Below are 57,176 nucleotides of genomic sequence, written 5' to 3' on the forward strand. Positions count from 1 at the left end.
GAAGTACATCAGGGGCCCGCCCTCCGCGCTCGGCGTGGCGGCCGTGAGCACCCGGCCGACGACCAGCGTGTGATCGCCGGCGGTCACCCGCTGCTCGGTGCGGCACTCCAGGGTGGCCAGCGCCCCACCCACCAGCGGGGCCCCCGAGGCCGCGCCGCGCGTGGTGGTGAGGTCCTGGAAGAGCAGCCGGTCGCTGATCCGGCCCTTCATGGCGAAGCGCCCCGCCACCTGGCGCTGGCTCTCGGCGAGGATCGAGACCGCCCACAGCGGCTGCCGGGACAGCAGCTCCTCCATCCGCGACTCGTTGCGCACGCTCACCATCACCAGCGGCGGGTCGAGCGACACGGACAGGAACGCGGTCGCGGTCATTCCGACGTCCTCGCCGCTGGGACCGTCCTCGGGGTCGTGCGCGGTCACCAACACCACGCCCGCGGCCAGCCGCGACAGCGCGGCACGGAACTCGTCGTCGCTCACACCCTCAGCATGGGGCACGGCGGACTCGGTGGTCATGGAAGGCGCGGTCGGAAACACACCGGCACGCTAGCCCGGCCCGGCGCCGCGGCGCATCGGCCCCCGGTACCAGTCGGGGCGTAGGTCTTCCGGAGGAGCGGGGCGCGGCGACGGTTGCCGGGAGTCACCACGGGCCGTCGGGGAGCGGTCGCGAAGGAGCCGGGGGAGCGCTCGGAGGGTGCCCAAGGGGGAGGCTGCCTCCCTATTTGCCCTATTTGCGTTCAGGAAAACTGGGAGCGCTCACATAACGCCCTGCCAGGCATCGAACACGCACTGTGACATGAGTCACAGCGGGGGGTAATTGTTGACCCTGTGTACCTGGCGAGCAGCTCGCTGTGATTCAGTGGCGAGGGCAATCGGAGGACAAGAAGCCAGGAGTTGCTGTCGAGGTCTCGGGGGAGAGCGCGTGATGGAGACCGAGTCGGAGCCGTACATCCGCCTAGCGACGCTGCGGCAGCTGCATCAAGTGGTCGCCGATCTGAATACCGCGCGCAGCCTGGCCGACACCCTGCAGACCGTCGCCGACGGCATCATCGCCGGGCTCGGCTACGAGCTGTCGGCCGTCAACCTGGTCCGCCCCGACGGTGATCTCGTCGTCGCCGCGGTGGCCGGCAGTCCCGGCGCCGAAGCCCTGATGGCGGGCCGGGTCGGCTCTCGGACCTCGTGGGAGCGGCGGCTCGCGATGGGCGACCGCTGGGGTGATCTCCGCTTCATCCCGTACACCGAGGGCTGGGTGCTGGACGACGACGACGTGCCGCAGTGGCACAGCCCCGGACCCGCGCCGCGGTTCGCCGACGAGTGGCACCCCATGGACCGGCTCTTCGCCCCGATGTACGCGCAGGGCGCCTCCGGCGGCGAACTCATCGGCGTCATCTCCGTCGACAAGCCGCGCAACGGGCGCCGACCCGGCGCGTGGGGGCGCGAGGCGTTGCAGATGTACGCCTTCCACGCCGCCATTGCGATCGGCAACGCCCGACTGCGCGCAAACATGCAGCGCGCCCTGGTCCGGCTGGAGCGGGAGCAGCAGGCGCTGCGGGCCAGCGAGGAGAGCTTCCGGCAGGCCTTCGAGTACGCGCCCAGCGGCATGGCGATCGCCGAGATGGGCGGCGACCAGCACGGCCGGCTGCTGCGCACCAACGACGCGCTGTGCCGGCTGTTGGGCCGCCCCGCCTCCGTGATGCGCCGCTACTCCTTCTCCGACCTGGTCCACCCGGAGGACATCGGCACGCTGCTGCGCACCTCCGCCGAGGGGGGCCGCGCCGAGCTGCGGCTGGCGCGCCGGGACGGCACCTATGTCTGGGTGTCGCTGCGGAACTCGGTGGTGGCCGACGCCGCCGACGGGCCGCGGTTCCTGCTCACCCACGTCGAGGACATCGAGGAGCGCAAGCGGCACGAGCTGCAACTGGCCCACCGGGCCAGCCATGACTCGCTGACCGGCCTGCCGAACAGCGCCGAGCTGCGCGCCCGGCTCGGCGCCCGGCTGTGCGCCCATCCGCCCATGCCGCCCGGCGACCCCTCCGCGCCCACCCTCGACGCCACCATCACCGGACCCGCCGGGCTGCCCGACGAGGGCGACCACGGCTTCGGCGTGGACGGCTTCACCCACGGCGGTCCGCTCGCCGACGGCGGCCCCTTCGACCACCATGTGCACACCTACGCCCCCGACGAGGACGTCGACGACGGCCGCAAGGGGCTCGCGGTGCTCTTCTGCGACCTCGACGGCTTCAAGTCGATCAACGACCGGTTCGGGCACCACACCGGTGACGCGGTCCTCATCGAGGTGGCCCGTCGGCTCAGCGACGGGGTGCGCGAGGGCGACACCGTCGCCCGACTCGGCGGTGACGAGTTCGTCGTCCTCGCCGACGGCCTGGGCCGGGCCGACGCGGCGGACCTGGCGGTCCGGCTGCGCAACGCGATCATCCCGCCCATCCGGGTGGACGGACGGGCGGTGCGGGTCGGCGCCAGCTTCGGCATCAGTTGGGCGGGCTGCGGCATGTCCGCCGAAGAGGTGCTGCAATCCGCTGACCAGCGGATGTACCGGGAGAAGCGATCCCGCTCCCGGGACCGGCGGCGGGCCGGCTGAGCTCCGCGACCGCAAGACGATCACTGCTGACCGGCATACCGTCACCGGATGGCGGTAGGCTCCGCGCATACGTGCCAGGGGGCTGATGGCCATACGCATTGGGGAGTGACGAGAGGCATGACCGCCGGCAACAACGGGAACGGCGCGGACACGCCGGAGAACGACGACCCGTTCGCCTACCTCTATCGCCAGGACGATGACGGGACCGGCCAGGGGGGCCAGCCGCAGCGCACCGGAGGCTACGGCTACCCCGGCCCCGGCACGCCACCCCAGCCCGGCGTTCCCCGCACCTCGTACAACCACGTCCGCGCGGTGGGCGAACGGACCTATGGCGGCCAGCAGGGTTACGCCCAGCAGCCCCCGACGTACGGTCAGCAGGGCCATGGCCAGCAGGGATACGGCCAGCAGGGTTACGGCCAGCAGGGATACGGCGCCCAGCGCAACGCCCACTACGCCGCTCCCGAAACCCTCCCGGGGGGTGCCCCCCGTCAGCCCGGCCCGCCCGCCGGCGGCCGCGGCTCCGGCGGCGGCCGCGGGCCGAACATCAAGGGCCTGCTCATCGGGGCGATAGCCGTCGTCGCCGTGGTCGTCACCGGCATCGGCGTGGCGATACTGACCAACGGGGACGACAAGAAGAAGGAACAGGCGAACGAGGAGACCACGGAGCCGACGGGCGCGGCGAGCGTCCAGCCGAAGGAGCCCTCGGGGAAGCCGTCCCAGAAGCCCGCGCCGCTGCCGACTGACGACGCGTCGGGGCTCACCCTGGCCGGCGGGGCGGCCGTGGCCAGCGACATCAAGGGCGCCCAGGCCAAGGGCGGCACATACGTGGGGGGCTTCAACCAGGTCGGGGCCTCGGCCACCTGGAGCCTGGACGTTCCGGACTCCGGGAAGTACACGCTGTTCGTCGGCTACGGCGTCCCGGGCAAGGACGCCAGCTCGACCCTCACCGTCAACGGCGAGGCCCGTACCCAGTCGCTGAACCTGAAGAACTGGGCCAACGCGGGCGAGGGCCAGTGGGACAAGGGGTGGACCCACTCCTATGCCTGGATCGAGCTCAACAAGGGCACGAACACCGTCAAGATCTCCTGCGAGCAGGGCGACAAGTGTGACTTCAACCTCGACCAGGTGTGGATGAAGACCGGTCATGTGACCAAGTGACCCCGCCCCTCGGTAGACGCCGACGGCCCGCCGCGAACGCGGCGGGCCGTCGCGGCGTCCGGGGTCAGGGCGCGACGGACAGCACCCCCAGGAAGTGCGCCACCGTGCGGGCCATCGCCTCGCGGGCCGGGGCGAGATATCGGCGGGGGTCCACGGTGGTGGGGTCGGACTCCAGGAAGGCGCGCACGGCGGCGGTGTAGGCGGCGTTGAGGGCCGTGCCCACATTGATCTTGGACATGCCGGCGGCGACGGCACGGCGGAGTTCGGGGTCGGGGACGCCGGAGGAGCCGTGCAGGACGAGGGGGACCGGGACGGCGGCGCGCAGCCGGGTGATCAGGGCGCGGTCCAGGGCCGCGGTGCGTTCGGTCATCGCGTGGGAGCTGCCGACGGCGACGGCCAGGGCGTCGACGCCGGTGGCCGCCACATAGGCCGCGGCCTCGGCCGGATCGGTCCGTACGCCCGGGGTGTGCGCATCGAGTGCCGGGCCTTTGCCGCCCACGCGGCCCAGCTCCGCCTCGACCCAGATGTCCCGCTCATGGCCCCAACGGACGGCCTCGGCGGTGGCCTTGACATTGGCGTCGTACGGCAGCGCCGAGGCGTCGTACATGACGGAGCCGAAGCCGGCGGCATGGGCGGCGCGGAGCAGCTCGACGCTCTCCACATGGTCCAGATGGAGCGCGAGGGGCGCTCTGGAGGCGTGGGCGACGGCGGTCGCGGCGGCGGCGACGGGGGCCAGCCGGCCGCCGTGGAACCTCACCGCGTTCTCGGATATCTGGAGGATGGCGGGGACCCCGGCGGCCTCCGCGCCGGCGGCGATGGCCTCGGCGTGCTCCAGCGTGATGACGTTGAACGCGGCGACCCCGTGGCCGCGGGCGTGGGCGGTGCGGACGAGCTCCGCGGTGCGGACGAGTGTCATGACGGTCGGAACCCCATTCCGGGCCGCACGCGGCCCTGACGGCTTACGCGTTCGTCTGCTCGTTGCTCCCCCGCGCCGGCAGTGCCGCTACGCCACCGCCGGGTGCTCGGTGATCCGTATGTGCGGCAGCGCCTCTTCGTAGGTGGCCCGGTCGAACTCGCCGGCCGCGGGCGCGCGGACCGTCGCCGCCGCCAGCGCGACCGCGCGGGCCAGCCGGTGCGGCCAGGACAACCCCTCGACCAGGCCGGACAGCAGCCCGGCGACGGCCGAGTCGCCGGCGCCGGTCGGATTGCCGGCCAGCCGGCGCGGCGGGGTGGCGCGCCAGGCGGTGTCGGCGGTGACGGCGAGCATGCCGTCGGCGCCGAGGGAGGCGGCGACCGCGCGCGCCCCACGCCGCCGGGCGTCGCGCGCCGCCCGCACCGGCTCGGTGGAGCCGGTCAGCCCGGCCAGCTCGTCGGCGTTGGGCTTCACGATGTCGGGACGGGCGGCGATGCCGCGCCGCAGCGGCTCGCCGCTGGTGTCCAGCAGCACCGGCACGCCGGCGGAGCGCGCGTCCCGGACCAGTTGCGCGTACATCCCCACCGGCACCCCGGGCGGCAGGCTGCCGCACAGCGCGACCGCCGCCGCCTCGCGCAGCAGCCGCCCGTAGCTCTCGGTGAAGTCGGACCACTCGGCGGAGGTGACCGGCGGCCCCGGCTCGTTGAGCTGGGTGGTGTCGCCGGTGTGGGCGTCCACGACGCCCACGGTGCGCCGGGTGGCGCCGGCTATCGGCAGCAGCGCGTCGGTGATCCTGCCCCGGAGCGTGCCGGCCGCGCCGAGGGCGGCCAGCTGGGCGCGCAGCGCGCCGCCGGTCGGGCCGCCGGCGAAGCCGGTGACGACGGTGTCGTGGCCGAGCGCGGCCAGCACCCGGGCGACGTTCAGCCCCTTGCCGCCGGGCCGCTCGACGACCTCGGCGACGCGGTGCGTGGTGTGCGGGCGCAGCCGGGGGACGCGGTAGGTGATGTCGAGGGCGGCGTTGAGCGTGACCGTGAGGATCACCGTGGCAACCCCTTCTTCCCTGGCTCTGCGGCGCTGCGTGTCACTCGACGTCAGACCTGCGATGGCGCTGTGCGTGCGTGCGTCAGCGATCATGCCATCGGGTAGGGCCGCGGGCGACCCCTCGGGCGGCCCCTCTTACGGCATGGCGGGAAGTCAGCCCTTGCCCGGCTCGATGACCCAGTCGCCCTTCCGCATCACGCCGACGAGCGCGAACGTGTCGTCCAGGACGACGAGGTCCGCGTCCTTGCCGGCCTCCAGCGAGCCGACCCGGTCGGCCACGCCGAGGACGCGGGCGGGGGTGGCCGACAGGGCGCGCGTCGCCTGCTCCACCGTCAGGCCGTCGACGGTCACGGCCCGCTGGAAGGCGTGGTCCAGGGTGAGCGTGGAACCGGCGATCGAACCGGCCGTCGGCCCGTCGCTGATCCGGGCCACCCCGTCCTTGACCTCGACCCGCATCGGACCGAGCGGGTAGATCCCGTCGCTCATGCCGGCCGCGCCCATGGCGTCGGTGATGAAGGCGACGCGGTCCGCGCCCGCGCGGTGGAACGCCAGCTCCAGCACGGCCGGGTGCAGATGCGTGCCGTCGTTGATCAGCTCCACGGTGACCCGCTCGTCCTCCAGCAGCGCGGCGATCGGCCCCGGCGCGCGGTGCAGCAGCGAGGGCATCGCGTTGAAGAGGTGGGTGGCCACGGTCGCGCCCGCCTCGACGGCCTCGGCGGTGGCCGCGTAGTCGGAGTCGGTGTGGCCGACGGCGGCGATGACCCCGTGGTCGGCCAGCAGTCGTACGGAGTCCAGCCCGCCGGGCAGTTCGGGGGCGAGCGTCATCATCTTCGCCGTGCCGCGCGCCGCGTCGACGAGTTTGCGGACGTCGGCGGGGTCCGGGTCGCGCAGCAGCGACGGCTGGTGGGCGCCGCAGCGGTGCGGGGAGATGAACGGGCCCTCGAAGTGCAGTCCGGCCAACTCGCCCTGCTCGACCAGCTCGGACAGGGCCGCCGCCTGCCGGGCGAGGTCGTCGAGGTCGCCGGTGACGGTGGAGGCGAGCATGGTCGTGGTGCCGTGCCGGCGGTGGGTGCCGATGGCGGTGAGGGCCTCGTCGGCGGTGCCGGCGGAGAAGGAGGCGCCACCGCCGCCGTGCACATGCATGTCGACGAAGCCGGGGACGAGCCAGTGGCCGCTGAGGTCACGGGCGTCCGTGGTCGGCTCGACGCCGGCCCGTGCGCCCTCGGGGCGCGCGTCCTCGACCCGGGCGTCCTCGGCCTGGGCGGCGACGATCCGGGATCCCTCGACGGTGATCCGGCCGTTGTCGACGACACCGGTGGGGAGCACCACGCGGGCACCTGCGAGAACCGTTCTGGGGGCCATCAGGCGGTTACCTCCGTGGATGGGTGGGTTTCGAGGGATGCGGTGGTGGGGCGGGGGGAGGGCGACCGTTCGGCCGGGGCGCCCGGTGCGGCCCGGCCGCTGTCGCCGTCCTCGGCGGCCGGGGCGGGCGCGGTGGTCGCGGTGGGCCGCGTCGCCGCGGGCTCCGTGGCCCCGCCGGGCTCCGTGTCCGCGGTGGAGACCAGATCCCAGGCGAGCAGCCCGGCGCCCAGGCAGCCGGCGGTGTCGCCGAGGGCCGCGGGCACGATCTCCGGGACCTTCTGGAAGGTCACGCGCGCCGCGACCGCGGCGCGCAGCGGAGCGAAGAGCGTGTCTCCCGCCTCGGCCAGCCCGCCGCCGATGATCAGCGTGCGCGGGTCCAGCAGGGTCAGCCCGATGACCAGGCCGTCGGCGAGGGCGGCGATGGCCTCGTCCCAGACGGCGCGGGCGCGCGGGTCGCCGGACTCGACGGCCTTGGCGCAGTCGGCGGCGTCGGCCTCCGGGTCGCCCCCGGCGGCCGCCCAGGCGCGGCTCACGGCGCCCGCGGAGGCCAGCGTCTCCAGGCAGCCGCGCTGCCCGCAGCCGCAGGCCGGGCCGCCGGGCCGGACCACGATGTGCCCGATCTCGCCGGCGCAGCCGTGCGCGCCGGCCTCGATCCGGCCCCCGATGCCGATCGCGCCGGCGATGCCGGTGCCCAGCGGCATGAAGAGGAAGCGGTCGGCGCCCCTGCCGGCCCCGATCCGCCCCTCGGCGAGCCCGCCGGTCCGTACGTCGTGGCCGAGCGCGACGGGCACCCCGCCGAGCCGCTCGGACAGCAGCGCGCGCATCGGGACGTCGCGCCACCCGAGGTTCGCGGCGTACACCGCGATGCCGCGGGGCTCGTCGACGATCCCCGGCACGGCCACCCCGGCCGCGAGGGCGGACTCCCCGAGGCGGGCCCGCCCGATCTCGGCCAGCTCCGCCGCGAAGTCCAGGATTCCGGCGACCACCGCCTCCGGGCCCCGCTCACGGCCGGTCGGCCGGCGCCCCTCGTACAGCAGCGCACCATCCGCCCCGACCAGGGCTGCCTTCATGCCGGTGCCGCCCACATCGAGGGCGATGACGTGTCTCACGGGTGACAGTGTCGCTCGCCCGTGCGTAAAAGGTCTAGTCCACTATCGGGGGTGTCCCTCGCATGGGGGCGGCCCGCCCCGCGTACGCCCGGCCGCCGGGCGCCGGGCGTCGGGCGTCGGGCGCCGGGCGTCGGGCGTCGGGCGCCGGGCGTCGGGCGCCGGGCGTCGTCCGCGGGGGAGGAGCGTGATCGATACGGCTAGTCGGTGAGGATCACGCTGCGGGTGAGGTTGCGCGGGCGGTCGGGGTCGCAGCCGCGGGCTTCGGCGACGGCCACGGCGAGCCGTTGGGCACGGATCAGGTCGGCCATGGGATCGAGCCCCTTGCCCGGCCTATCGGCCTGGGTCGGTTCCGCCCTCTCGGTCGGTCGCGTCCCCTCGGCCGGTTCCGCCCCCTCGGTCGGTTCGGGCCCCTCGGCCGGGTCGCCGTCCGTCTCGGCGCCCGCCCCCGCCGCGTCGGCGACCAGGGTGCCGCCCGCGCGCGCCACGTCGTCGGCCAGGCCCGCCGGGACCGGGCCGAAGATCCAGGTGACGCGGGTGGGGGCGGTGATGGCGAGGGGGCCGTGGCGGTACTCCATGGCGGGGTAGGACTCGGTCCACGCCCCGGCGGCCTCGCGCATCTTCAGGGCGGCCTCCTGGGCCAGCCCGTAGGTCCAGCCCCGCCCCAGGAAGGTCCACTGGGTGGCGGCGAGCGGCGCCTCGGGCAGCGGGCGGCGCAGCGCCGTCTCCGCGTCGGCCGCGGCCTCGGCGACGGTCGCCACGCCCGCGGGGAGCGGCCCGTGCGCCTCCAGGCCGGCGCGCAGCAGGGCCAGCGCGGTGGTGGCGAAGCGGGTCTGCACCACGGACTCCTCGTCGGCCCAGTCCAGCACCACGACCTCGTCGGCGGCCTTCATGACCGGAGTCTCGGGGTCCGCGGTCAGCGCGGTCGTCGCCGTGCGGCCGCGCACCGCGCCGAGCAACTCCAGGACCTCGGTGGTGGTGCCGGAGCGGGTGATGGCGACCACCCGGTCGTAGGCCCGGCCCACCGGGAACTCCGAGGCCGCGAAGGCGTCCGTCTCGCCCTGTCCGGCGGCCTCGCGCAGCGCCGCGTACGCCTGCGCCATGAACCACGAGGTGCCGCACCCGGTCACCGCCACCCGCTCGCCGGGCAGCGGCAGCCCCCGGGCGGTGGCGGCGGCGGACGCGGCCCGGCGCCAGCACTCCGGCTGGGTGGCGATCTCGCGCGCCGTACGCGAGGCCGAGGACGGAGAGCCGCCCGGAGCGGCGGAAGCGGAAGGGGAACCGGAAGCGGAAGGGGAAGAAGAAACGGCAGCGGAAGGGGGAGCGGAAGGCGCGGCGGCGGACGCGGACTGTTCGACTGCGGTCATCTGTGGCTGCTCCTCGCGTGACGGCTCTACGGGCGCCGCGGCGCGGGTGGCGACGCGACGCTAGGGCGTTACAGGACAAGGGAGTTGGAGCCGGAACCCGGTGCTGTGGGTGGCCCCCACAGCGACGTGGATAGCAGCCCCGTTCGACTCATGGGAAGGCCGGTATCAAAGCGAGATCGGTCATGGTGTAGACCTTGTGTAGGTATGCGGGGGAGACTCGCTACTCGTGCCGGCGTTCTGGAAGCGGAAACTCCGGTAGGGCAAAGGGGACATACAAACCACAAGGTGGGTAGCGGGCAAGTGCAGCGGCGGCGTTTCTTGGGTCTTTCGGCGGCGGGTGCCGCCACGGCGGCGATGGCACCTGCCCTCACGTCCTGCTCGGGCTCCGGTTCCGATTCCGGCAAGGTGACCCTGAAGCTGGTCGCCGCCGACTACGGCGATTCCGCGGCCAACACCTCGCAGAAGTACTGGGACCGGCTGGCGGTCGCCTTCGAGGCCGACCACAAGGACATCACCCTCGACGTCAAGGTCCTGAGCTGGACCGAGGTCGACCGCAGGGTCGCCGAGATGGTCAAGGACGGCGACGCCCCCGACCTGGCCCAGATCGGCGCCTACGCCGACTACGCGGCCGCCGGCAAGCTCTACCGCGCCGACCAGCTGCTCTCCATACCCACCCAGGCGAGCTTCATCAGCTCCGTGGCCCGCGCCGGCGAGGTGCGGCGGGTGCAGTACGGGCTCCCCTTCGTCTCCAGCGCCCGACTGCTCTTCTACAACGAGAAGCTCTTCACCGCCGCCGGCATCAGCTCCCCGCCCGAGTCCTGGGACGAGCTGAAGGCCGCCGCCGTCAAGCTCAAGTCGGCGGGCGTGAAGATCCCGTACGGTCTGCCCCTCGGTCCCGAGGAGGCGCCCGCCGAGACCATGATGTGGATGCTCAGTGGCGGCGGTGGCTACACCGACGCCAACGGTGCCTACACCATCGACTCCGTCGAGAACATCAAGACCTTCGAGTGGCTGCGGGACGAGCTCGTCGGCACCGGCCTGACCGGCCCCGGCTCCCCCAGCCGCACCAACCGCCAGGACGTCTTCGACGCGTTCGTCCGCGGCGAGGTCGGCATGCTCAACGGCCACCCCACGCTGATGAAGCAGGCCGAGGAGGGCGGCGTCAGGTTCGGCACCGCCCCGCTCCCCGGCGTCAACGGCAAGTCCAAGTCAACGATGGGCGTCGCCGACTGGATGATGGCCTTCAACCAGAACGGCAAGCGCCGGGAGATCGGCGCCTTCCTCGACTTCGTCTACACGAAGAAGAACGTCCTGGACTTCACCGGCCAGTACGACCTGCTGCCGGTCACCACCGACGCCTCCGAGACGATGCGCGCGGACGAGGACTTCAAGCCGGTCTGGGAGTTCCTCGACGAGCTGGAGAGCGCCGAGTTCTACCCGGCGGACAAGACCTCCTGGGCGACGGTGAGCAAGTCCATCAAGCAGAAGATCGGCACGGTCGTCGCCAAGGGCGCCGACCCGGCGAGCATCCTGGGCGAGCTCCAGCGCGAGGCGGACACGACGGAGAACTCGAAGCGCTAGGCGGCGACCGCGCGGCCGGCCCCCGCCCCGGGGCCCGGCCCGCCGGGTATGCCCGGTCGGGCGCGGTGGCAAGGTGGAAGACGTGACCGAGAACCAGCCCAGCGAGCCCGACCGGCCCGGCACGTCGCCCGGGGAGCCCCGTTCGTCCGACGACCCCGGGACCCGGCCGGCGGCCCCCGCCGAGGAAGACGCCGAGGGAGGCGCCGACACCGGCGGACTCTCCGAGCGCGACCGGGCGCTGCTCGCCGTGGAGCGGCGCGGCTGGCCCGGCCCCGGCGCCAAGGAACGCGCCATCCGCGAGCGGCTCGGCCTCTCGCCCACCCGCTACTACCAGCTCCTCAACGCCCTCCTGGACGACCCGCGCGCCCTGGCGCACGACCCGGTGACGGTCAATCGCCTCCGCCGCGTCCGCGAGGAGCGCCGGGCCCGCCGCTGAGACGCGGCGCCCACGCGGGCGACCGGGCGAGGTCGACGCCCCCCTGAGACGCGAGGCCACTCGGGCGGCGGGCGCGACGTTCCCGGGGACGGGCCCGCGCGGCCCCGTGTCGCCTCCGGGGCACCGTCGGTAGGGTCGGCCGCATGGGCAGCCACCCTCTCCCCGTACCCGCGACGCCCGCCGGACGGGATGGACTCGCCGCCATCGTCGAGCGGCCGGACCGGGCCGTGATGGCCCTCGACTTCGACGGCACCCTCGCCGAGATCGTCCCCGATCCCGAGCAGGCCCGCGCCCACCCCGACGCCCTCCCCGCCCTCGCCCGGCTGGCCCCCAGGCTGGGCTCCGTCGCCGTGCTCACCGGCCGCCCGGCCGGGGTCGCGGTGCGCTACGGCGGCTTCGCAGGCGTGCCCGGCCTGGAGGGCCTCACCGTGCTCGGCCACTACGGCGCCGAACGCTGGGACGCGGCCAGTGGCGAACTCCGCGCCCCGCCACCCCACCCGGGCGTCGCCGCCGTCCAGGCCGAGCTGCCGGAGGTGCTCGCGCCCGGCGGCCTCGCGGACGGCGCCCGGGTCGAGGACAAGGGCCGCGCCGTCGCGGTGCACACCCGCCGGGCCGCCGACCCCCAGGCCGCCTTCGACCGGCTCCGGGAGCCGCTCCAGCGGCTCGCCGAGCGACACGGGCTGATCGTCGAGCCCGGCCGCTACGTCCTGGAACTACGCCCGCCGGGCATGGACAAGGGCGTCGCCCTCACCGAGTACGTCCGCGAGACCGGCGCCGGCGCGGTCCTCTACGCCGGCGACGACCTCGGCGACCTGGCCGCCTTCGCCGCCGTCGAGGACCTCCGCGCCGACGGCCTCCCCGGTCTGCTGGTGTGCAGCGGCAGCGACGAGGTCACCGAACTCGCCGCCCGCGCCGACCTCGTGGTCGACGGCCCACGCGGCGTCGTCACCCTGCTCACCGCCCTCGCCGACACCCTGGCCCGCGACCAGGCGACGCCCGGCGGCTGAGCCCGGCGCGCCGCCTCACGACGGCAGGGCCAGGTCCGCCACCACGGCGGCGTGGTCGGAGGGCCACAGGCCCGACACGGGGGCGTCGCCGGTGCGGCGGACGGCGCGGACGTGGCCGAGGCCGTCCGGGCCGGGGAGGCCGACGTGGATGTAGTCGATGCGGGCGCTGGGCTCGAAGCCGGCGGCGACATGCGGGTTGGCGCTGTTCCAGGTGACCGCGGGGGCGGCCGGGTCGGCGTACTCCCAGGCGTCCAGCAGGACCTGGCCGGGCACCACGGGCGCGGTGCGGAAGCCGCCGAGGAGACGGATCTCGTCGGAGTCGGGGACGGCGTTGAAGTCGCCGGTCACCACGGGCGGGAAGGCGGTGTCGCCGCTGTGCGAGGCGACGAACTCGGCGAGCGCCGCCACCTGGGCGCACCGCACCGCCGACTCGTGCGGGGCCTGGTTGAGGTGCGCGGTGAAGAACGGCACCCGTGCCCCCGGCGCGGCGATCAGCGTGTGCAGGGCCAGCCGGCCGTCGTCGGCGCCGCCCGCCGTGGGCAGTCGCAGCACGTCGCGGTCGAGGATCGGCCACCGGCTCAGCACCGCGTTGCCGACGTCGAGCGTGTCGTCGCCCACCCGCCGGCGCCAGCGGTCCGGCACCTCGGACGCCGCCCAGGTCCAGGCCCACTCCTCGCCCGGCTCCCGCGACAGCTCGGCCGCCAGCCAGGCCGCCAGGTTCTCGGTGCCGTCCCCCCACACCTCCTGCAGCCCGATGACGTCGGGCCGGGTGGCGCGCAGCACCGTCGCGATCGCCTCGCGCCGCTCCCGCCACGCGCCGAAGCGCCACCACACGTTCCAGGTCAGCACGCGCAGCACGGGCCCACGCCCGGCGCCGGCCGCACCGGTCGAGCCCGCTCTGGCGTCCTCCGCCCCGGCCTCGCCGGCCCCCGCGTCTCCCGCGCCGGCCTCCCCGCCGGTCGCACCGGTCGTATCCGTCGTGCTCGTCATGCCCGTCGTGCTCGCCTCACCCGTCGTGCCCGCTGTGGTCGCCGTGCCCCGTGCCCGCCCCCCGCTCACACGCCCAGGGCCCGGAGCTGGGCCAGGAACCATGCCTGCGGTGGCAGCGCGGTGGCCGCGTCGGCCATCCGCCTGCTGCGGTCGGCGCGCTCGTCGGCGGGCATGGTGAGCGCCTCGTGCAGCGCGTGGGCGGTGGCCTCCACGTCGTACGGGTTGACCGGGATCGCCTCGTCGCCCAGCTCCGCGAAGGCGCCCGCCTCCCGGGAGAGGACCAGGGCGCAGCCCTTCTCGGAGACCACGGGGATCTCCTTGGCGACGAGGTTCATGCCGTCCCGGATCGGGTTGACCAGGGCCACGTCCGCCAGCCGGTAGGCGGCCAGCGAGCGCGCGAAGTCGTCCTTGACGTGCAGCGCCACGGGCTGCCAGTCGGGGGTGCCGTAGGCGGCGTTGATGTCCTCGGCGAGGAGCCGCACCTCGGCGGTGTAGTCGCGGTAGACGGCCAGGTCCTGGCGGGAGGGGTAGGCGAAGGCGAGGTGCACGACCCGGCCGCGCCACTCCGGGCGGATCTCCAGCAGCCTCCGGTAGGCCAGCAGCCCGCGGACGATGTTCTTGGACAGCTCGGTGCGGTCCACCCGCACGATCGTCTTGCGCCCCGGCCCGATCTGCTCGCGCAGCGCGGCCAGCCGCTCGGCCACGTCCGACTGGTGCGAGCGGGCGCGCAGGAAGTCGGCGTCGGCCCCGAGCCCGTGCACGCCCAGCCGGGTGGTCCGGCCCTCGTGGGCGATGGCCAGCTCGCCGCCGTACCGCACGATCTCCGCGCCCAGCACGTCCGCGCAGCACTCGGCGAAGGCCGCGGCCCAGCGGTCGGTGAGGAAGGCCGCCCGGTCACCGCCGAGGATGCCGCGCAGCACCCGCTCCGCCACGTCATCCGGCAGCAGCCGGTAGTAGTCCGGCGGTGCCCACGGGGTGTGCGAGAAGTGCCCGATCCGCAGGTCGGGCCGCCGGTCCCGCAGCAGGCCCGGGACCAGCGCGAGGTGGTAGTCCTGCACCAGGACCGCGGCGCCCTCGGCCGCCTCCTGGGCGAGCGCGTCCGCGAAGGCCGCGTTGTAGCTCTCGTACGCCGCCCACTCGGCGCGGAAGCGGGCGTCGAAGACGGGTTCGAGCGGGGTCTGGTAGAGCATGTGGTGCACGAACCACAGCACGGAGTTGGCGATCCCGTTGTACGCCGCGGTGAAGACGTCCGGCGCGATGTCGAGCATCCGCACCCGCTGGCCGCCGGTGTCGGCCCGGTCGAGGTGCCCGCCGCCGCCCGCCTCCGCGGCCGCCCGCGCCGCCTCCCGGTCCCCGTCCCCGAGCGCCGCGCACACCCATACCGCGTCCGTCTCCGGGCCGATCGCGCTCAGCCCGGAGACCAGCCCGCCGCCGCCGCGCCTGGCGGTGAGCCGGCCGGTGCCCTCCTCCCGCGTGTACGAGACGGGGCCGCGGTTGGACGCTAGGAGGACCTGGGCGCCCTGGGCGCCGGAGCGGGCGAAGGCCATGTCGCGAGCCTAGCCATCGCGCGGGGCGGGCAAACGTGCGAACGGATTCTTACGCCGCGTGGCGGGTGGTGTATTCGGGGACCTCGGTCATCGGGGGGCGCTCCTCCGTGTCGACGGCGGCGGTGCGCGGCACGAAGCCGCCCTCCTCGCCGCGGTCGAACTGGGTCAGCCGGGGCCGCACCAGATGGCCGCGGGCCAGCCGCAGCTGCGCGGTGCGGTAGATCGCGGCGGCCATCCGGCCCAGCGCCTGGTCGTCCTGGTGGCGGTGGAGCCGCACTCCCACGTCCACCTGCGCCAGCGCGTCCAGCCCCACCGTGTGCAGCGCGTCCACCAGCAGCCCCAGCTCCACCCCGTAGCCGACGGGGAACGGCAGCCGCTCCAGCAGCGAGCGGCGCGCCGCGTACTCCCCGCCCAGCGGCTGGACGAAGCCGGCCAGCAGCGGCCAGTGCAGGTTGAGCAGCGGCCGGGCGACCAGCTCGGTGACCCGCCCGCCCTGGCCGGCGGCCCCGGCGCCCGCCGCGCCGGCGGCCAGCGGCCGGTCGTACATCGCCTTGACGAAGTGCACGTCCGGGTCGGTCAGCAGCGGGCCGACGATGCCGGAGACGAACCGGGCGCGGAACTCGCGCAGGTCGGCGTCGACGAAGCAGACGATGTCGCCGCCGGTCACCAGCAGGGAGCGCCACAGCACCTCGCCCTTGCCGGGCAGGGCGGGAATGCGCGGCAGGATCGCGTCGCGGTGCACGACCCGGGCGCCCGCCTCGGCGGCCACCTTCGCCGTGCCGTCCGTGGAGCCGGAGTCCAGCACCACCAGCTCGTCGACGAGCGGGACCCCCGCGCCGCCCGGCCCACCCTCCGGCTGGTCCATCAGCTCGCGACGGATGGTGGCGACGATCTCGCCCACCGTCGCCTCCTCGTTCAGGGCCGGCAGCACCACGCTCACGGTGGTGCCCGCCGCCCGTTTGGCGGCCAGCAGCTGGTCGAGCGGGCGGTCGGCAGCGGACCAGGAGCGCTGCCGTAGCCAGCGCTCCACCTCTTCCAGCACGTGCGTTCGTCTCCCCGGTCGGCATCTCGCATCTCGCGGTGCGGACGGCCCTCTTCACCGCCCGCCCCTTCGGTTACAGTCTTGAACAACGCGGACGGCCTTCGCATGCCGGGGTCGGTCCGCCGAAAAACGCCTGGGTTCGCCCAGTGCCATACCGCTCATCCAGAGGGGCAGAGGGACACGGCCCGTTGAAGCCCCGGCAACCCTCCAGCCGGTCTCGGTCACCGGCGTCAGCGCTCGACGCGACGCCGCCGACGCGAGGCTCCCGGCGGGGAAGGTGCCAATTCCGTCTCGCGGCGAGACGCGTCGCGAGGAAGATGAGGAGAAAGGGCCTCGCCGCTATGGCTGTACCCGCCGCACCCGCCGTCGAAGTCTCGACCGCCGCCGCTGCCGACTCGGTGAACCTCGGTCCCGCCGTCGCCCTGTCCTGTCGGGAGTGCGGGGAGCGCTTCGGGCTCGGCCCGATCTTCGCCTGCGAGGTCTGCTTCGGCCCCCTGGAGGTCGCCTACGAGCTGCCGGAGGGCGACCCCGAGGAACTGCGCCGCCGCATCGAGGCCGGCCCGAACAGCATCTGGCGGTACGCGCCGCTGCTCCCCGTCCCCGCCGACGTCGCCTCCCGGCCCAATCTGAACCCGGGCTTCACCCAGCTGGTCAAGGCGGACAACCTCGCCCGCGAGCTGGGCGTCACCGGCGAGCTGCACATCAAGGACGACTCCGGGAACCCCACCCACTCCTTCAAGGACCGGGTGGTGGCCATCGCCGTCGAGGCGGCCCGGGCCTTCGGCTTCACCACCCTGTCCTGCTCCTCCACCGGCAACCTGGCCGGCGCGGTGGGCGCCGCGGCGGCCCGGGCCGGCTTCCGCTCCTGCGTCTTCATCCCGCACGACCTGGAGGCGGGCAAGGTCGTCATGGCCGCGGTCTACGGCGGAGACCTGGTCGGCATCGAGGGCACCTACGACGACGTCAACCGCTTCTGCAGCGAGCTGATCGGCGACCCGCTCGGCGAGGGGTGGGGCTTCGTCAACGTCAACCTCCGCCCGTACTACGGCGAGGGCTCCAAGACGCTGGCGTACGAGATCTGCGAACAGCTCGGGTGGCGGCTGCCGGACCAGATCGTGGTCCCGATCGCCTCCGGCTCCCAGCTCACCAAGATCGACAAGGGGCTGAAGGAGCTGGTCCGGCTCGGTCTGGTGGAGGACCGCCCGTACAAGATCTTCGGTGCCCAGGCGGAGGGCTGCTCGCCGGTCTCCCGGGCCTTCAAGGACGGCCATGACGTCGTCCGGCCGGTGAAGCCCGACACCATCGCCAAGTCGCTCGCCATCGGCAACCCGGCCGACGGCCCGTATGTGCTGGACATCGCGCGTCGCACCGGGGGCGCGGTGGAGGACGTGGACGACGCTCGGATCGTCGACGCGATCAAGCTGCTCGCCCGCACCGAGGGCATCTTCGCCGAGACGGCGGGCGGGGTGACGGTCGGCGTGACGCGGAAGCTGATCGAGGCCGGCGTCCTCGACCCGACCCTGACCACCGTCGTGCTCAACACCGGCGACGGCCTGAAGACGCTGGACGCGGTGGCGCCGACGACGGGGCCGTCCGCGGTGATCCGGCCGAACCTGGACGCGTTCCGCGAGGCCGGTCTCGCGTGAGCGAGGGTCCCGCCGGAAGGCCGTAGTCGCGCCGCGGCCGCCCCGGAAGGGGCGCTGCACCGCCGTCTCCCCCCCCGTACCTGACCGGAGGTCACACCACATGAGCGTCAACGTCCGCATCCCGACCATCCTGCGCACCTACACCGGCGGCCAGGCCGAGGTGACCGCCGAGGGCGCCACCCTCGCCGAGGTGATCGCGGACCTGGACAGCAACCACCAGGGCATCGGCGCCCGGGTCCTGGACGACCAGGGCAAACTGCGTCGCTTCGTCAACGTCTACGTCAACGACGACGACGTCCGCTTCGCCGACGGCCTGGCCACGGCGGTGCCGGACGGCGCCGGAGTCTCGATCATCCCGGCGGTGGCCGGAGGCTGATCCAGCCCCCTTCCCCGTATACCGCCCGGTAATCACCCCGTCCCGAAAAGAAACCGGACGGGGTGATTCCGTGTATTGAAGCGCGATACAGTTGAGGCGTTTCCCCTCGCCGGCGGCGCGCCGAGCACATATGAGAACTCGTCAAGTTGTGCGCGAATTGTGTGCATGAATTGTCGGGTTAGCCTGCTATGTCCGGCCCGACTTGCCCCGGATTCTTCGACTTTCTCCCAGTTCGGCGTCTAGGTCGCTGCCGGAATTCTCGTCCGATTGACCTGTTGCGCTGGGCAGTTGGACAGATACATTCAGCGGCGGTCGACGCGTTCCGGCGCACACCTTCCACTGACCGGAGGGTGAGGTCTGACCCGGGTCCGCGGAGTGCGGTCCTGCGCAAGGGCCAGTAATAGGGGAGTTAGGAATGGCTCAGGGCACCGTCAAGTGGTTCAACGCGGAGAAGGGGTACGGCTTCATCGCGGTCGACGGTGGTGCGGACGTGTTCGTCCACTACAGCGCGATCCAGATGGACGGCTACCGCACCCTTGAGGAAGGCCAGCGGGTCGAGTTCGAGATCTCGCAGGGCCAGAAGGGGCCGCAGGCGGACATGGTCCGAGTGTCGGCCTGATCGCTGATCGCCGAGACGTAGACCGCTGACTGCAGCGTTAAGGAAGGGCTCGCGCTTCGAGGAGGGAGCGTGGGCCCTTCCGCGTGCCTGGGGTGACGGCCTTTCGTAGGCCCGGGGGAAGGGTGACCACCGCCCCCTCGAACGAGGGGTCGCCCGTCTCCCACCACCGCCCTCAATCGAGGGGTCGCTGCGCGACCACCTTGCACTCTCGGGGGTCGAGTGCTAATCATTGGCGTTAGCACTCTGAAGGTGAGAGTGACAACGAAGGACCGAGTCGGTGAGGTCAGCAGGGCCTGCGGGGTAGGGAACCGCAAGGCTCGTGGGCCGTCCGTCGCGGGCGCCAGCGCGGTCCGGAGCAATCCACCCCGTCCTGGGAGGACCACTTCACATGGCCAAGATCATCGCGTTCGACGAGGAGGCGCGGCGCGGCCTTGAGCGCGGGATGAACCAGCTCGCCGACGCCGTCAAGGTCACCCTCGGCCCCAAGGGTCGCAACGTCGTCCTTGAGAAGAAGTGGGGCGCCCCCACGATCACCAACGATGGTGTGTCCATCGCCAAGGAGATCGAGCTCGAGGACCCGTACGAGAAGATCGGCGCCGAGCTGGTCAAGGAGGTCGCGAAGAAGACGGACGACGTCGCCGGTGACGGCACGACGACCGCGACCGTCCTCGCCCAGGCGCTGGTCAAGGAGGGCCTGCGCAACGTCGCCGCGGGCGCCAACCCGATGGCCCTCAAGCGCGGCATCGAGAAGGCCGTCGAGGCCGTCTCCGCCCAGCTGCTCGAGCAGGCCAAGGACGTGGAGACCAAGGAGCAGATCGCCTCCACCGCCTCCATCTCCGCCGCCGACACCCAGATCGGCGAGCTCATCGCCGAGGCGATGGACAAGGTCGGCAAGGAAGGCGTCATCACCGTCGAGGAGTCGCAGACCTTCGGTCTGGAGCTCGAGCTCACCGAGGGCATGCGCTTCGACAAGGGCTACATCTCCCCGTACTTCGCGACGGACATGGAGCGTATGGAGGCGTCCCTGGACGACCCGTACATCCTGATCGTCAACTCCAAGATCAGCAACGTGAAGGACCTCCTTCCGCTGCTGGAGAAGGTCATGCAGTCGGGCAAGCCGCTGCTGATCATCGCCGAGGACATCGAGGGCGAGGCCCTGGCGACCCTGGTCGTCAACAAGATCCGCGGCACCTTCAAGTCCGTCGCCGTCAAGGCCCCGGGCTTCGGCGACCGTCGCAAGGCCATGCTCGGCGACATCGCCATCCTCACCGGTGGCACCGTGATCTCCGAGGAGGTCGGCCTCAAGCTCGAGAGCGCGGGCATCGACCTGCTGGGCCGCGCCCGCAAGATCACCGTCACCAAGGACGAGACCACCATCGTGGACGGCGCCGGTGACGCCGAGGCCGTCCAGGGTCGCGTGAACCAGATCCGCGCCGAGATCGAGAACTCCGACTCGGACTACGACCGCGAGAAGCTCCAGGAGCGCCTCGCGAAGCTGGCCGGCGGCGTGGCCGTCATCAAGGCCGGCGCCGCGACCGAGGTGGAGCTCAAGGAGCGCAAGCACCGCATCGAGGACGCGGTGCGCAACGCCAAGGCCGCCGTCGAGGAGGGCATCGTCGCCGGTGGTGGCGTGGCCCTGCTGCAGACCGTCTCGGTCTTCGAGAAGCTGGAGCTCGAGGGCGACGAGGCCACCGGTGCCCAGGCCGTGCGCCTGGCCCTGGAGGCCCCGCTGAAGCAGATCGCCGTCAACGCCGGCCTCGAGGGTGGCGTCGTCGTGGAGAAGGTGCGCAACCTGACCCCGGGTCACGGCCTCAACGCCGCGACCGGCGAGTACGTCGACCTGGTCGCCGAGGGCATCATCGACCCGGCCAAGGTCACCCGTTCCGCGCTGCAGAACGCCGCGTCGATCGCCGCGCTGTTCCTCACCACCGAGGCCGTCATCGCCGACAAGCCGGAGAAGGCCGCCGCGGCCGCTCCGGGCGGCATGCCGGGCGGTGACATGGACTTCTGATCCCCACGGGATCGGTAGTTCCGGTACACGGACCGAGGGCGGCACCCCGCGAGGGGTGCCGCCCTCGGGCGTTCTCCGGGCGTGCCGGCGGGGGGCGCGCCACGCCTCGGGGCCGCTACGGCTCGGGGCCGCTACGCGTCGGGGACGCCGGCCGTCTGGAGGGCGGTGCGCAGCCGGCCGTCGGCGTCGGCCAGCAGCCGGGCCGCGGTGGGCGCGTCCACCTTGGCCAGGATGGCGAGGATGGCGTTCTTCACCTCACCGCCGGTGGCGGTCAGCGCCTCCTCGACGGTTCTCTCGCCGGCCCCGGTGGCCAGCGCGACGATGCGCCGGGAGCGGGCGCGCAGCTTGTCGTTGGAGGCGCGCACGTCGACCATCAGGTTCCCGTAGGTCTTGCCCAGCCGGATCATGGTGATGGTCGAGAGCATGTTGAGGACGAGCTTCTGGGCGGTGCCGGCCTTGAGCCGGGTGGAGCCGGTGAGCAGCTCGGGCCCGACCACCACCTCGATCCCGTGCTCCGCGGCGGCGGCGAGCGCGGACCCGGCGTTGCAGGAGAGCCCGATGGTGAGCGCACCGCGCCGCCGGGCGTGCGCGACGGCGCCCACAGCGTAGGGGGTGCGGCCGGAGGCGGAGATCCCGACGACGGTGTCGGCGGGGGTCAGCCGCAGCGCGTCCAGGTCGGCGGCGGCCAGTCGTTCGCTGTCCTCGGCGCCCTCCGCCGAGACCGTCATGGCCCGTGGCCCGCCCGCGATCAGCCCGATGACCTGGTCCGGGCCGGTGTTGAAGGTGGGCGGGCACTCGCTGGCGTCCAGGACCCCGAGCCGCCCGGCGGTGCCGGCCCCGGCGTAGATCAGCCGCCCGCCGCGGCTCATCCGGACGGCGGTGGCGTCGATGGCGGCGGCGATACGCGGCAGTTGGGCGGCGACGGCGGCGGGCACGGTGGCGTCCTCGCCGTTCATGATCCGGGCGATGGAGAGGGTGTCGAGCCGGTCGACGTCGGCGAGCTCGGGGCGGAACGCCTCGGTGGTGAGGCCGTCGAGCTCGGCGCGCAGCCGGGTCTCGTGGTCGTGGTCGAGGGAAGACATGGGGTGAGGGGGCTCTTTCGGGGGCGGGGGTGGCGGGTCTCTCCGGTGGTGGCCGCGTCAGCGGCGGCCGCGCGGCTCGTGCCGGTGCGCGAGGGCCTCGTACGTGGCGGCCAGCGCGGGTGCGGCGGTCTCGTACGTACGCTGGGCGACGCCTATGAACAGGCAGTCGACGACCAGGAGTTGGCTGGTCCGGCTGGACATGGCGGCCGGGCGCAGCTCGCTCTCACGGGCGGTGGAGGTGGTCAGCACCAGGTCCGCGTACTGGGCCACCTCGCCGTCCGGCCGGCCGGTGATCGCGATCGTGGTCGCGCCGCGTTCGAAGGCTGCCCGCAGCGGCTCGATGACGTCGGTGGTGCGGCCGGAGTGGGTGATCGCCATGGCCACGTCCCCGGCGCGCAGTTGGACGGCGTTGGTGACGGCCAGGTGCGGGTCGCCGGGGGCGTGCGCGACCAGCCCGATGCGCAGCAGCTTCTGGACCAGGTCCTGGCCGACGAGGTGGGAGGCGCCGATCCCGTACACGTCGATGCGCCGCGCGCCGGCGAGCGCGGCGGCCGCCGCCTCCAACTGGGCGGTGTCCAGGCCGGCGGCGGTGTCCGCCAGGCACTGCTGTTCCTCCTGGGCGAGCTTGGCGACCACGTCGGCCATCGGGTCGTCGACCGCGATGTCCGCGGTGACGGCGGGCGCCCGCCCGGCGGCCTGCTGAGCGGCGAGCGCGGCCAGCGCCAGCCGGAGGTCGCGGTAGCCGGGGTAGCCGAGCAGGCGCGAGGTGCGGACGACGGTCGCCTCACTGGTCCCGGTCCGCGCGGCGAGCCCGGTCACCGTCAGCGCGGCGCACCCGGCCGGGTCTCCGGCCACGGTCTCGGCGACGCGCTGCATGGAGCGGGTCATCGAGGGGGCGAGGGTGCGGACCTTGGCGGCGAGCGCGGCGGGGGGAGGCGGCTGGACGCCCCCACCGGTCCCGCCGGGGGCGGGTCCGCCCTGCCCCCGGCCCGACCGTGCCTGGGCGTTCTGCGCCTGCCCGGTCTGCGCCTGCCCGGTGGGGTCCGGGGCGGCCGGTGCCCGACCGGTCGGGGCTGAGCCTGACGGGGCCGGGCCGGGCCGCACCGAGCCCGCCGGGGCCGGGCTCCCCTGGTGGAAAGTTTCCTTCAGTGGACTACTCACTCTTGAAAAGTATTTTCGGCTGCTGTGGGGCGTCAAGGCTCCGCGCCGCGCGACAATGATCCGTATGGAGCTCGAACAGGCACTGCACGCGGCGCGAGCCCTCGTTCTCGCCGACCTCTCCGCCGGTCAGGTCGCCCAGGCGGACATCGTCTCGTTGGTCGAGGACGCCATCGCCCACCGTCGCTGGTGGGTCGAGCAGTGGCCGGAGGGCGTGGAGTACGTGGCGGGTCTGGTCGCCCAGGACGTCCAGGACGCGCTGCTGGAGCGGTACGGCCGCTGGCCGCTGTGCCCCGTCTGCGTCGGTGACAACCTGCACGCGCTGGACGTCGAGCCGGAGCTGGGCCCGGACCCGCACTGGGTCTGCGGCAAGACGGCGGTGGCGGTCGCGCGGGTGGGGAAGCTGGGACAGGCCGGGACGGCGGGCTGAGCCCGCGGCGGAGCGGTCGCCGTGGGCGGCCGGCCCTCCGCCCGGTGTCGGCTGCCTGCCCGCGATTCCTGTGTCGAGCCGGGACGACGAGGCGCGCGGTCGGGGTCCGCGAAAGACCCGACGGCGCATCGGATTCAGCGACGGGAACGCGAAAATCCGATCGGCGCGGGTGGCGCTACGCGCCGAGCAGTTCGAGCTCCGTCGTGAGGTTCCGCCGGGCGGTCTGTTCCCAGCGCCCGTACCCCTCCGGCGTGTGGAACAGCCGGGGCAGTCCGAGGAGTTGGCGCAGGGCGGCGGCGCGGCCGGTGCGGAAGGCGTCGTCGGGGACGAAGGCGAACTCCTCGCGGACGGCGGCCGCGTAGCCGGCGTAGGCGTCGGGCGGGCCGCCGAGGACCGCGAGGTCGGCGTCGCAGAGCGCCTCGCCGTTGGTGTCGCCGGGGGCCGGGTCGTGGGTCCTGGTGAGGCGCACCAGGCGGGCGACCTCGGCGGTGCGGGGTGCGGGGACGCCGGCCTCGGGGAGGGCGCGTTCGGCGAGGCGGGCGCTGCGCTCCTCGTTGGTGGAGCGCTCCGGGAGGTAGACGGCGTCGTGGAACCAGGCGGCCAGGCGGACCGCGTCCGGGTCGGCGGCGTGGTGGGCCAGCGCGTCGACGTGGTCGAGGGTCGCCCTCAGATGGTCGGTGGTGTGGTAGCGGCGCTGCGGCTCCGACCATCGGGCGAGCAGGTTCTCACCGTATGGGTGCGGGGCCGGGTGGCACGCCCCGTCGCGGGCGCTGTTGAGCAGGACCACCCAACGGGAGAGCAGGGCGTCGTGCTCGGGGTGCGGCGGCTGGGCCGGGCGGTGCCGGGGCGACGTCATGAGGTCATTGTGCGGCAAAGGAGTGAGGGGCCGTGTTTCGGCGCCGGGCCGCGTGTGGCAGGCTAGACTACATGTCTAGACCAATTCTTGAGGTGATCGCGCTCGACGTGGCGGACGCCGTCGCTGCCCAGTCCGGTGGGGCGGATCGCCTCGAACTGGTCACGGACATGGCCGCGGACGGTCTCACCCCCGACCACGAGACCTTCGCGGCCATCCGCGCCGCCGTGTCCCTCCCGCTGCGCGTGATGCTGCGGGCGACCGACGGCTTCGCGGCGGGGGACACGGCCGCGCTGGACGCGCTCTGCGAGACCGCGCGGGCGCTGCGGGCGGAGGGCGCCGAGGAGTTCGTCCTCGGCTTCCTCGACGACGGTGGCCAGCCGGACCTCGCCGCGGTCGGCGCGCTCGTCGAGGCCGTCGACGGCGCCTCCTGGACCTTCCACCGCGCCATCGACCACGCCGCCGACCGGGACGCGCTGCGCAAGCGGCTCGCCGGGTTGCCCGGCCTGGACACCTACCTCACCGCCGGCTCCCCCCGCGGCGTGGACGACGGCCTCGCCACGCTGCTGGCCGAGGCCGCCCGCGCCGCCGACCCGGCCCCCGAGCCGGGCTACGGGCCGCGCATCATGGTCGGCGGCGGGCTCCAGCTCAAGCATCTGCCGATGCTGCGGCAGGGAGGCATCGACGCCTTCCACATCGGCGGCGCGGCCCGCCCCGACGGCTGGTCCTCCCCGGTCGACGCGGCCTCGGTGACCATCTGGCGCGAGGCCCTGGAGACACCGCTCCCAGTGCGCTGACCGCCTCCCGGCGTGCCGCGTGTCGCCTTGCGGCGTGCTGCCGTGTCGCGGGGTGCCGCGTGCAGGGCCGTGGGCGGTGCGCCGTGCCGGGTACGGCGCGGTTACGCCAACCGCTCCGGCAGCGCCTTCGCGTGCACCACCGTCAGGCCCGACACCGCGCGCGTCAGGGCGACGTACAGCCGTCGCAGACCGGTCCGCTCGTCGGGCTCGCCGTCGACCACCGCCGCCGGTTCGTCCAGGACCACGTAGTCGTACTCCAGACCCTTGGCCAGCGTCGCCGGCACCAGGGTCAGCCGGGACTCGGCGGTGGTCTCCGTGCCCGGGGAGAGGTGGGCCAGGCCCGCCGCCTCCAGCGCCGCGGTCAGCGCCGGGATCCGGGCGTCCGCGGCGATCAGACCGATCGAGCCCTCGCGCGTCAGCGCCTCGCGGCAGGCGGCGACGACCGCGGCGTCCAGCCCGTCCGGCGCCACGGCCCGTACGGAGAAGTCCCCCGGCGACTCGCGGACGGAGGTGGCCTCCATCAGCCCCGGGGCGATCGCGGGCAGCAGCCGGGAGGCGTAGGCGATCACCTCGCGCGGGACGCGGAAGCCCTGGGTCAGCTCCTCGACCGTCGCCTCCGGCTTGCCGAGGTGGGTGAGCGCCTCCTGCCAACTCCCGGTCGCCCACGGGGTGGTGCCCTGGGCCAGGTCGCCGAGGACGGTGGCCGAGCCGGTGGTGCAGCGCCGGCCGACCGCGCGGTACTGCATGGGGGACAGGTCCTGCGCCTCGTCCAGCACCACGTGCCCCAGCGAGCCCGTGCGCTGGATCAGATCGGCCGCCTCGTCGATCAGCACCGCGTCGGCGGGCGACCACTTCGCGGACTTCACGCTCCGCGCGGGCTTCGCCCAGAGCACGGCCTTCTGCTCGTCGGCGGAGAGCACCCCCGCCGCGTGCTCCGCCAGGAAGTCGGCGTCCGAGAGCAGCCGCAGCACCAGCTTGGCCGGATCCACCGGCGGCCAGAGCGCCTTCACCGCCGCCTTCACCGCCGCGTTGCGCGCCACCGCGTCCTGCACCCGGTCGTCCGGCGCCTCCCCCGCCTGCTCCATCCGCACCAGCACCGCGTGCGCGATCCGCTGCGGCAGCGCCTCGCGGGCGGCCCCGTAGCGGATGTCGCGCCCCAGCAGTTCGGTGACGATCTCCTCCACCTCGTATGCCGGCACCCGCCAGCGGCGCGAGCCGCGCACCACGACCACCGGTTCGGTCGGCAGCGACACATGCGAGCGCAGCGCGCGCCGCAGCACCTCCGCCATCCGCGCGTCGCCCTTGGTGCGCGCCGCCTCGGCCTCGTCCGCGCCGCGCACCGTCACGCCCTCGCGCGCCACCAGGTCGTCGACGGTGGCCTGCCGCACCTGGAGCTCGCCGAGCGCCGGGAGCACCTGCTCGATGTACTGGAGGAAGGACCGGTTGGGGCCGATGACCAGCGTCCCGGTGCGGGCCAGCCGCTCGCGGTGGGCGTAGAGCAGATACGCGATGCGGTGCAGGCCGACGGCGGTCTTCCCGGTGCCGGGCGCCCCCTGGACGCAGACCGTCCCGCCGATCCCGGTGCGGACGATCTCGTCCTGCTCGGGCTGGATGGTGGCCACGATGTCGCGCATCGGGCCCACGCGCGGCCGCTCGATCTCGGACTGGAGCAGCCGGCTCGCCCGCTCCCCCTCGTCGGGGTCGGTCAGGTGCTCGTCCTCGTAGGCCGTCAGCTCGCCGCCGGTGTAGCCGAAGCGGCGGCGCAGCTCCACGTCCATCGGCTGCTTCTTGGACGCCCGGTAGAAGGGCTGCGACACGGGTGCGCGCCAGTCGATGACCATGGGGTCGCCGTCCGCGTCGTGCACGTGTCGCCGCCCGATGTAGAACCGCTCGCCCTCCGCGCCCTCGGCCAGGTCCCCGCCCGGGGCGTGCCGGTAGTCCAGCCGGCCGAAGAAGAGCGGGGTGTGCGCCAGATCGGCCAGCGCCTTGATCCGCTCGTCGATCTGGAAGGCCAGCACCTCGGCGTTGACCCAGTTCGCCGTCACATCCGTGATGTCGAGCGCCTCGACATCGGCCCGCATGGCCCGCAGCGCGGCCCGGGAGGAGGTCAGGTGGGCCCGCTCCCGGTCGAGCGGGTTGTGCGCATCGTGCTGCTGGTCAGGGGCGTGCGAGGGCACGGTTTCGCCTCCGGCGGTACGCGATGGGGTCGGTCAGGGCGTATCGAGCCGGCCGGTTTCCGTCCGGGCGGCGGCTCTCCCGAGCGGGAGGCGGCGAGCGGCTCTCCCGAGCGGGAGGCGGCAAGACGGGCGAGTGTAGTCAGCGGGTGAGGCGCGCGCGAACGGTTTTCCATGGGCCGGGTACGGTCCCGGACGGGCCGGACGGAGGCCGGGGACGGGCCGGGGACGGGCCGGGCGGGGACGTACGGGCTTGGGACGGGTCGGCTCGGCTCGGCGGAGCATGCCGCTCGGGGGCCGGGGCCGGGGCCGGGGGGCCGGTGGCCGGCGGGCCGCGTGGGCGCTTGGGCGCTTGGGCGCGAAGGCGCGGGCCGGGCTCGTGCGGTGCCTGAGGCCCGGCTGCGTCCCCGCCGGGCGGGGGCGTCCCCGAGGCCCGGCTGCGTCCCCGCCGGGCGGGTGCGCGCGGGCCGGGTTCGCGCGGTGCCCGAGGCCCGGCCGCCCCCGTTATGTTTTTCGCGGTCCTGCAAGAGGGCCGCTGGCCTTCGGGCCCGGCATGACTGTTGCCCCCTGTCGAACAAGATGACCTGGGGGGTGGTGTCACCGGGCCCGAGGGGTGCCGTCGGAGACGCTGATGAGAGGCCCGACCGCCGCCTGGCCAGGCGCAATGCCCGGCCGTATGGGCAGCAGGTCTGCATAACGTGGATGCGCGAGAACGGCCCCGATGCCCAGGCCGGCACCGCAACGAGCGAGTGGGGGCACGATGATCGACACCGAAGGCGTGGGCGTCTTCCTCGGGCTGGACGTCGGCAAGAGCACGCACCATGGCCACGGGCTCACCCCGGCCGGGAAGAAGGTCTTCGACAAGCCCCTGCCCAACAGCGAGCCGAAGCTGCGGGCCGTCTTCGACAAACTGACCGCGAAGTTCGGCACCGTCCTGGTCGTGGTGGACCAGCCGGCGTCGATCGGTGCCCTCCCGCTGACCGTCGCCCGCGACGCGGGCTGCCAGGTCGCCTACCTGCCCGGACTGGCCATGCGACGGATCGCCGACCTCTACCCGGGTGAGGCGAAGACCGACGCGAAGGACGCGGCCGTGATCGCGGACGCCGCCCGCACGATGCCGCACGCCCTGCGCTCCCTGGAGCTGACCGACGAGATCACTGCCGAGCTCACCGTCCTTGTGGGCTTCGACCAGGACCTGGCCGCCGAGGCCACCCGCACCTCCAACCGGATACGGGGCCTGCTCACCCAGTTCCACCCCAGCCTGGAACGCGTCCTGGGCCCCCGCCTCGACCACCAGGCTGTCACCTGGCTGCTGGAACGCTATGGCTCCCCGGCTGCCCTGCGGAAAGCCGGCCGCCGCAGACTCGTCGAGCTGATCCGCCCCAAGGCCCCGCGCATGGCCGCCCGGCTCATCGACGACGTCTTCGACGCGCTCGACGAACAGACCGTCGTCGTTCCGGGCACCGGCACCCTCGACGTGGTCATCCCGTCCCTGGCCCGCTCGCTCGCGGCCGTCCACGAACAACGCCGGGCCCTGGAAGCCCAGATCAACGAACTGCTGGAGGCCCACCCTAATGGGCAGTGATGCGGGGCACCGCCAGGCCCACCCCGGCCCATCGAGGCCCTAATGGGCAGTGATGCGGGGCACCGCCAGGCCCACCCCGGCCCATCGAGGCCCTGAAAGAGACTGCGGGCCCCGCATCACTTTCTCGTGACGGTGGTCGGTTCCGGAGAAGCCGTACACACCCCCTGGGACTGGATCCCTTGGTCAAGAGCCGGCCTCCGGGACCGTCCACTGTCACGAGTTCACGCCTCCACCGCATCCGGTCCGATGATCGGATCGTTGAGGTTTGTGGTCCGAGCCGCCCACAGGGGTCACCTCTCATCACGCCTGGAGTCACCGAGCTCTGGAGCAGACCGAGGGCCCTGATGGCCGCTGGGGTCACGAACGGCTGATCGGATGCAGGGCCATCGAGCCCTTCCATTAGGGAGACGCGTGCCCCCGCACGGCTGCGACCAGCAGCACGCCCCCCGACCGAGAGGACGAACACGACACGATGACCGTCACCTGCGGAATCGACTGGGCCAGCGACCACCACGACGTCGCCCTGGTCGACCACGAGGGAACCCTGTTGGCAAGGGCCCGGATCACCGACGACTTCGACGGCCTGCACCAGCTCCTCGAACTCCTCACCACCCACGGCGACACCGCCAACGCCCCAGTCCCCGTCGCGATCGAGACCTCCCGCGGCCTCCTCGTCGCCTGCCTCCGCGCGACCGGCCGGCCCATCTACGCGATCAACCCGATGGCCGCCGCCCGCTACAGAGACCGCCATGCGGTCACCCGCAAGAAGTCCGACCACCTCGACGCCATGGTGCTCGGGAACATCCTGCGCACGGACAGGGCCGCCCACCGGCCTCTGCCCGACGACAGCGAGCTCGCCCAAGCGATCGCCGTCCTGGCCCGCGCCCAGCAGGACGCGGTCTGGGACCGCACCCAGGCGGGCAACAAACTTCGCTCCCACCTGCGTGAATACTTCCCCGGCTTCCTCGCGGCCTTCCAGCACAACCGCGAAGGGATCAGCAGCAGCGTCGCCCGCGCCGTGCTGGCCGCGGCCCCCACTCCCGACCAGGCAGCCAAGCTCACCCGCGCCCAGCTGCGCGCGCTGCTGAAGAAGGCCGGCCGCCAGCGCGGCATCGAGGCAGAAGCCGAACGACTGCGAGACGCCCTGCGCATCACGCAGATGCGCCAGCCCCACCAGGTCGAGCAAGCCATGGGACGCCAGGCCATCGCCCTGCTCAGACAGCTTGATGCCGCCTGCATCAGCGTCGACGACCTTGCCGAAGCGACGGTGGAGTCTTTTGATGCGCACCCGGACGCCGAGATCATCACCAGCTTTCCAGGGCTCGGGTCACTCACCGGCGCCCGGGTGCTCGCCGAGATCGGCGACGACCGATCCCGATTCACCGACGCGAAAGGCCTGAAAGCCTTCGCCGGAGCCGCACCGGTCACCCGGGCGTCCGGCAGAAGCCTCGCGGTCATGGCCCGCAGGGTCAAGAACCAGCGTCTGGCCTCGGTCGGCTACGTCTGGGCGTTCGCCAGCCTGACTGCCTCCCCAGGCGCCCGCGCCCACTACGACCGGCGACGAGCCGACGGAGACCGCCACACAGCCGCCCAGCGCAACCTCTTCAACCGCATGCTCGGCTGCCTCCACCACTGCCTCACCAAGCGCACCCCCTACGACGAACTCACCGCGTTCCCCACCCCGCCGACCCCACAACTCACCATCGCTGCTTGACAGATCAACTGCATCGGATGTCTCTTTCCCCGGTCCTGACGTCGCTGCCCGGCGTCGGCGTCAGGACCGCCGCAGTCCTGCTGGTCACCGTCGGCGACGGCACCAGCTTCCCCACCGCCGCCCACCTCGCCTCCTACGCCGGCCTCGCTCCGGCCACGAAGCAGTCGGGCACCTCTATCCACGGCGAACACGCACCACGCGGCGGGAACCGGCAGCTCAAACGCGCGATGTTCCTGTCCGCGTTCGCCGCCCTGCACGAGCCCACCTCCCGCGGCTACTACGACCGGTGCCGGGCCCGTGGCAAGACCCACACGCAGGCCCTTCTCCGCTTGGCCCGGCACCGCATCAGCGTCTTGTTCGCCATGCTCCGCGACGGAACCTTCTACGAACCCCGAACCCCCTACGTCGCTTGACGAAAGACATAGAGGCACCCCCCCCGCCGGGCGGGGGCGTCCCCGAGGCCCGGCCGCCCCCGCCGGGCAGGTGCGCGCGGGCCGGGTTCGCGCGGTGCCCGAGGCCCGGCCGCCTCCCCCGCCGGGCGGGGGCGTCCCCGAGGTGTTCTCAGGGTCGGTCTCGCCCTCCCGTAGGGGGCGGCATGGCCCTGGGGTCGTACCCGCGGATGCCCTCGGTCGTACCTCGGCGTCCCACCGGTTACACCGCGAGACCGATGATTCCGCCGGTGCTCGGGACCATCCTTGAAGACATGAGCACCGCAGCCTTCTCCCCACTGCCGGGCGCCCCGACCAGCGGCGCCACCGCCCTTCGCCCCGAGACCGAGGCGCACCACCGCCATGTGCTGGGCAACGCCCTGCACGCGGTCAGGGTCTTCGCCACCGCCGCCTTCGGCGTGACGGTCCTCGGTGAGTACGGCGACGACCTGGTCAAGCGCAGGAACTGAGACCCGGCCCTATACGTCCTCGTCCGCCAGCAGCTCGCCGGAGTCCACGATCCGGTAGGCGTAGCCCTGCTCGGCCAGGAACCGCTGGCGGTGCGCCGCGAAGTCCTGGTCGATGGTGTCCCGCGCGACCACCGAGTAGAAGACCGCCGGGTGGCCGTCCGCCTTGGGACGCAGCACCCGGCCCAGCCGCTGGGCCTCCTCCTGGCGGGAGCCGAAGGTGCCGGAGACCTGGATGGCGACGGTCGCCTCCGGGAGGTCGATGGAGAAGTTGGCGACCTTGGAGACCACCAGCACCGAGATCTCGCCCTGCCGGAACGCGTCGAAGAGCTTCTCGCGCTGCGCGTTGGACGTCTCGCCCTTGATGACGGGCGCGTCCAGGTGCTCCCCCAACTCGTCGAGCTGGTCGATGTACTGGCCGATGACGAGCGTCTGCTGACCACGGTGCCGGTCCACCAGCGCCTCGGTGACATGGCGCTTGGAGGCGGTGGTGGCGCAGAAGCGGTACTTCTCCTCCGTCTCGGCGGTGGCGTACGCCAGCCGCTCGGAGTCCGTGAGGTTGACCCGCACCTCGACGCAGTCGGCCGGGGCGATGTAGCCCTGGGCCTCGATCTCCTTCCACGGCGCGTCGAAGCGCTTGGGGCCGATGAGGGAGAAGACGTCCGACTCGCGGCCGTCCTCGCGCACCAGCGTGGCCGTCAGGCCCAGCCGGCGGCGGGCCTGGAGGTCGGCGGTGAACTTGAAGACCGGGGCGGGCAGCAGGTGCACCTCGTCGTAGACGATCAGGCCCCAGTCGCGGGAGTCGAAGAGCTCCAGGTGCGGGTAGACGCCCTTCCGCTTGGTCGTCAGCACCTGGTACGTGGCGATGGTGACCGGGCGGATCTCCTTCCTCGTCCCGCTGTACTCGCCGATCTCCTCCTCGGTGAGCGAGGTGCGCTTGACCAGCTCGTGCTTCCACTGCCGGGCCGAGACGGTGTTGGTGACCAGGATCAGCGTCGTCGACTTGGCCGTGGCCATCGCGCCCGCGCCCACCAGCGTCTTCCCCGCGCCACAGGGCAGCACCACGACGCCCGAGCCGCCGTGCCAGAACCCCTCCACGGCCTGCTTCTGGTAGGGCCGCAGCGCCCAGCCGTCCTCACGCAGCTCGATCGGGTGCGCCTCGCCGTCCACATACCCGGCCAGGTCCTCCGCGGGCCAGCCCAGCTTCAGCAGCACCTGCTTGATCTGTCCGCGCTCGGAGGGGTGGACGACCACCGTGTCCGGGTCGATCCGGGCCCCGACCAGCGGCTGGATCTTCCTGGACCGCAGGATCTCCTCCAGCACCGGCCGGTCCGTGGAGCTCAGCACCAGCCCATGGCTCGGGTGCTTGACCAGCGTCAGCCGCCCGTACCGCGCCATCGTCTCGGCGATGTCGACGAGCAGCGCGTGCGGCACCGGGTAGCGCGAGTGCGTGACCAGCGCGTCCACCACCTGCTCGGCGTCGTGCCCGGCGGCCCGCGCGTTCCACAGCCCCAGCGGTGTCACCCGGTAGGTGTGGATGTGCTCCGGCGCCCGCTCCAGCTCCGCGAAGGGCGCGATGGCGCGGCGGCAGGCGTCGGCCTGGTCGTGGTCGACCTCCAGCAGCAGCGTCTTGTCGCTCTGGACGATCAGGGGTCCGTTCACGGGTGTCTCGGCCCTTTCGCTTCGCGTCGTACGGCGGCCAAACATCCAGTGTCCCCCATCGGCGGAGTGTTCCGGCCGGACGCGTTAATCCGCTTCGTCCGCCAGTTCGGCCGCGCCGGTGATCCGGTGCAGGGGGTAGGTGCGGACCTCGTCGGCGGTGTGGTCGTAGGCCGTGACGAAGCCGCCCTCCACGCGGATGGGGGCGATGACGCGCTGGCTGGCGGCGCCGTCGGCGCTGACGTAGCCGATCCAGACGGCGGAGCCGGTGAGGGCGGCGGCCTGGACGGTGGCCAGGGTGTCGGCGGCGGTGGTGCGGGGCAGCCCGGTCTCGCTGGTGGCGGCCGCCGGTCGGGCGGCGGAGGTGGGCAGCGGCTTGTGCGGGGTGGTCGCGGCCAGGTCGCCGGCGCGGATGGCGCGGACCGCGGCGCCCAGCAGGGTGTCGTCCGGCAGCGGCGGACCGTCCGGGACGGGGGCCGGGGCGGTGCGGGGCGGGGTGCGGTGCGCGTCGGCCCGGGTCACCACCACATCGCCCTCGGCGGACTCGGCGGCGGGCGCGTAGCCCATCGCGCGCAGCCCGTCGAGCAGCACGTCCGGTGCCACCTGCGCGGCCAGCACGGTCGGCGCGAGACGACGCAGCCGCAGGGCCACCGAGCGGCGGTCCGCGAGGATCTCGGCGAGCAGCGCGTCGTCGTCGCAGCGCAGATACGCGGAGGCCGCGCCGATCCGCAGCCGGCCGTGCTTCCGGGCGACGTCGTCGATCAGGTACGCCAGCGGCTGCGGGACCGGCGTGCGGGAGTGTCGGGCCAGGAAGGCGTGCAGGTCGGACGCCGACTGGCCGGCGTCCAGGGCGCGGCGCACGGACTCCGGGGTGAAGCGGTAGACCGTCGCGCCGCCCTTGGACTCCACCTCCGCCAGCACCCCGAGCGTGTCCGCCAGCGGGCGTTCGAGGGGCCCGGGGGCGACGGCGGTCAGGTCGGCCTGGAGCAGCACGTGGTCCAGCGGCTGGGGCAGCAGCGGCGCCAGCAGCCGTGCCGCCTCCGCGGCGGCGGCCCTCGACTCCGCGGCGGTGCCTGACGTGTCCGGGTGCGGGTGCGGCGGCTGGTGCGGATGTGGCGGCAGCGGGCCCAGCAGCGCGCGACCGTGCGCGGACAGCGCACCGCGGCCGGTGACGCCCAGCAGCTCCGCCTCGGCCAGCGTCCAGCCCGCGAGGCGGGACCGCAGGTCGTGTGCGTGCCCCGGCTCCCCGCCCGTGGAGCGGGTGGCGGCGGTCCAGGTGCCCGCGCCGGCCCCGCTCGCGGCGGTGCCCGTCTCCGGCGCCGGGCCCGTCGCCTGCGGGCGGGTCGCGCCCACCGTCGTACGGCCCGCCGCCGCGCCGCGCGGCGGCCGTTCCCACCGGAGCCGGGCCAGCAGCGAGTCGGGCGTCGCGGAGGTGCCGGCGGGCAGGGTGGCGAGGAGTGCCAGGGCGCGGCGGCGGACCTCGGGCGCGGGAGAGCGGTCCAGGTCCGGGCCGAGCGCGGAGAGCGTGCGGCCCTTGGCGTCCCGCCCGCCGACCACGCCCGCCGTACGGGTGGCCGTCAGCCAGGCGGTGGCCAGCGCCGTCCAGCGCTCGGCGGCGGGCAGCGCCAGCCAGTCGTCGTACGCGGGCGTCGGCGCGTAGCGCTCGTCGATGTCCCCGTCCGAGGCCAGCAGCCCGGCCGCGTACGCCAGCTCGATCCAGAACGCCGCGACCGGCTCGCTCACATCCAGCCCGGTCGCGGTCCGCTTGAGGTCGCGGACGCTCAGCCCGCCCGAGCGCAGCACCAGCGGGCTGCCGGTCTCCCACCGCTTGAGCAGCTCCTCCACGGTGGCCAGCGCGGTGAACGCCTGCCCGGCCGCCGTCGCGTCCACAGCCTGTGGATGGTGTTCGGCGGCGGGCACCAGCGCCGGCGGGACCGGCTCCGGCGCCCGGTGCGCGCGGCCGCCGCGCAGATGGAGGGCGACCTCGCGGGGCAGCACCACGTGCCGGGCCCCCGACGGCAGCAGCAGACCGCGGGCCATCAGCCACTCGACGGGCGCGGAGGGCGAGGCCACGGAGACCTCCCCGTACGGCGGGCCCCAGGCGAGTCGGCCGAGCACGCCCAGCGCCTCCCGCGGCGCCTCGGCGAGCAGCGCCGCCATCCGGGCGCGGTCGCCGAACAGCCCCGACAGCGCGGCCACCGCCGACACCGGGTCGTGGGTCGCGGCCAGCCCGGCGGCGGCGAGTATCTCCTGGAGGCGGCCGGGCGACATGCCCGCCGCGGCCTCCGCGACGGTGGGGCCGAGGCCGGTGGGGGACGGCGCGGACGGGGTCGGGGCGAGCAGCTCGCGGGCGGTGCGGACCAGGCGCAGCCGGTCGTCGCCGCCCCAGATCAGCGCCTGGGCGCGGAGGGTGGCCACGGCGCGCGGCAGCGCGGCGGCGATCGCGGCGGCGGAGGCCGCGTCCAGCGCGGCGTCCGCGGTGCCTCCGGCGGCGTCCGTGGGACTTCCGGTGTCTTCGTCGGTGTCTTCGCCGGTGTCGTCACCGGCGCCGGCGACGGTCGCCTCCTCCGACTCCTTCCCTCTCTCCTTCGCTGTCTCCTTCTTGGTGTCCCTCTTCGTGCTCTTGGTGTTCTCGGTGGCCCCGCCGACGGACCCGTCCCTGTCGCCGGCCATCAGCGCGTGCAGCGTCTCGTAGGGACACGGGTCCGGCGCCACCGCCAGCGCCTCCGCCGTCTGGAGCGCGAACCGGTCCAGCCGCTCGACGGCCCGCACCACCGAGGCACGGGTGGCGGCCCGCGTGGCCAGCTGCGTCAGATCGTTGGGGACCGGGTTGAGCAGGTCGGGCCGGGCGCGCAACAGCTCCGTGAGGGCGTCGTCGGGCCGGGCGCGCAGCTCCTCGGCGAGCGTGCGCGGCGCGGTGTCAGCGGTGCGCCCGCCCTCTCGCTCGGTGGCTTTCCGTCGGGGCCGGGAAGTCCGCGAGGCGCGCGAGGTGGTCATTCGATCCACAGTAGCGGGTGATCGGCGACGGGCCCGAGGTCTCGACGGCGATGGATCATGCCCGAGGCGCGGCGGACCCCGTACGGGCGAGGCGGGGGCGGGGTGCGGGGCGCGGTCCCGCCACGCTGCGGAAGGCGCGGCCCAGGTCGCGCGCGCGTCCCGGCGCGGCGGGGGGCGGGCGCGGTACCGTCGATGGGGTTTGGAACGGGTCGCCGTGCTGCTCGGCGCGCTGGCGGTGGGCCCGTCCGTAGGGGCTTTTGGCGGGGGGTCTGGTGGGGATCGAGAGCGATCGGCTCGTCTACGACTATCTGAGCCGCGTCGGCGACCTGGCTCAGCAACAGGGCCTGCCCTCCCGCGATCGCATGCGGCTGGTGGCGACCCTGCGCGCCCGGATCGACGAGAGCCGGGCCGGGGCCGGAGCGGGCGGCGACAGCGCGGCCGGCGTCAAGCGCATCCTGGGGCGGCTGGGCACGCCCACGGAGGTCGTGGCCCAGGCGGAGGCGGGGGTACGGGCGCGCGCGGTGTCGGCCCCGGAGCCGTCCGGCGGCGTGACGCCGTCCGCGGCGGCGGGCTCCGGTACCCCGTCCGCGGACGGGGTGTCTCCACGGGGCGCGGCATCCGTCTCCGCCGCGGCCGCGATGCCGAAGGCGGCCGGGCGGGGTGTGACGGCGGAAGCGGGACGGGCCTCGGCCCACGCGTCGGAGGTGACGGCCTCGGAGGCCACGGTGTCAGAGGCCACGGCGTGGCAGGCGGCCGCGCCGCGCGGCGCGGCCGCCGCGGCGGGGGCGGCCACCCCGCCGGACGCCTCCGGGCGGTACGACGCGCGGCCGCGGTACGACGACGCCCCGGTCCCGCAGCCGCCCACCGTCCCCGCGCCCACCGTCCCCACCAGCCCCACCGGGCCCGCCACGCCGACGGCGCCCCGCGAGAGCGCCGAGTCGCAGGCGCCCGGCGGGATGCGCAAGGCGGGGCGTACGGCGCGGGAGAGGCTGGCGGGGCTGGCTGAGCGCAGTGGTCTGGGAGGGCTGGGCGGGAAGGTCGTGCCCCCGCGGGAGGGTGCCGCCCCGGTGCCGGCGGCCGGAGTCGACGCGCCGCGGACCGCCTCGCCGCCGCACCTGGCCGGTGAGGACGAGCTGAGCTCGCGTGAGTCGAACCCCGACTGGTGGCGGACGGAGCCGGGGCCGTTCTCGCCCCGCGAGGATGTGCCGTTCGGCCAGGTGGACGGGTTCAGCGGTGGCATCGAGCTTCCCGAGCTGCTCAAGCCGCCGTCGGAGCAGCGGGAGAAGCCCGAGCGGGAGGCCGACGCGGAGGCGGCGGCCGGGGCCGGCGACGGCGCCTCGGACGGTCGGTCCACGGGCGGCGGCGGCCGCGGGCTGCTCCGCCGCACCCTGCGGCGCCGCACCACCAAGGCCGACGGTGCCCCGCGCGGCAGCCTCGGCCCGCTCCTGCTGCTGGCCGTCGCCCTCCTCGTCGCGGGCGCCGTCATGGCCAACGTGCTGGTCCTCGCCTTCGGCTGGCTGATCGCGTACTACACGCCGCGGCTCACCCCCGGCGAGCGCAAAGCTGCCGTGTTCGGCGTCCCGGGCACGGTCGCCCTCGGCGCGATGGTCTGGCTCTGGGGGCGGCTGAACGAGCGTTGGGGCGCGCCGATCCCCGAACACGGGCTCGGCGACGCCGTCCAGGACGCCTGGCCCGTCGTCGTCCGCGCGGCGGCCGTCGCCTCGGCCCTCTTCCTGATCTGGCGCGCCCGACGCCGCACCCCGGCCTGACCGCGGCCCGCCGCCGCTCCCCGCGGCGGGCGGGTGCGGGTGCGGTGGTGCCCTGTCCGCCCGCCCCGGCGCCGATCCCGCGGCGCCGTCAAGGCATGGCACAACTCGCCCCGTCGGGGCCACGGCACAATGGCGGGCATGGCTGCGCACCCGTTCACGGTCGGTTTCGACCTCGATATGACGCTCGTCGACTCGCGCCCCGGCATCAAGGCCGCCTATCTGGAGCTGACCGCCCGCACCGGTGTCACCATCGACGCCGAGCTCGCGATCACCCGGCTCGGTCCGCCGCTGGAGCAGGAGCTGGCCCACTGGTTCCCCGCCGAGCGCGTCGACGAGGTGGCCGATCTCTACCGGGCGCTCTACCCGCGGCACGCGATAGCCCCCAGCCTCGCGATGCCCGGCGCCCGGGAGGCCGTCGCCGCCGTGCGGCGGCTGGGTGGGCGGGCCATCGTGGTGACCGCCAAGCACGAGCCCAACGCCAAGCTGCACCTGAGCCATCTGGGCATCGAGGCGGACGCCGTCATCGGCTGGCTGTGGGCGGAGGCCAAGGCGGAGGCGCTGCGCGAGCACGGCGCCAGTGTGTACGTGGGCGACCACACCGGGGACGTGCGCGGAGCCCGCACCGCCGGGGCGCACTCGGTCGCCGTGTCCACCGGGCCCTGCGAGGCGGACGAGTTGCGAGCGGCGGGCGCCGATGTGGTGCTGCCCGACCTGACCGCGTTCCCGGCGTGGCTGGAACGCTACGCGGAGGGCCCCGAGGCCGTCGCCGGCTCCGTCGCCCCGGAGGACCGCGCCGCAGCCACCGACCTGGCCTGACGGCGCTGCGCCCCGATCGACCGGAACACCCCCGCCGCGGCGATCATGAAGCCGACCCCCATCAACATGCTGACCAGGTAGGCGGCGGTGGGCAGCGGGTCCGAGCCCAGCAGCAGCGGGGCGACGGTGGCCAGGGTGGCCACCGCGCCGATCACGAAGACGATGGTCCCGGCCTGGACCAGCCGGTCGCCGGGGCCTGGTCCGGGGCGGTCGACCCGGCCCGCGGGGGCGGTCGGCCGGGGAAGAGGTGTGTCGCTCACCGCTCCAGGGTAGGTGGCTTTCAGAAGCGCGTAGGAACCACCCGGGTACGTCTTGTCACCAGGCTCCGGACCATTAGCCTTGGTGGTGGCGGGTCTGACGACCCGCTGTAGTGCTATCCAGAGCTGTTTTTCCGTGATCCGACGAGTGACGAGGACGAGGACAAAGACGTGCCTACCGGCAAGGTCAAGTGGTTCAACAGCGAGAAGGGCTTCGGCTTTCTCTCCCGTGACGACGGCGGTGACGTCTTCGTGCACTCCTCAGTGCTCCCGGCAGGCGTCGACTCGCTGAAGCCAGGCCAGCGCGTCGAGTTCGGTGTGGTCGCCGGGCAGCGCGGCGACCAGGCGCTGAGTGTGAACGTTCTCGACCCGGCCCCCTCCGTCGCGGCCGCCCAGCGACGCAAGCCGGACGAGCTGGCCTCGATCGTGCAGGACCTGACCACGCTGCTGGAGAACGTCACCCAGCAGCTGGAGCGCGGCCGGTACCCGGACAAGGCCCACGGCTCCAAGATCGCGGGCATGCTGCGCGCGGTCGCCGACCAGCTGGACGTCTGAGCGGGCGTCTCGCCGACCTCCGGCGCGGTCCGGCGCGCCGCCCGGAGGAGTCCTTGATCGGTCGACGAACGGTCGACGGTTGATCGATTTCAGCGCCGACCACGTCTAGTGCGGCTACCGCATCCGTACCAAGCCCGGTGATCACTCATCCCAGTGATCACCAGAGTCGAACGGGTGAATCCCGACGTCGCGAGTCGCGTCGCCGATCAGGCCAGGAGGCGTCGCCGACCAGGCGAAGTCGCGTGGCCGATCAGACGAAACCGAGCGCATCCCGGCCGAGGGGCGGCACCAGCCCCTCGGCCGCCGCACGCGTCAGCAGCCCGCGCACCGCGGCGTACCCGGACTCGCCGAGGTCCGCGGTGAACTCGTTCACGTACAGACCGATGTGCTGGTCGGCGACGGCCGGGTCCATCTCCTGCGCGTGTGAGAGCACATACGCGCGCGAGGCTTCGGGGTCGTCCCAGGCCATGCGCACCGAGGTGCGGGCCGCCTCCGCCAGCGCGCGCAGCCGCTCCGAGCCCAGCGAACGCTTGGCGATGATCGCGCCGAGCGGGATCGGCAGCCCGGTGGTGGACTCCCAGTGCTGGCCCATGTCGGCCAGGCAGTGCAGCCCGTAGTCCCGGTAGGTGAAGCGGGCCTCGTGGATCACCAGCCCGGCGTCCACCTTCCCGTCCCGTACGGCGGGCATGATCTCGTGGAACGGCAGCACCACCACGTTCGTCACGCCGTCCGAGAGGGTGTCCGCGGCCCACAGCCGGAACAGCAGATACGCCGTCGAGCGCTCGCTGGGCACCGCGACCGTCTTGCCGGTGAGTTCGACGCCCGGCTCGCGGGTCAGCACCAGCGGCCCGCAGCCGCGTCCCAGCGCCCCGCCGCACGGCAGCAGTGCGTACTCGTCCAGCACCCAGGGCAGCACCGCGTACGACACCTTCAGGACGTCGTACTCGCCGCGCTCCGCCATCCCGTTGGTGATGTCGATGTCGGCGAAGGTGACATCGAGGGCGGGGGCCCCGGGCACCTTGCCGTGCGCCCACGCGTGGAAGACGAAGGTGTCGTTGGGACAGGGCGAGTAAGCGATCTTCAGCGACTCAGTCATCGGTCTCTCCGTGCCTCCCCGGCTCTTTCCAGCCCTCGACCACGGGAACGAGTCTGCCGAACGCGGTGGCCAACGCGTCCAGCGCCGCTCCGATCCGCCATGCCGCGCGGTCCCGCGGCCCCACCGCGTTGGACACCGCCCGCACTTCCAGCACCGGCAGCCCGTGCGCGGCGGCCGCCTCGGCCACCCCGAACCCCTCCATCGCCTCGGCCGCCGCGTCCGGGTGGCGCGCCAGCAGCGCGGCCGCCCGCTCGGCGCTGCCGGTGACGGTGGAGACGGTGAGCACGCTCCCGCGCGCCGCGCCGGTCGCCTCGGCGGCGGCCGCCGCCAGCGCGGGCGGCGGGCGGTGGGTCACGGTGCCGAAGCCCAGCTCCGCGACGGAGGCGAAGCCGCCGGGGGTCTCGGCCCCCAGATCTGCGGCGACGATCGTGTCGGCGACCACCAGTGAACCCACCGGGGCGACCGGAAAGCCGCCGCCGATGCCGGCGGAGACGACCAGGGCGTAGCCGGTGCCGCGGGCGGCCGCGGAGGCCAGCGCGGTGGCGGTGGCGGCGGCCGCGGCCGCGGGGCCGACCCCGCCTTCGATCACCACGAAGCCCCGGCCCGTGCCCCCGGCGTCCGGGAGGCTCGGGCCGCCGGTCGGCGAGGCGTCGACGCGGCACGCGCTCGCGCCCACGCCGCGCACCACGGCATCCCGCTCGGCGGCTACCGCGGTGACGACGAGGATCCGGCCGTCCGTCAGGACTCCTGCTTGAGGTTGAAGTGCCACAGGCCCTTGGGGCCGCTCTCACCGGCCTCGACGACGGTCAGCGTGACCTCCTTGAGGGGGATGAGCTGCCCCGTCTCGTCCTGGCGGACGAAGAGCAGGTCGGAGTCGAAGCTCCGGTAGGTGGCCTTGGTGTCGTCCACCACCACCCGGCCGCCGGCGACCAGCGTCCAGCCGGACTCGGCGATCTCCGGGTCCACGCCGACGCGCACCTTCTCACCGCTGTGCACGGTGAGGGTCCTGGTGCCCTCCCTGTTCAGGCAGGCACGCCACTTCTCCTCCTCGAGGGCCTTGCCGTCGGTGTAGCAGCCCTTGGTGGCCTCGGTGGTCTTCGAGGTGGAACCGACCGTCACCGTCGCCAACGGGGTCGGCTTGTCGCAGGCGGTGAGGGCGACAAGCCCGAGAGTCACGGCACCGACGGCGGCAGCGGCACGTCGGCCCTTGCCCCGGGAAAACAACGCAGCGGTCATGTCGGCAGGCTATCTGGCCGCCGGGTTCACGCCACGCGGGGGTGCGGCGTGCCGCGCCGACCGGCCGCCAGCAGCCCCCGTACGGTCGTCGCCGTGCCCAGCGCGATCACCCCCGCGGCGACCGACATCCCGAGCACGCCGTTGAGCGGCAGCGCGATGCCGACGGCTCCGCCCACCACCCAGGACAGCTGCAGGGTGGTCTCGGAACGGGAGAACGCCGAGGTGCGCACCGTTTCCGGCACGTCCCGCTGGATCAGCGCGTCCAGCGACAGCTTCACCAGCGCCTGGGAGATGCCGGCGGTCGCCGCGACCACGGCCACCAGCACCGTGGAGTACAGCGCGGCGGACGCCACCAGAACGCCCAGCGCCGTGCTGAGGACGACGGCGATGATCCGCTCCGGACCGCGCGATTTCAGCCATGCTCCGATCGCCGTGCCCAGGGCGTTGCCGCCGCCCGCCGCCACCGCCACGATGCCCAGCGACATCTCCGGGCTCAGCCCGCCCATCGGGTGCTCGCGGAGCAGGAAGGCCAGGAAGAGGGTGAGGAAGCCGGAGAGGCATTTCACCGAGGCGCACGCCTGGAGCGCGTGCAGCACCGAGGGGCCGACCGTGCGCAGCCCCGGCCGCCTGGCCTTCTCGGTGCTGCTGGTGGCCTTGCCGGTGCCGGCCCGGTGCATCGCGTGCGGCAGGTGCAGATGGTGTTCGCCGGAGGTCAGCTGGGCGCGGGCCTCACCCTTGGCCGAGTCGACCTTGTGCGGCAGCGTGAACGACAGAAAGGCCCCCGCCGCGAACACCACGAACGCCCCGTACAGCGGCCAGCCCGGGCCGATCTGGTGCAGCCCGGCGCCCAGCGGGGCGGCGATGCCGGTGGCCAGCAGCCCGGCCAGGGTCACCCGTGAGTTCGCCTTCACCAGCGAGAAGCGCGGCGGCAACAGGCGCGGCACCACGGCGGAGCGCACGACCCCGTACGCCTTGGAGGCCACCAGCACGCCCAGCGCCGCCGGATACAGCTCCAGCCCCCCGCCGGCCACCGCCCCCGCCATCGTCAGCGCCAGCAGCGCCCGGGTCAGCATCGAGCCGGCCATCGCCGCCCGACGGCCGTGCGGCAGCCGGTCCAGCAGCGGGCCGATGATCGGCGCGAGCAGGGCGAAGGGGGCCATCGTGATGGCCAGATAGAGGGCCACCCGGCCGCGAGCCTGGTCGGTGGGGACCGAGAAGAAGACCGTGGACGCCAGCGCGATGGTGATCATCATGTCGCCCGCGGAGTTCACCGCGTGCAGCTCGATCAGCTTGCCCAGGCCGGATTCACCCGCGCCGTGGGCGTGGGTGGCGCGCCGGATGGAGCGGCCCGTGAACGCGAACGGATGCCGGATCACCCGGCCGAGGGTCCGGAAGACTCCCGGCCGCCGGGGCTCGTCACTGGAGCTGACGTTCTTCCTCACCCGACGTGCCACCCGGAGTGTCACCCGACCTTTCACCCGCCTCGCGCCGGCCCACCGCCCCATGGTCCCGCCAACCCGGCGCGGGAGTGCGGCTTTGCGGCGTCTTTCCGGCCGCGAGCCGCCGCGAGGTCGGACTTCGTCGTGGACGGGGTAGGGATGGCAGCGCTGAACAAGGTAGCGTGCGTAACGCGCCACCGGCGGTCGTTCTTGGCCACGCCCCCAGTCACTATCCCGCAGAATGGGACGTGAGGGTGCGCCCGAGTGCTGATCGGGCGCGGACGTCGACGCGGTCCCACGGTCCGCTCCGTCCGCCTCCCCGGCCGCAGGGCCGGCGCACTCGTGAGACGGCGTAGGAGAGAATCGATTCTTGTGAGTGCTGCGATGCGAAGCCGTACCCCGGACCGTCTGTGCGCCGAGGCAGTCGAACTCGCCCGCGAGGCGGCGCAGCAGGCGGCGCTCCCCGGAGAGGTGGGCGAGCACGTCGGCGTCGTCGCCGACGGAGACCGTGTCGTCACGCACCTCTTCGAGTGCAGGGAGCCCGGTTACCGCGGCTGGCGCTGGGCCGTGACCGTTGCCCGCGCCTCCCGCGCGAAGGCCGTCACCCTCGACGAGACCGTGCTGCTCCCCGGCGACGACGCGCTGCTGGCGCCCGAGTGGGTGCCGTGGAGCGAGCGGCTGCGCCCCGGCGACCTCGGCCCCGGTGACCTGCTGCCCACCCAGGCCGACGACCTGCGCCTGGAGCCCGGCTTCACCGGCGAGGACGTCCCGCCGCCGAACGCGGTGGTCTCCGAGGAGATGGAGCAGCTCGCGGCGGTCGAGGACGCCGAGGTCACCGCCGGCTCGCCCGCCACCCAGCCCACCACCCCGGCCCGCGGCAGCATCGCCGCCCTGGCCGAGGAGCTCGGCATGCGCCGCGCCCGGGTGCTCTCCCGCTACGGCCTGCACACCGCCGCCGACCGCTGGGACGAGTCCTACGGCGCCAAGACCCCCATGGCCCAGGCCGCCCCCGCGTCCTGCATGACCTGCGGTTTCCTGGTGCCCCTGGCCGGCTCCCTGCGCCAGGCGTTCGGCGTGTGCGCCAACGAGTTCAGCCCCGCCGACGGCCGGGTCGTCTCCCTCACCTACGGCTGCGGCGGCCACTCCGAGGCCGCCGTCATGCCCAAGCCGCCGCAGCCCGCGCAGCCCGTCATCGACGAGACGATCGTCGAGCCGATGCCGCTGCACCCCGACCGCACCGGCGGCTCCGTGGAGCCGGAGGCTCCGCAGGAGGAGCTGGGCCACTCCTGACGCCCCCGTTCCCTGCGGCCCGCCCTGCTTCGGCCTGAGCGCTGAGCCTGGTGGGGCGGCACCGGCGGATGCCGGGTGCCGTGGTCGTCTGCCGGGGGCGTACGCCGTAGTCGTCTGCCGTGGTCGTTCAGGACCGTGCGGCCTTCGCGGCGGAGAAGGAGCCCTGCTCGGAATCGTTTGTCCTGATGCTTGCTCTGGGACAAGTTTCTCTGCGCGGGGTGTCCGCTTCCGGCGACCGACCGGGTCGGGTGGAGGCAGGGCCAGCGCGAGCGCAGGATCGAGATGGCGGTACGTTCGCCGCATGCAGTCGTGCGGGCGTACCCGTGCGGCGAAACGGATGCAGCGGCCAGGACCCGGAGGCGAAACGTGAGCAGCACGGCGATGGTGCGAGGCGCGGCCGAGGACGCGGACCCGTTCGGGACCGCGCGGCTGCGGCGCGGCGTGCTGGACGCGTGGTCCGCGTCGCCCGCCCGGTTCCGCGAGGACGCCAACGCCGAGGAGGACCTGGCGCTCGGCGGCTACCGCGACCGACTGGTGGTGGAGCTCGCCCAGAACGCCTCGGACGCCGCCGCCCGGGCCGGCGTCCCCGGCCGACTGCGGCTCACCCTGCACCCCGCGACGGGGGACGACCCCGCCGTTCTCGCGGCCGCCAACACCGGCGCCCCGCTGGACGCCGCGGGCGTGGAGTCGCTGGCCACTCTGCGGGCCTCCGCCAAGCGGGACGACGCGGCGGCGGACCTCGCCGTCGGCCGCTTCGGCGTCGGCTTCGCGGCGGTGCTCGCGGTGAGCGACGAGCCTGCGGTCGTGGGCCGCACCGGCGGGGTGCGCTGGTCGCTGGCGGAGGCCCGGGAGCTGGCCCGGGGCGCCGCCGAGGCCAGCTCGGGGCTGGCGGACGAACTGCGCCGGCGCGAGGACCATGTGCCGCTGCTGCGCCTGCCGCTGCCCGCCGAGGGCACCGCCCCTGAGAGCTATGACACCGTCGTGGTGCTGCCCCTACGGGACGCCGCCGCCGAGGATCTGACGCAGCGTCTACTCGCCGCCGTCGACGACGCCCTGCTGCTCACCCTGCCAGGACTGACCGAGGTGGTCGTCGCCACCCCGCAGTCCGTACGGACGCTGCGCCGCCGCCAGGACGGGCCGTACGCGGTCGTCGAGGACGAGACGGTTCCCGCCGCCGCCGCGGGAGCCGCCGCCTCGACCGCGGTGCGGCGTTGGCGCACCGAGCGGGCCGGCGGGCGGCTGGAGCAGGAACTGCTGGCCGACCGGCCGGTGGAGGAGCGGCTGCGCCCGGTGTGGTCGGTGACCTGGGCGGTTCCGGTGGACGCCGCGGGCGAGCCGGTGCGGCCGGAGACGGCCCCGGTGGTGCACGCGCCCACCCCCACCGACGAGGCGCTGGGCGTGCCGGCCCTGCTGATCGCGTCCTTCCCGCTGGAGCCCACCCGCCGTCACGCGGCCCCGGGGCCGCTCACCGACTTCCTGCTGGCGCGGGCCGGTGAGGCGTACGCGGGCCTGCTGCGCGAATGGCACCCGGTGAGCACCGGAACGCTCGACCTGGTGCCGGGACCGCTGGGGAAGGGCGAGCTCGACGGGCGGCTGCGCCAGGAGATCCTGCGCCATCTGCCCCATGTCCCCTTCCTGCCCAGCGCCGCGGCGCCGGCCGTGGGCGGCGACGAAACCGGCCGCGAGCTGTGGCCCGAGAGCGGGGACGCCTGGACCACCGGCCCGGCCGAGCCCGCCACGGCACCCCCGGCCCCGGAGGCGCCGGGCCTCTCTGGCGGCCCCGCCGCGGAGTGGGAGCCGCTGCCCGCGGGTGCCGGCGGCGAGCCGATCGCTCTGCGCCCGCGGGACGCGGAGCTGGTGGAGGGCGCGGGCGCGGAGACCGTACGGGTGCTGGCCGAGCTCTTCCCGGGGCTGCTGCCCGCCGGGCTGGAGCGCCGGCCGGGCTTGCGGGTGCTGGAGGTGGCGCGGGTCCCGCTGGGTGAGGTCATCGACCGGCTGGCGGGCGTGGAGCGTTCGCCGGGGTGGTGGTGGCGGCTGTACGACTCGCTGGCCGGGGTGGACCCGGACCGGCTGAGCGGGCTGCCGGTGCCGCTGGCGGACGGGCGCACCACCATCGGCCCGCGGCAGGTGCTGCTGCCGCTGCCGGGTGCCGAAGAGGAGACGGCGGTGCCGGCAGGCCCGGACGGGAGCGTCGAGCCGGACACCGAGGCCGTGCCCCGCCACCAGGCGCTGGCCCGGCTCGGGCTGAAGGTCGCGCACCCCGAGGCCGCCCACCCGCTGCTGGAGAAGCTCGGCGCGACCCCGGCCACCCCGCGGGCCGTGCTGACCACCCCTCAGGTGCGGGCCGCCGTCGCCGCCTCGCTCGACGACGAGGAGCGCTGGGACGAGGCCGAGGACGGCCTGGACGCGTACGAGCTGGCGGAGACCGTGCTGGGGCTTGTGCGCGACGCCCAGCTGGCCCCCGGCGACGAGCCGTGGCTGGCGGCGCTGGCGCTGCCGGACGACGAGGGCGAGCTGGCCCCCGCCGGTGAACTGGTCTTCCCGGGCAGCGACTTCGAATGGGTGATCCGCGAGGGCGAACTGCCGCCGTGCGACCCGGAGCTCGCCGCCCGCTGGGGCGAGCAGCCGCTGGCGGCGGTCGGCGTGCTGGCCGGGTTCACCCTGGTGCGCGCCGCCGATGTGGTGCTGGACCCGGACGAGCTGGAGCCGCGGGACGGCGACTGGGCGGAGCCCGACGACGCGGGGCTGCTGGACGCGGTGGACGTGTGGTGCGAGGACGTCCTGGACCGGCTGCCGGAGAGCCCGGTGCCGCCGGTGGCCACCGAGCTCGTCGCCGTGCGGGACCTGGACCTGGTGGCCGACGACGCCTGGCCGCAGGCGCTGGCGATGCTCGCCAAGCCGCCGCTGCGGGACGCGCTCACCACCCCGGTGCGGGTGCTGCTGCCGGACGGCACGACGGAGACGGTGCGCCCGTACACCGCCTGGTGGCTGCGCGGCCACCCGGTGCTGGAGGGGCGGCGGCCGGCCGGCCTGCGGGCGGCCGGGAGCGACCCACTGCTGGAGGGGCTGTACGAGCCGGCGGACGCGACCGGCTTCGACGACGAGCAGGTGCTGCGCGCGCTGGGCGTGCGCACCTCGGTGGCGGCGCTGCTGGACGAGCCGGGCGGCGCGGCCGAACTGCTGGCCCGGCTGGCCGACCCGGCCCGCGAGGTGACGGCCGCCCAGCTGCACGCCGTCTACGGGCTGCTGGCCGATCTCGACCCGGAGCAGGTCACCCTGCCGGACGAACTGCGGGCCGTGGTCGACGGCGAGGTGCGGGTGGTGGACGCGGCGGAGGCGCTGGTCGCCGACGCGCCGGACCTCCTTCCGCTGGCCGCCGGGCGGGCGCTGCTGCCGGTGCGGCCCGCGCGCGCGGCGGAGCTGGCGGAGCTGTTGCAGGTGCGGCGGTTGAGCGAGGCGTTCGCGCACGCCGCGGTGGACGGCGAGGGCGAGCTCCGGGAGGTCCCGGACGCGGTCCGAGTGCTGCTGCCGGGCGCGCCCGAGTCCTACGTCGAGCACGAGGAGCTCGTTGTCGACGGTGTCGCCCTCGACTGGCGGCGCACCCCCGACGGCGTGCTGCACGCCGCCACCCTCGAAGGCGTCGCCGCGGGGCTGGCCTGGGCGGCCGGCCACTGGCACCGCCGCTTCGAGGCCGCGGCCCTTCTGGAGGACCCCACCCGCACCGAAGAGCTCTCCCGGGACCGCTGGTTCGACTGACCCACCGTCACAGCGGCGGATCCACCCCCGGATCCGCCGCAACCCCGAGCCCACACCGCCGAGCCCACACCGCTGAGCTCTAGACGCCGAGGGGCCTCGCCCCCTCATCCGCCGCGACGGCGAGAGCACCGTTCTCCACGGCCCCTCGCCGGGAGGCGTCACCGTTTGCGGGCCACCCCGGCGAACAGGTCGATCTTCGTCTTGGCGAGCTCTACCGGGTCCTTGTCGGGTTCCGGGCGCCAGCAGTGGGCCATCTGGACGCCGGGTTCGATCAGTTCCAGGCCGTCGAAGAAGCGGACGACCTGGTCGAGCGGGCGGCCGACGACGGTCATGCCGCCCTTGCGGTAGAGCTCGGTGACCCGCTCGATGATCTTCGGATCGGAGCCGAGGGCGGTGTGGGAGAGGACGAGATAGCTGCCGGGCACGAGGGCGTCGACCAGCTCGGCGACGATGCCGTAGGGGTCGGCCTCGTCGGCGAAGAAATGCATCACGGCGTTGAGGGAGAGCGCCACGGGCCGGCTCAGATCGAGGGCCTCGCGCAGCTCGGGCGCCTCGACGATCGACCGCGGCCTGCCGAGATCGGCGTGGACGAAGGCGGTGCGGCCCTCGGGCGTGCTGCGCAACAGGGCGGTGGCGTAGGTGAGCACGATGGGGTCGTGGTCCACGTAGACGACTCTGGCGTCCGGGGCCAGACTCTGCGCGATCTGGTGGAGGTTGGGCTCCGTGGGGATGCCGGTGCCGACGTCGAGGAACTGTCGGATGCCGGCTTCGGCGGCGAGCCAGCGCGTGGCGCGTTGCATGAAGTCCCGGTTGGTCCGGGCGATCAGCCGGATCTCGGGCCAGACGGCGATGACGCCCTCGGCGGCCCGCTGGTCGACCTCGTAGTGGGTCTTGCCGCCCAGGTAGTAGTCGTACATCCGGGCGGAGTGCGGCTTGCTGGTGTCGATCTCTTCCGCGCGTAACCCGTAACTAGTCATGTTCGGAAGGCTACGTGAAAACCATGGTCAAGTTCGGCCCTGCTGAATCCTGTTGAGTATGGAGCTTCCGGGGCCGTTGTGAGTAATGCGTGAAGATCGTACTCTTGTTCTGCTCTGGCTTCGCGATGCGAAGCCTCATCATTCTGTGGGGGAATAGATGCGCAAGCGCACCTCGCTCGCCGTACTCACCGCCGCCTCGGCGGCGGTGGCCACCGTCGGACTCGCCGCCCCGGCGGCCCAGGCGGATGGTTACGGCGACACGGCGATCACCAAGGTGGTCGTCAACGGCGGCAAGAGCGTCGTCGTGGGCACCAGCGGTGCCAAGAAGTTCACGGTCTCGGTGACGGCGAAGGACAACTCCGGCATCAAGAAGGCCGAGATCAACCTGCACGGCCCGGCGTCCGGTTTCGAGCAGCCGACCTCCAAGGTCACCTGCAAGGCGGACAACGCCACCACCTCGACCTGCTCGGCCACCTTCGTGGTGGACCCGAAGGTCGACCTGTACGACAACAAGCTCGCCGGCACCTGGTACGTCTACGCGTGGGTGGACGCCGAGGACGGCGACTTCTACACGAGCGAGAAGGTCGGCTCCTTCAAGCTGCAGCGTGAGTCCAAGCTGACGGTCAACGCCTCCCCGGAGCCGGTGAAGAAGGGCAAGACCCTCACCGTCACCGGCAAGCTGACCCGCGCCCACTGGGACGTCTTCGGCGACAACAAGTGGGTCGCGCACGGCAACCAGTCCGTGAAGCTGGAGTTCCGCAAGAAGGGCGCCAAGACCTTCACCTCCGTCAAGACGGTGAAGAGCGCGTCCAACGGCGCCCTGAAGACGACGGTCAAGGCGTCGGCGGACGGCGACTGGCGCTTCAACTACGCCGGCAACACCAGCCACTCGGCGGTCGCCTCCGCGGTGGACTTCGTCGACGTGCGCTGAGACGCGCGCTGAGCTCAGCCCCCGGCCGCGCGGCCGGGGTGTCTCATGGCGCCGGTTCGCCGCCTTCCGCGGCGAACCGGCGCCATGCCACTTCCAGCCCCAGGCCGGCGAGCACCGCGATCCCGACCGCGGCCCACGGCATGGTGGTGCCGATCAGCTCGAGCGCGAAGAAGTCCTGGAGCCACGGCGTGGTGAGCACGACCAGGAAGCCGAGCGCCATGGTCAGCACCAGGGCCACCCGCCACCAGGTGTAGGGGCGGGCGACGATCGCCAGCACCCACAGCGAGATGAGGAAGAGCGTCAGCGTGGCGGCGCTGGTCTCGGCCTCCAGCGACTCGTCACCCGAGTAGTGGTGCCGGGCCAGCAGGTACGCCGCGAAGGTGGCAGCGCCCGCGATGAGCCCGGCCGGGACGGCGTACCGCATCACCCGCCGTACGAAGTGCGGTCGGGCCCGCTCCCTGTTGGGGGCGAGGGCCAGGAAGAAGGCGGGCACCCCGATGGTGAGCGTGGACAGCAGCGTCAGATGGCGGGGCAGGAACGGGTACTCCACCCGTGAGCAGACCACCAGCAGGGCGAGCAGCACCGAGTAGACGGTCTTGACCAGGAAGAGATTGGCGACCCGCTCGATGTTGCCGATGACCCGGCGGCCCTCGGCGACCACGGAGGGCAGCGCGGCGAAGCTGTTGTCGAGCAGCACGATCTGGGCCACCGCGCGCGTCGCCTCGCTGCCCGAACCCATCGCGACCCCGATGTCCGCGTCCTTCAGGGCCAGCACGTCGTTGACGCCGTCGCCGGTCATGGCGACGTTGTGGCCGCGCGACTGGAGCGCCCCCACCATGTCCCGCTTCTGCCGAGGGGTGACCCGGCCGAAGACGGCGCCGCCCTCGAGGGCGGTGGCCATCTCGCCGCGCTCGGCCGGCAGCCGACGGGCGTCGACGGGGCGCTCGGCACCGGGCAGACCGAGCTTGGTGGCGACCGCGCCGACGGAGACGGCGTTGTCGCCGGAGATCACCTTGGCGTCGACGTTCTGCTCGGCGAAGTAGCGCAGAGTGTCCCCGGCGTCGGGACGCAGCCGCTGTTCGAGCACGACGAGCGCGGCGGCCCGGACCCCCTCGGCGACCCGCGGATCGCCCAGTTCACGGTCGCTGCGGGCCAGCAGCAGCACCCGCAGTCCGCGCGCGTTGAGCTCCTCGATCCCGGCGAGCGCCGGATCGCCGTCCGGCAGCAGCACATCGGGCGCGCCCAGCAGCCAGGTGGCGCTGTCGGCCCGGCCGCCCGGCTCGGGGCCGGTGACGGTGGCGCCGCTGTACTTGCGGGCGGAGGAGAAGGGCAGTGTGGCGGTGCAGCGCCAGTCGGGGTGGCCGTCCGGACAGGCGTCGACGATGGCCTGGAGGCTGGCGTTGGGGCGCGGGTCGGCGGCGCCCAGGACGCCGAGCACGCGCCGCAGCCGCTCCTCCTCCGAGCCGTTCAGCGGGCGCAGCTCGGTGACGTCCATGCCGCCCTCGGTGAGGGTGCCCGTCTTGTCCAGACAGACCACGTCGACCCGGGCCAGCCCCTCGATCGCCGGCAGCTCCTGGACCAGGCACTGCTTACGTCCCAGCCGGATGACGCCGATCGCGAAAGCGACGGAGGTCAGCAGCACCAGTCCCTCGGGGACCATGGGCACGATCCCGGCCACCATCCGGCGCACCGACTCCCGCCAGTCGTCGCCCTCCAGCACGAACTGGCTGATGATCAGGCCGATCGCGGTCGGGATCATCATCCAGGTCACGTACTTCAGGATCTGGCTGATGCCGCTGCGCAGCTCGGAGTGGACGAGGGTGAAGCGGGACGCCTCCTCGGCGAGCTGCGCCGCGTACGCCTCGCGCCCCACCTTGGTCGCGGTGAACGCCCCGCCGCCCGCCACCACGAAGCTCCCGGACAACACCGGGTCCCCCGGCCGCTTGAGCACCGGGTCCGCCTCGCCCGTCAGCAGCGACTCGTCGATCTCCAGCCCGTCGGCCTCGGCCACCCGACCGTCGACGACGCACTTGTCCCCGGGCCCCAGCTCCACCAGGTCCCCGAGCACGATCCCAGAGGTGGGGATCTGGACGGCCGCCCCGTCCCGCCGGACGGTCGGCCTGGCCTCCCCGATCACCGCCAGGCTGTCCAGCGTCTTCTTGGCCCGCAGCTCCTGGACGATGCCGATCGCCGTGTTCGCCACGATCACGAACCCGAAGAGCCCGTCCTGGATCGGCCCCACCACCAGGATGATCAGAAACAGCACCCCGATGATCGCGTTGAACCGGGTGAACACGTTGCCGCGGACGATGTCCGCCGTCGACCGCGACGACCGAACCGGAACGTCGTTGACCTCCCCCCGGGCCACCCGTTCCGCCACCTCGCCCGCGCTGAGCCCGGGATGCGTACGCGCCATCGCCCGCGATGCGGTCATGTCTCCGACGGTACGGGGGGAATCGGGCCCTCACGCGCCGAATGGCGATACCCGCCCAGCGGCGATACGCCGCGCGGGCGCGGGGTTTCAGCCCTCGGTCGCCGGCTCACCCTGCGCGCGGCGGATGGCGGCGTCGCGCTTGCGGACGTACCAGATGCCGATGAGCCCGAGGCCGCCGCCGGCCAGGCAGGTCCAGAGCCACCAGAGGCGGTCGTGGTCGGAGAGCCAGCCGTAGAAGGGGAGCTGGGCGAGGAAGAGGAGGAACCAGAGCACGGTGCCGCCGATGATGGTGGCGACGACGTTGCCCTCCAGGGGCTCGGGGGCCTCGTGCTTGGGGGTCCACTTCGTCATGCGGACAGCTTACGGGGGAGCAGCCGTTGCCCCGGGCCGTGCGCGCGGGCGTACCGAGCGCGGACCGGGCGTACGGGCGTTCGGCCGGGCTGGACGCCCGGCGCGGGCACCCGCCCACACCCCTCGGCACCACCCGTCGGCACTCGCCCCACCCCTCGGCACCCGCCCACACCCGTCGGCACGCGCCGGCTCCCACCCGGCCCGGAGCGTCTACGCGCGGAGATAGCGCCATTCGGCTTATGCATTCATACTGAATCGATCTGGGTCTGACTGGATTTCTTTGTCTGATCATCCAATCAGGCCCGGTTTCTTTTGCCCTGATTCCGAAGCTCCCCGCATCACGAGGTCATCCATGTCCCCCTCCGCCACGGCTCCGGTCGACGCCAAGCAGCCCCCGCCGGAACCCGCACCGCCCGTCGGCCGGATGGACGGGTTCTTCCGGATCACCGAGCGGGGGTCGACGGTCGCGCGCGAGATGCGTGGCGGTCTGGCGACGTTCTTCGCGATGGCCTACATCATCGTGCTGAACCCGATCATCCTCGGGTCGGGCACGGACAAGTTCGGGCACCAGCTGGAGAACGGGGAGTTGGTCACCGCGACCGCCCTGATGGCGGGGCTGACCACGCTCCTCATGGGCGTCATCGGCAATGTGCCGATCGCGCTCGCGGCCGGGCTCGGCATCAACGCCGTGGTCGCGCTCCAGCTCGCGCCCCGGATGAGCTGGCCGGACGCGATGGGCATGGTGGTCCTGGCGGGCCTGGTGCTGATGATCCTGGTCGCCTCGGGTCTGCGGCAGCGTGTGATGGACGCGATCCCGCGCGGGCTCCAGCGGGCGATCGCGATCGGCATCGGCCTGTTCATCGCGCTGATCGGCCTGGTCGACGCCGGCTTCGTGACCCGTAACCCGGACCGTGCGCACACCACCGTGCCGCTGGGGCTGGGCATCGACGGGCGGCTCCAGGGCTGGCCGGTGCTGGTCTTCGTGCTCGGTCTCGCCCTCACCTTCGTGCTGGTCGTCCGCAGGCAGCGCGGCGCGATCCTCATCGGCATCGTGGTCAGCGCCTCCTTCGCGATCATCCTCAACTCGCTGGCCACCATCCCGGACGAGGACTGGGGTCTGAGCGTCCCGCGGGTGCCGGACCAGGTGGTCGACACCCCGGACTTCGGCCTCATAGGCGACGTCAGTCTCTTCGGCGGCTTCCACGAGGTCGGCATCCTCACCGGCTGCCTCTTCGTCTTCACCGTGCTGCTGTCCGGCTTCTTCGACGCGATGGGCACCATCATCGGCGTCGGCGAGGAGGCCGGGCTGACCGACGAGCGCGGTCAGATGCCGGGCATGGGGCGGATCCTGATGGTCGACGGCGTCGCCGTGGCCGGCGGCGGCTTCGGCTCCTCCTCGGCCAACACCTGTTTCGTGGAGTCCACGGCGGGCGTCGGCGAGGGCGCGCGGACCGGCCTCGCCAACATCATGACCGGCGGCCTCTTCCTGCTGGCGCTCGTCTTCACCCCGCTGGCGAAGGTGGTGCCCTCACAGGCCGCCACCCCGGCGCTGGTGGTCGTGGGCTTCCTGATCATGGCGGCCAACGTCAAGGAGATCGACTGGAACGACTCCACGATCGCCGTTCCGGCCTTCCTGACGATCATCTGCATGCCGTTCACGTACAGCATCACCAACGGCATCGGCGTGGGCGTGCTGGCCTTCATCCTGCTGCGGATCGCGGTCGGCCGGGCGCGGGAGATCCCCTGGCTGCTGAACGCCGTGGGGCTCTGCTTCCTGGTCTACTTCCTGCTCGACCCGATCGAGCAGCTGCTGGGAGTCCAGTAGCGGCGGCGACTCGGTACCTCAGGGGACCTCGCGGTAGAACCGCTCGGTCTCGTCGACGGCCGTCTTGAAACGTTCGTCGAAGTCATCGCGGATGAGCGTCCGGACCACATAGTCCTGGACGCTCATTCCGCGTTTGGCGGCGTGCTGCCGGAGGCGCTCCAGCAGCTCCGTGTCTATCCGCAGGCTGAGCACTCTTGATCCCATGCCGTCAGCCTCGCGGGGGCCCTACTTCACCGCGTCGGTTTCCGGTCGGTCCTCACTCGTTCGGGGGAGGGGGTGCCCTCCCGTTAACCCGGTTTCTTTAGGCGAGGTAATGAGTTATGCTAAAGAACATGCCGGATCTGTCCCCCCTTCCGCGACCGGCGGAGGAGTTCCCCGAGGAAGCGGTCGACCCCGACGAACGGGTCGGGGCCGAATCCGCCGCCCCGCAGGCGGCCGCCGACCGCCACGACGGACACCACGACGACCGTCATGACGACGCTCGTCATGACGAGCGACCCGCCGCGCGCGACGCCGACGCGGTCGCCGTGGACCAGCTGCGCTCCGCCGTGATGCGGCTGGGGCGGAGGCTGAAGCACCAGCGCGTGGACGAGTCGCTCAGCCCCACCGAGATGTCGGTGCTGGGCACCCTGGCGCGCTGTGGCTCGGCCACCCCCGGGGAGCTGGCCCGCAAGGAGCACGTCCAGCCGCCGTCGATGACCCGCATCGTGGCGCTGCTGGAGGCCAAGGGACTGGTCAGGCTGGAGCCGCACCCCGAGGACCGGCGCCAGAAGGTGGTGTCGCAGACCGAGCAGGCCGAGGCCATGCTCGAAGAGAGCCGCCGCAAGCGCAACGCGTGGCTGGCCGAGCTGGTCGGGGAGCTGACCGAGGACGAGCGGGCGACGCTGCGCGCCGCCGCGCCCGTGCTGGAGAAGCTGGCGCACCTGTAGCACGCACAAGCACACGGCACACCGAGCACGGCTGGCAAGCGCAGCGCTTACCACCCGGTCCGAGGAGGCGAACGCACCTTGAGTACGGGACCCGGAGCAGACTCCGCACCCGCACCGAACCCCGACTCCCACCCCCACCCCCACCCCCACCCCCACCCCGACCCCGACGCCGGATCGGACTCCGCCCGCGTCGGCACCCACCCGGATCTGACGAAGCGCTCCGCCGAGCCCGCCCCCCGCGGGATGTTCAGCTCGCTCAAGGTCCGCAACTACCGGCTCTTCGCCACCGGTGCCGTCATATCCAACACCGGCACCTGGATGTCCCGCATAGCCCAGGACTGGCTGGTCCTCAGCCTCACCGGATCCTCCGCCGCCGTGGGCATCACCACGGCCCTGCAGTTCCTGCCCATGCTGCTGTTCGGGCTCTACGGCGGCGTGATCGCCGACCGCTATCCCAAGCGGCGCATCCTGCTCATGACCCAGTCGGCGCTCGGCGCCTGCGGCCTGGCGCTGGCCGCGCTCACCCTCAGCGGCCATGTGCAGGTCTGGCATGTGTACCTCTTCGCGTTCCTGCTCGGCCTGGTCACCGTGGTCGACAACCCGACCCGCCAGGCGTTCGTCGCGGAGATGGTCGGCCCCCAGGACCTGCGCAACGCGGTCAGCCTGAACTCCGCGAACTTCCAGTCCGCCCGGATGATCGGCCCGGCGATCGCCGGTGTCCTGATCACCGCCGTCGGCAGCGGCTGGGCCTTCCTGCTCAACGGCCTGTCCTTCGGCGCCCCGCTGATCGGCCTGCTGATGATGCGCCCCGCCGAGCTGCACAGGATGGAACGCGCACCGCGCGGCAAGGGCCAGCTGCGGGAGGGCCTGCGGTACGTGGCCGGACGCCCCGAGCTGCTCTGGCCGATCGTCCTGGTCGGCCTGGTCGGCACCTTCGGCTACAACTTCCCGATCTGGCTGAGCGCCTTCGCCGACGACGTCTTCCACGCCGGCCCCGGCACCTACGGCCTGCTCAACACCCTGATCGCGATCGGCTCGCTCACCGGCGCGCTGCTCGCCGCCCGGCGCGCGACCTCGCGGCTGCGGTTGATGGTCGGCGCGGCGCTGCTGTTCGGCGTCCTCCAGATGGCGGCGTCCCTGGCCCCGTCGTACTGGCTCTTCGCCGCGCTGATGGTCCCGATCGGCGTCTTCGGCCTGACCTTCCAGGTCACCGCCAACTCCAGCGTTCAGCTGGCCACCGATCCCGCGATGCGGGGCCGGGTGATGAGCCTGTTCATGATGGTCTTCGTCGGCGGCACCCCGCTGGGCGGCCCGCTGGTCGGCTGGCTGACCGACGCCTACGGCGCCCGCGTCGGCTTCCTCGTCGGCGGCACGGT

At 73.5% G+C, this 57,176-nt stretch carries 45 protein-coding genes, 3 pseudogenes and 1 riboswitch (2 of these 49 running past the window's edge); of the genes and pseudogenes, 24 read left to right on the forward strand and 24 right to left on the reverse strand.

The window, feature by feature from the left end:
- On the reverse strand, window positions 1-510 hold the 5' portion of the coding sequence (locus tag LRS74_RS18610; RefSeq protein WP_277742051.1) for a flavin reductase family protein. The gene continues 27 nt to the left of window position 1, outside the view; the window shows 510 of its 537 coding nt (coding positions 1-510); it begins with the start codon at window positions 508-510; its stop codon lies beyond the left edge, outside the window.
- Between the two features lie 409 nt (window positions 511-919).
- On the opposite strand from LRS74_RS18610, the gene cdgB reads away from it, so the two are divergent.
- Together cdgB and LRS74_RS18620 are read left to right on the forward strand one after the other, a co-directional pair.
- The gene (gene cdgB, locus LRS74_RS18615; protein ID WP_277742052.1) at window positions 920-2,593 is read left to right on the forward strand and encodes a diguanylate cyclase CdgB; all 1,674 of its coding nucleotides are present in this window, start codon (window positions 920-922) and stop codon (window positions 2,591-2,593) included.
- A gap of 117 nt (window positions 2,594-2,710) precedes the next feature.
- Entirely contained in the window at window positions 2,711-3,751 is a 1,041-nt protein-coding gene (locus tag LRS74_RS18620) for a carbohydrate-binding protein (RefSeq protein ID WP_277742053.1), read from the forward strand.
- Window positions 3,752-3,815: 64 nt separating this feature from the next.
- Here LRS74_RS18620 and LRS74_RS18625 read toward each other — a convergent pair whose 3' ends face one another.
- The 5 genes and pseudogenes from LRS74_RS18625 to LRS74_RS18645 all read right to left on the reverse strand — a co-directional run bounded on the left by LRS74_RS18625 (window position 3,816) and on the right by LRS74_RS18645 (window position 9,276).
- Window positions 3,816-4,667, reverse strand: coding sequence for a class II fructose-bisphosphate aldolase (locus LRS74_RS18625; protein ID WP_277742054.1), 852 nt, complete (start codon window positions 4,665-4,667; stop codon window positions 3,816-3,818).
- Between the two features lie 87 nt (window positions 4,668-4,754).
- Window positions 4,755-5,705 carry a 1-phosphofructokinase family hexose kinase gene (locus LRS74_RS18630; RefSeq protein WP_277742055.1) on the reverse strand — a complete coding sequence of 317 codons (951 nt, stop codon included), beginning with the start codon at window positions 5,703-5,705 and terminating at the stop codon, window positions 4,755-4,757.
- Between the two features lie 153 nt (window positions 5,706-5,858).
- Complete coding sequence (gene nagA / locus LRS74_RS18635) at window positions 5,859-7,067, reverse strand: N-acetylglucosamine-6-phosphate deacetylase (protein ID WP_277742056.1); 1,209 nt, start codon at window positions 7,065-7,067, stop codon at window positions 5,859-5,861.
- Window positions 7,068-7,258: 191 nt separating this feature from the next.
- Window positions 7,259-8,176: pseudogene (locus tag LRS74_RS18640) on the reverse strand (ROK family protein); the annotation flags it as partial.
- Window positions 8,177-8,373: 197 nt separating this feature from the next.
- A complete protein-coding gene (locus LRS74_RS18645) occupies window positions 8,374-9,276 on the reverse strand; it encodes a sugar isomerase (protein WP_277744815.1) in 903 nt (300 codons plus the stop codon).
- 564 nt (window positions 9,277-9,840) lie between these two features.
- Between LRS74_RS18645 and LRS74_RS18650 the strand changes: the two genes are divergently transcribed.
- The 3 genes from LRS74_RS18650 to otsB all read left to right on the forward strand — a co-directional run bounded on the left by LRS74_RS18650 (window position 9,841) and on the right by otsB (window position 12,564).
- Window positions 9,841-11,121, forward strand: a complete 1,281-nt coding sequence (locus tag LRS74_RS18650) for an extracellular solute-binding protein (protein ID WP_347178199.1) — start codon at window positions 9,841-9,843, stop codon at window positions 11,119-11,121.
- An 82-nt stretch (window positions 11,122-11,203) separates the two neighbouring features.
- Entirely contained in the window at window positions 11,204-11,557 is a 354-nt protein-coding gene (locus LRS74_RS18655; protein WP_277742059.1) for a DUF3263 domain-containing protein, read from the forward strand.
- Between the two features lie 143 nt (window positions 11,558-11,700).
- Window positions 11,701-12,564, forward strand: a complete 864-nt coding sequence (gene otsB, locus LRS74_RS18660; RefSeq protein WP_277742060.1) for a trehalose-phosphatase — start codon at window positions 11,701-11,703, stop codon at window positions 12,562-12,564.
- A 15-nt stretch (window positions 12,565-12,579) separates the two neighbouring features.
- Here otsB and LRS74_RS18665 read toward each other — a convergent pair whose 3' ends face one another.
- The 3 genes from LRS74_RS18665 to LRS74_RS18675 form a co-directional block, all read right to left on the reverse strand.
- The gene (locus LRS74_RS18665) at window positions 12,580-13,419 is read right to left on the reverse strand and encodes an endonuclease/exonuclease/phosphatase family protein (RefSeq protein WP_277744816.1); all 840 of its coding nucleotides are present in this window, start codon (window positions 13,417-13,419) and stop codon (window positions 12,580-12,582) included.
- Between the two features lie 200 nt (window positions 13,420-13,619).
- The gene (locus LRS74_RS18670; protein ID WP_277742061.1) at window positions 13,620-15,101 is read right to left on the reverse strand and encodes a trehalose-6-phosphate synthase; all 1,482 of its coding nucleotides are present in this window, start codon (window positions 15,099-15,101) and stop codon (window positions 13,620-13,622) included.
- 49 nt (window positions 15,102-15,150) lie between these two features.
- A complete protein-coding gene (locus LRS74_RS18675; protein ID WP_277742063.1) occupies window positions 15,151-16,143 on the reverse strand; it encodes a glucosyl-3-phosphoglycerate synthase in 993 nt (330 codons plus the stop codon).
- Between the two features lie 155 nt (window positions 16,144-16,298).
- Window positions 16,299-16,467: riboswitch (SAM riboswitch) on the forward strand.
- A gap of 17 nt (window positions 16,468-16,484) precedes the next feature.
- On the opposite strand from LRS74_RS18675, the gene thrC reads away from it, so the two are divergent.
- The 4 genes from thrC to groL all read left to right on the forward strand — a co-directional run bounded on the left by thrC (window position 16,485) and on the right by groL (window position 20,795).
- Window positions 16,485-17,789 carry a threonine synthase gene (thrC, locus tag LRS74_RS18680; protein WP_277742065.1) on the forward strand — a complete coding sequence of 435 codons (1,305 nt, stop codon included), beginning with the start codon at window positions 16,485-16,487 and terminating at the stop codon, window positions 17,787-17,789.
- Window positions 17,790-17,889: 100 nt separating this feature from the next.
- Window positions 17,890-18,165, forward strand: a complete 276-nt coding sequence (locus tag LRS74_RS18685) for a MoaD/ThiS family protein (protein WP_277742066.1) — start codon at window positions 17,890-17,892, stop codon at window positions 18,163-18,165.
- 415 nt (window positions 18,166-18,580) lie between these two features.
- On the forward strand, window positions 18,581-18,784 hold the full coding sequence (locus LRS74_RS18690) for a cold-shock protein (RefSeq protein ID WP_010035953.1): 204 nt from the start codon (window positions 18,581-18,583) through the stop codon (window positions 18,782-18,784).
- 388 nt (window positions 18,785-19,172) lie between these two features.
- On the forward strand, window positions 19,173-20,795 hold the full coding sequence (gene groL / locus LRS74_RS18695; protein ID WP_144386470.1) for a chaperonin GroEL: 1,623 nt from the start codon (window positions 19,173-19,175) through the stop codon (window positions 20,793-20,795).
- Between the two features lie 131 nt (window positions 20,796-20,926).
- Here the strand turns inward: groL and murQ are convergent, their stop codons facing one another.
- Window positions 20,927-21,877: an N-acetylmuramic acid 6-phosphate etherase gene (gene murQ / locus LRS74_RS18700; protein WP_277742067.1), complete on the reverse strand. Its 951-nt coding sequence runs from the start codon at window positions 21,875-21,877 to the stop codon at window positions 20,927-20,929.
- Between the two features lie 57 nt (window positions 21,878-21,934).
- Window positions 21,935-23,038 carry a MurR/RpiR family transcriptional regulator gene (locus LRS74_RS18705; RefSeq protein WP_277742068.1) on the reverse strand — a complete coding sequence of 368 codons (1,104 nt, stop codon included), beginning with the start codon at window positions 23,036-23,038 and terminating at the stop codon, window positions 21,935-21,937.
- Window positions 23,039-23,102: 64 nt separating this feature from the next.
- Between LRS74_RS18705 and LRS74_RS18710 the strand changes: the two genes are divergently transcribed.
- Window positions 23,103-23,465 carry a hypothetical protein gene (locus tag LRS74_RS18710; RefSeq protein ID WP_277742069.1) on the forward strand — a complete coding sequence of 121 codons (363 nt, stop codon included), beginning with the start codon at window positions 23,103-23,105 and terminating at the stop codon, window positions 23,463-23,465.
- A gap of 175 nt (window positions 23,466-23,640) precedes the next feature.
- On the opposite strand, the gene LRS74_RS18715 is transcribed toward LRS74_RS18710, so the two are convergent.
- The gene (locus LRS74_RS18715; protein ID WP_277742070.1) at window positions 23,641-24,321 is read right to left on the reverse strand and encodes a hypothetical protein; all 681 of its coding nucleotides are present in this window, start codon (window positions 24,319-24,321) and stop codon (window positions 23,641-23,643) included.
- A 71-nt stretch (window positions 24,322-24,392) separates the two neighbouring features.
- Here LRS74_RS18715 and LRS74_RS18720 point away from each other — a divergent pair, with 71 nt between their 5' ends.
- On the forward strand, window positions 24,393-25,115 hold the full coding sequence (locus tag LRS74_RS18720; RefSeq protein ID WP_277742071.1) for a copper homeostasis protein CutC: 723 nt from the start codon (window positions 24,393-24,395) through the stop codon (window positions 25,113-25,115).
- Window positions 25,116-25,216: 101 nt separating this feature from the next.
- Here the strand turns inward: LRS74_RS18720 and LRS74_RS18725 are convergent, their stop codons facing one another.
- Window positions 25,217-27,292 (reverse strand): ATP-binding domain-containing protein, encoded by a 2,076-nt coding sequence (locus tag LRS74_RS18725; protein WP_277742072.1) that lies wholly within the window; start codon window positions 27,290-27,292, stop codon window positions 25,217-25,219.
- 757 nt (window positions 27,293-28,049) lie between these two features.
- On the opposite strand from LRS74_RS18725, the pseudogene LRS74_RS18730 reads away from it, so the two are divergent.
- From LRS74_RS18730 to LRS74_RS18745, 4 genes and pseudogenes are all read left to right on the forward strand, one after another.
- Window positions 28,050-28,862: pseudogene (locus LRS74_RS18730) on the forward strand (IS110 family transposase); the annotation flags it as partial.
- Between the two features lie 484 nt (window positions 28,863-29,346).
- Window positions 29,347-30,588: an IS110 family transposase gene (locus LRS74_RS18735; RefSeq protein ID WP_277738979.1), complete on the forward strand. Its 1,242-nt coding sequence runs from the start codon at window positions 29,347-29,349 to the stop codon at window positions 30,586-30,588.
- A gap of 23 nt (window positions 30,589-30,611) precedes the next feature.
- Window positions 30,612-31,001: pseudogene (locus LRS74_RS18740) on the forward strand (transposase); the annotation flags it as partial.
- A 290-nt stretch (window positions 31,002-31,291) separates the two neighbouring features.
- Window positions 31,292-31,486, forward strand: a complete 195-nt coding sequence (locus LRS74_RS18745; RefSeq protein WP_277742073.1) for a hypothetical protein — start codon at window positions 31,292-31,294, stop codon at window positions 31,484-31,486.
- Window positions 31,487-31,495: 9 nt separating this feature from the next.
- On the opposite strand, the gene LRS74_RS18750 is transcribed toward LRS74_RS18745, so the two are convergent.
- Window positions 31,496-33,145: a DNA repair helicase XPB gene (locus tag LRS74_RS18750; protein ID WP_277742074.1), complete on the reverse strand. Its 1,650-nt coding sequence runs from the start codon at window positions 33,143-33,145 to the stop codon at window positions 31,496-31,498.
- An 84-nt stretch (window positions 33,146-33,229) separates the two neighbouring features.
- Complete coding sequence (locus LRS74_RS18755; RefSeq protein ID WP_277742075.1) at window positions 33,230-36,139, reverse strand: helicase C-terminal domain-containing protein; 2,910 nt, start codon at window positions 36,137-36,139, stop codon at window positions 33,230-33,232.
- Between the two features lie 272 nt (window positions 36,140-36,411).
- Here LRS74_RS18755 and LRS74_RS18760 point away from each other — a divergent pair, with 272 nt between their 5' ends.
- Together LRS74_RS18760 and LRS74_RS18765 are read left to right on the forward strand one after the other, a co-directional pair.
- Entirely contained in the window at window positions 36,412-37,908 is a 1,497-nt protein-coding gene (locus LRS74_RS18760; protein WP_277742076.1) for a hypothetical protein, read from the forward strand.
- Between the two features lie 138 nt (window positions 37,909-38,046).
- Window positions 38,047-38,724: a haloacid dehalogenase-like hydrolase gene (locus tag LRS74_RS18765; RefSeq protein WP_277742077.1), complete on the forward strand. Its 678-nt coding sequence runs from the start codon at window positions 38,047-38,049 to the stop codon at window positions 38,722-38,724.
- Here the strand turns inward: LRS74_RS18765 and LRS74_RS18770 are convergent.
- Complete coding sequence (locus LRS74_RS18770; protein ID WP_277744817.1) at window positions 38,649-38,906, reverse strand: hypothetical protein; 258 nt, start codon at window positions 38,904-38,906, stop codon at window positions 38,649-38,651. The genes LRS74_RS18765 and LRS74_RS18770 overlap by 76 nt on opposite strands.
- A 246-nt stretch (window positions 38,907-39,152) precedes the next feature.
- Between LRS74_RS18770 and LRS74_RS18775 the strand changes: the two genes are divergently transcribed.
- The gene (locus LRS74_RS18775; RefSeq protein ID WP_144386483.1) at window positions 39,153-39,536 is read left to right on the forward strand and encodes a cold-shock protein; all 384 of its coding nucleotides are present in this window, start codon (window positions 39,153-39,155) and stop codon (window positions 39,534-39,536) included.
- Window positions 39,537-39,786: 250 nt separating this feature from the next.
- Here the strand turns inward: LRS74_RS18775 and LRS74_RS18780 are convergent, their stop codons facing one another.
- The 4 genes from LRS74_RS18780 to LRS74_RS18795 are packed head-to-tail and all read right to left on the reverse strand — an operon-like array spanning window position 39,787 to window position 43,244.
- Window positions 39,787-40,632 (reverse strand): 1,4-dihydroxy-6-naphthoate synthase, encoded by an 846-nt coding sequence (locus LRS74_RS18780; protein WP_277742078.1) that lies wholly within the window; start codon window positions 40,630-40,632, stop codon window positions 39,787-39,789.
- Complete coding sequence (locus LRS74_RS18785; RefSeq protein ID WP_277742079.1) at window positions 40,625-41,401, reverse strand: futalosine hydrolase; 777 nt, start codon at window positions 41,399-41,401, stop codon at window positions 40,625-40,627. Before LRS74_RS18785 ends, LRS74_RS18780 begins: the two co-directional genes overlap by 8 nt.
- On the reverse strand, window positions 41,371-41,868 hold the full coding sequence (locus tag LRS74_RS18790) for a hypothetical protein (RefSeq protein ID WP_277742080.1): 498 nt from the start codon (window positions 41,866-41,868) through the stop codon (window positions 41,371-41,373). Before LRS74_RS18790 ends, LRS74_RS18785 begins: the two co-directional genes overlap by 31 nt.
- 26 nt (window positions 41,869-41,894) lie before the next feature.
- Entirely contained in the window at window positions 41,895-43,244 is a 1,350-nt protein-coding gene (locus LRS74_RS18795; protein ID WP_277742081.1) for an MFS transporter, read from the reverse strand.
- Window positions 43,245-43,691: 447 nt separating this feature from the next.
- Here LRS74_RS18795 and LRS74_RS18800 point away from each other — a divergent pair, with 447 nt between their 5' ends.
- Window positions 43,692-44,597 (forward strand): DUF3027 domain-containing protein, encoded by a 906-nt coding sequence (locus tag LRS74_RS18800; protein ID WP_277742082.1) that lies wholly within the window; start codon window positions 43,692-43,694, stop codon window positions 44,595-44,597.
- Window positions 44,598-44,978: 381 nt separating this feature from the next.
- Window positions 44,979-48,353, forward strand: coding sequence for a molecular chaperone Hsp90 (locus tag LRS74_RS18805; protein ID WP_277744818.1), 3,375 nt, complete (start codon window positions 44,979-44,981; stop codon window positions 48,351-48,353).
- Between the two features lie 158 nt (window positions 48,354-48,511).
- Here LRS74_RS18805 and LRS74_RS18810 read toward each other — a convergent pair whose 3' ends face one another.
- Entirely contained in the window at window positions 48,512-49,330 is an 819-nt protein-coding gene (locus LRS74_RS18810; protein ID WP_277742083.1) for an SAM-dependent methyltransferase, read from the reverse strand.
- A 157-nt stretch (window positions 49,331-49,487) separates the two neighbouring features.
- Here LRS74_RS18810 and LRS74_RS18815 point away from each other — a divergent pair, with 157 nt between their 5' ends.
- A complete protein-coding gene (locus LRS74_RS18815) occupies window positions 49,488-50,261 on the forward strand; it encodes a calcium-binding protein (protein WP_277742084.1) in 774 nt (257 codons plus the stop codon).
- A gap of 43 nt (window positions 50,262-50,304) precedes the next feature.
- On the opposite strand, the gene LRS74_RS18820 is transcribed toward LRS74_RS18815, so the two are convergent.
- Entirely contained in the window at window positions 50,305-52,695 is a 2,391-nt protein-coding gene (locus LRS74_RS18820; RefSeq protein ID WP_277742085.1) for a cation-translocating P-type ATPase, read from the reverse strand.
- 87 nt (window positions 52,696-52,782) lie between these two features.
- Window positions 52,783-53,046, reverse strand: a complete 264-nt coding sequence (locus tag LRS74_RS18825) for a DUF2530 domain-containing protein (protein ID WP_277742086.1) — start codon at window positions 53,044-53,046, stop codon at window positions 52,783-52,785.
- Window positions 53,047-53,398: 352 nt separating this feature from the next.
- Between LRS74_RS18825 and LRS74_RS18830 the strand changes: the two genes are divergently transcribed.
- Window positions 53,399-54,871 (forward strand): NCS2 family permease, encoded by a 1,473-nt coding sequence (locus LRS74_RS18830; RefSeq protein WP_277742087.1) that lies wholly within the window; start codon window positions 53,399-53,401, stop codon window positions 54,869-54,871.
- 18 nt (window positions 54,872-54,889) lie between these two features.
- Here the strand turns inward: LRS74_RS18830 and LRS74_RS18835 are convergent, their stop codons facing one another.
- Window positions 54,890-55,075 carry a CopG family antitoxin gene (locus LRS74_RS18835; RefSeq protein WP_144386493.1) on the reverse strand — a complete coding sequence of 62 codons (186 nt, stop codon included), beginning with the start codon at window positions 55,073-55,075 and terminating at the stop codon, window positions 54,890-54,892.
- Window positions 55,076-55,422: 347 nt separating this feature from the next.
- Between LRS74_RS18835 and LRS74_RS18840 the strand changes: the two genes are divergently transcribed.
- Window positions 55,423-55,800, forward strand: a complete 378-nt coding sequence (locus LRS74_RS18840; protein WP_144386525.1) for a MarR family transcriptional regulator — start codon at window positions 55,423-55,425, stop codon at window positions 55,798-55,800.
- 78 nt (window positions 55,801-55,878) lie between these two features.
- Window positions 55,879-57,176, forward strand: the 5' portion of a protein-coding gene (locus LRS74_RS18845) for an MFS transporter (protein WP_277742088.1). The gene runs 163 nt beyond the window's last position; 1,298 of the gene's 1,461 nt are visible here — the first part of the coding sequence; the start codon lies at window positions 55,879-55,881; the stop codon falls past the right edge of the window.

Source organism: Streptomyces sp. LX-29 (assembly GCF_029541745.1).
Taxonomy (GTDB): domain Bacteria; phylum Actinomycetota; class Actinomycetes; order Streptomycetales; family Streptomycetaceae; genus Streptomyces.

What these genes read in the sequence shown, in the direction of transcription:
- LRS74_RS18745 (WP_277742073.1), top strand. Translation starts at nt 31,292, where the DNA reads ATGAGCACCGCAGCCTTCTCCCCACTGCCGGGCGCCCCGACCAGCGGC.
- LRS74_RS18685 (WP_277742066.1), top strand. Translation starts at nt 17,890, where the DNA reads ATGAGCGTCAACGTCCGCATCCCGACCATCCTGCGCACCTACACCGGC.
- LRS74_RS18820 (WP_277742085.1), bottom strand. Translation starts at nt 52,695, where the DNA reads ATGACCGCATCGCGGGCGATGGCGCGTACGCATCCCGGGCTCAGCGCG.
- LRS74_RS18790 (WP_277742080.1), bottom strand. Translation starts at nt 41,868, where the DNA reads ATGACCGCTGCGTTGTTTTCCCGGGGCAAGGGCCGACGTGCCGCTGCC.
- LRS74_RS18840 (WP_144386525.1), top strand. Translation starts at nt 55,423, where the DNA reads ATGCGGCTGGGGCGGAGGCTGAAGCACCAGCGCGTGGACGAGTCGCTC.
- LRS74_RS18690 (WP_010035953.1), top strand. Translation starts at nt 18,581, where the DNA reads ATGGCTCAGGGCACCGTCAAGTGGTTCAACGCGGAGAAGGGGTACGGC.
- thrC (WP_277742065.1), top strand. Translation starts at nt 16,485, where the DNA reads ATGGCTGTACCCGCCGCACCCGCCGTCGAAGTCTCGACCGCCGCCGCT.
- LRS74_RS18755 (WP_277742075.1), bottom strand. Translation starts at nt 36,139, where the DNA reads ATGACCACCTCGCGCGCCTCGCGGACTTCCCGGCCCCGACGGAAAGCC.
- LRS74_RS18715 (WP_277742070.1), bottom strand. Translation starts at nt 24,321, where the DNA reads ATGACGTCGCCCCGGCACCGCCCGGCCCAGCCGCCGCACCCCGAGCAC.
- cdgB (WP_277742052.1), top strand. Translation starts at nt 920, where the DNA reads ATGGAGACCGAGTCGGAGCCGTACATCCGCCTAGCGACGCTGCGGCAG.
- LRS74_RS18670 (WP_277742061.1), bottom strand. Translation starts at nt 15,101, where the DNA reads ATGGCCTTCGCCCGCTCCGGCGCCCAGGGCGCCCAGGTCCTCCTAGCG.
- LRS74_RS18830 (WP_277742087.1), top strand. Translation starts at nt 53,399, where the DNA reads ATGTCCCCCTCCGCCACGGCTCCGGTCGACGCCAAGCAGCCCCCGCCG.
- LRS74_RS18835 (WP_144386493.1), bottom strand. Translation starts at nt 55,075, where the DNA reads ATGGGATCAAGAGTGCTCAGCCTGCGGATAGACACGGAGCTGCTGGAG.
- LRS74_RS18645 (WP_277744815.1), bottom strand. Translation starts at nt 9,276, where the DNA reads ATGGCGCAGGCGTACGCGGCGCTGCGCGAGGCCGCCGGACAGGGCGAG.
- LRS74_RS18720 (WP_277742071.1), top strand. Translation starts at nt 24,393, where the DNA reads ATGTCTAGACCAATTCTTGAGGTGATCGCGCTCGACGTGGCGGACGCC.
- LRS74_RS18625 (WP_277742054.1), bottom strand. Translation starts at nt 4,667, where the DNA reads ATGACACTCGTCCGCACCGCGGAGCTCGTCCGCACCGCCCACGCCCGC.
- groL (WP_144386470.1), top strand. Translation starts at nt 19,173, where the DNA reads ATGGCCAAGATCATCGCGTTCGACGAGGAGGCGCGGCGCGGCCTTGAG.
- otsB (WP_277742060.1), top strand. Translation starts at nt 11,701, where the DNA reads ATGGGCAGCCACCCTCTCCCCGTACCCGCGACGCCCGCCGGACGGGAT.
- LRS74_RS18800 (WP_277742082.1), top strand. Translation starts at nt 43,692, where the DNA reads ATGCGAAGCCGTACCCCGGACCGTCTGTGCGCCGAGGCAGTCGAACTC.
- LRS74_RS18765 (WP_277742077.1), top strand. Translation starts at nt 38,047, where the DNA reads ATGGCTGCGCACCCGTTCACGGTCGGTTTCGACCTCGATATGACGCTC.
- LRS74_RS18710 (WP_277742069.1), top strand. Translation starts at nt 23,103, where the DNA reads ATGGAGCTCGAACAGGCACTGCACGCGGCGCGAGCCCTCGTTCTCGCC.
- LRS74_RS18620 (WP_277742053.1), top strand. Translation starts at nt 2,711, where the DNA reads ATGACCGCCGGCAACAACGGGAACGGCGCGGACACGCCGGAGAACGAC.
- LRS74_RS18815 (WP_277742084.1), top strand. Translation starts at nt 49,488, where the DNA reads ATGCGCAAGCGCACCTCGCTCGCCGTACTCACCGCCGCCTCGGCGGCG.
- LRS74_RS18735 (WP_277738979.1), top strand. Translation starts at nt 29,347, where the DNA reads ATGACCGTCACCTGCGGAATCGACTGGGCCAGCGACCACCACGACGTC.
- LRS74_RS18825 (WP_277742086.1), bottom strand. Translation starts at nt 53,046, where the DNA reads ATGACGAAGTGGACCCCCAAGCACGAGGCCCCCGAGCCCCTGGAGGGC.
- murQ (WP_277742067.1), bottom strand. Translation starts at nt 21,877, where the DNA reads ATGTCTTCCCTCGACCACGACCACGAGACCCGGCTGCGCGCCGAGCTC.
- LRS74_RS18810 (WP_277742083.1), bottom strand. Translation starts at nt 49,330, where the DNA reads ATGACTAGTTACGGGTTACGCGCGGAAGAGATCGACACCAGCAAGCCG.
- LRS74_RS18780 (WP_277742078.1), bottom strand. Translation starts at nt 40,632, where the DNA reads ATGACTGAGTCGCTGAAGATCGCTTACTCGCCCTGTCCCAACGACACC.
- LRS74_RS18805 (WP_277744818.1), top strand. Translation starts at nt 44,979, where the DNA reads ATGGTGCGAGGCGCGGCCGAGGACGCGGACCCGTTCGGGACCGCGCGG.
- nagA (WP_277742056.1), bottom strand. Translation starts at nt 7,067, where the DNA reads ATGGCCCCCAGAACGGTTCTCGCAGGTGCCCGCGTGGTGCTCCCCACC.